Here is a 57,039-nt window from a genome sequence, read left to right on the forward strand (position 1 = left end):
GCGCCAGCAACATAAGGTGTTGGTGTATGGAGCCTACCAGTTGCTCGACGCGCCTAACCCCCACGTGTACGCCTACACCCGCATCCAGGGCCCCGAAAAGGTACTGGTGGTGCTCAACTTCTCCTCCGAAAACCGCACCTGGCCTTTGCCAGCCGGCCTTGCCTTGAACGGCGCGCCCTGGCTTAACAACTACCCCAGCTTCAGCCCTGCCGCTACGCTGGCGCTGCAGCCCTGGCAGGCCCTGGTGCTGCCGTTGCAGTAAGAGCCGGTGCTGGCTGCCCTGATCCGATGCCGTCGGCACCGGATCAGGAATCGGTATCTTGCTTGTCTGCCTGCCCTTTCCTGCTTTCCGTTTCACCGTCCTTTCCCACCCGTTATGCTCCGCTTTCCTCTACCAGCTATAAGAACATTGCTGGGCACTATCCTGCTCATGAGCACGGCGCTTGGCCGCCCGGCCCTGGCCCAGGCTCCCGACCCCTGGCGCGTGGCGGCCGACCAGATAGACCCGCGCAGTTACTACGGAGTGACGGTGGCCAACGGGATGCTGGGCGTAGTGTCGGCACCGGAGCCATTTCAGGTAAAGAGCGTGGTGCTGGCCGGGGCCTACGACCAGTACGGGCGCGGGCGGGTGAGCAACTTCCTCAACAGCTTCAACCTGCTGAATATGTACCTGGAAGTGGATGGCCGCCGGCTCTCGGGCCGGGACGCCACCAATTTCCGGCAGGAGCTGGACATGCGCCGGTCCAGTCTCACCACCAGCTTCGACTACCAGGACAAGGCCACCATCCGCTACACCTACTATGCCCTGCGCCACCTGCCCTTCACGGTGCTGATGGATGTGAGCATCACGGCCAAGAAAGACGTGCAGCTGGGCGCGGCCAGCGTGCTGGAAACCCCCGACGCCCTGCGCGACGCCCAGAACTACTACAACGAAATTGACCGGCCCCACGTGGCCCTGAGCCTGCTCACCTCCTCGGCCAAAAGCCCCACCGGCAAAATGCAGCTCTGCGCGTCCAACACCTTTCTGTTTGAGGAGCCCCACGGCCAGGAGCCCCGGGTGATTCATGAAATGTGGGACAACAACATGCACCTGATCAAGTTCGGCAAGCCGCTGAAAGCCGGGCAGACCTACTCCTACGCCGTGGCGGGCTCCTCCATCACCTCGGCCCACCACGCCGACCCGCTCAACGAAGCTGAGCGCCTCACCATTTTCGCCCGCCTGGAGGGCAAGCAGCGGCTGCTGGATTTCCACGCCAAGGCCTGGGAGGAGCTGTGGAAAAGCGACATTCAGATTCAGGGCGACGCCCAGGCCCAGCAGGATGTGCGCAGTATGCTCTACCACCTCTACAGCTTCTCGCGGGCCGGAACCGACTATTCTCCTTCGCCCATGGGCCTCTCGGGGCTGGGCTACAACGGCCACGTGTTCTGGGACACCGATTTGTGGATGTTCCCGGCCCTGCTGGTGCTGCACCCCGATATTGCCAAATCCCTGATTGAATACCGGTTCCGTCGTTTGGAGCCGGCCCGGCGCAATGCCTTCGCCCACGGCTACCAGGGCGCCATGTACCCCTGGGAAAGCGCCGATACGGGCGTGGAGGAAACCCCGGTGTGGGCCCTGAGCGGACCGTTTGAGCACCATATTTCGGCCGATGTGGCCCTGGCGGCCTGGCAGTACTACTGCGTCACCCAGGACCGGGACTGGCTGCGCGAGAAGGGCTACCCCATTCTGTCGGCTACGGCCGATTTCTGGGCCAGCCGGGTGGAACGCAACGGCCCCGGGCACTACGACATCAAGAACGTGGTGGCCTCCGATGAATGGGCCGAAAACGTGGACAACGACGCCTTCACCAACGCCGCCGCCCAGGTAAACCTGCGCAACGCCGCCGCCGCCGCCCGGTTGCTGGGCCTCAAAGCCAACCCCGACTGGCTGCACGTGGCCCAGAACATTCCCATCCTCAAAATGCCCGACGGCACCACCCAGGAGCACGCCACCTACAAGGGCGAAGGCATCAAGCAGGGCGACGTGAATCTGCTGGCCTACCCACTCAACGTCATTACCGACCCCGCCCAGATCAAAAAGGACCTGGCCTACTACGAAACCCGGGTGCCCAACGAAGGCACCCCAGCCATGACCCAGGCCATCTTCGCTCTGCTCTACGCCCGCCTCGGCAACGCCGACAAGGCCAGGCTCTGGTTCAAAGATGCCTACGAGCCTAACCTGCTGCCCCCCTTCCGTGTCATTGCCGAAACCAAGGGCGGCACCAACCCCTACTTCGCCACCGGCGCGGGCGGAGTGCTTCAGGCCGTGCTCATGGGCTTCGGCGGCCTGAACATTACGCCCGGCGGCATCACGCAGAGCAAAACCACTTTACCCACGGGCTGGCAGTCGGTGAAGATAACGGGCGTGGGCCCGCAGCGTAAAACCTACTCCGTGAGCCGCTGACAGACTAATTCGTAACAAGGAAATACGTAGCCAAAACTTTCCGCGTGCTGATGAGCCTGATTAGTAGACCTGAGTTGCGGACTAGAGCTAGAAGCTAGTTCTAGTCCGCAACTTATGTTAGCTGACTCAGCCTGACGTTCTACGAAATCCCACCTTTCATCCTTTGCTCCATGCGTAACCTCTTCTTCGCGGTGCTGCTGGTTTTGGCTGGCACTGCCGCCGCTCAGCAGCTACCTCCTTCGCCCCGCCAGCTCTACCCGGGCCTGTTTGAGGCCGTGCAGCTGGGCCGGGTGTATCCCGATAACAAAACCTTCGTGGATGCCACGGCCAAGGAGCCGCCCGCCGACATCCTGCGGGCCTATGCTCAGCAGAAAGACGCCCCGGGCTTCGACCTGAAAGCCTTCGTGGCGGCCCATTTCACGCCCCCGGCCCCGGCCGGCGGCCAGTACCGCAGCCAGGTAGAAGCGGGCCTGCGCCACCACCTGGATACGCTCTGGACGGTGCTCCAACGCCACCCCGACACCGCCACCCCGGGCGCCTCTTCCCTGCTGCCGCTGCCGCGCCCCTACATTGTGCCGGGCGGACGGTTTCGGGAGGTGTACTACTGGGACTCCTACTTTACTATGCTGGGGCTGGCCGAAAGCCACCGCACCACGGTTATCCGGGACATGGTGGATAATTTTGCCTACCTGCTGGACACCTACGGCTTCATCCCGAATGGCAACCGCACCTACTACCTCACCCGCTCCCAGCCCCCGTTTTTTGCCCTGATGGTGAACCTCCTCTCGCAACAGGAGGGCAACCAGCAGACGCTGCTGCGCTACCAGCCCCAACTGCTGCGCGAGTACAACTACTGGATGGCCGGGGCCGAAACCCTGCAGCCCGGCACCGCCCAGGACCGCGCCGTGCGCCTGGCCGGGGGCGAGGTGCTCAACCGCTACTACGACAGCAGCGACCAGCCCCGGGAAGAATCGTACGCCGAGGACGTGGCCGCCGCCAAGCTCAGCAAGCAGCCCCCGGCCCAGTTCTACCGTAACATCCGGGCCGCCGCCGCTTCCGGCTGGGACTTCAGCACCCGCTGGTTTGGGCCCGACGGGCAGCTGGGCAGCATCCAGACTACCGATTTGGTCCCCGTTGACCTGAACTGCCTGCTCTACTACCTCGAAAACAGCATCGCCACCACCTACCAGCTGCAAGGCAACGCGGCCCAGGCTACGGCCTTCCAGACCAAGGCCCAGAACCGCAAGAAGGCCATTCTGGCCTACTGCTGGGATGCCAAGGCCAATTGGTTTGTCGATTACAACTTCCGCCTCCGGCAACGCTCCAGCCAGCTGACCCTGGCGGGCATTTTTCCGTTGGAATTTGGCATTGCTACCCCGCCCCAGGCCAAGCTGCTGGCGGCAGGCCTGCAACAGAACTTCCTCCAGCCCGGCGGCCTGGCCACCACCCGCAGCCGTAGCGGGCAGCAGTGGGATGCCCCCAATGCCTGGGCCCCGCTGCAGTACATGGCCATCAGCGGCTTGGAGCGTTACGGTCAACCTACCCTGGCGCGCACCATTGCCACCCGTTGGATTGAGCTGAACCGGGACGTGTTTCAGCAAACCGGCAAGCTGATGGAGAAATACAATGTAGTGGATACGAAACTCAAAGCCGGCGGCGGCGAGTACCCGCTGCAGGATGGCTTCGGCTGGACCAACGGCGTACTGCTCAACCTCATCAACAAATACCAGCCCGACAAGTCGTTCTAACCGTGTTCTGTGGCCGTCACGTCGGTCCTGCCTTATCTTCGGGTTAGGCAGGACCGACTTTTCGTTTGCCACAACTCGACCCTACGGTGCGGCTACCCGATATGCCCTGCCATTTCTCTTATTGGCAGGCAAGCAGTCAGGCGGGAGGTACAATAATTGCGGCAACTGGCATTTTACCCTCTATTCAGGCTCTCCTATGGCTGACTTGTCCGTTTCCCTGCCCGATATTCAATCCGAGGAGGACGTGCGCCGCGTGGTTGACAGCTTCTACGGCCGGGTGCAGAACGATGAGCTGTTAGGGCCCATTTTTGAAGCCGTTGTGCAGGGCCGCTGGCCGCAGCACTTAGCTACCATGTATGATTTCTGGAGCGGCCTGCTGCTGGGTACCGGCCGCTACCGGGGCCGGCCCTTTCCCAAGCACCTGGCCCTGCCCATTGATGGCCGCCACTTCCACCGCTGGCTTACGCTGTTCGTCGAAAACGTAGAAGCTCAGTATCAAGGGCCTGTGGCCGATGAAGCCATTTACCGCGCCGGTACTATTGCGGCCGTATTTGAGCACCGGATTACCCAAGCCCGTAATCCGTATCATATCCTATAGAAAATCGGCCTCTATGATATCCTTTCAACGTTTTGTGTCGTAAGAACCCTATATCTGACCCTGAGTTAGATGGACAACGAGAAAAAGTTTTTTCGCTGAATGGCGAAAATTCCAAAACCTGCGTAAATTCGCTGCGTATCCACTCGTCCTACCTCACTCCGTATGGCTACTTTGACTTCCCTCCCCGACTTGCGCACCGAAGGTGACATTATGACGCTGGTGGATACGGCGTTCAGCAAAGCTAAAAACGACGAGTTGCTGGCTCCCGTGTGCCGGGCCGTAGCTCAGGTGCATTGGCCTCGCCACCTCACCTCGCTCTACGATTACTGGAGCAGTGCCCTGCTGGGTACCACCCGCTACCAGGAAGGCCAGTTGATTCCGTTGCACTCGGCTCTGCCATCCAAGTGTCTGCAGCGCTGGACGGAAGTGCTGACCAGCACTGTGCAAGAGAAGTTTTCCGGCTCTAACGCCGATAAAGCAATGCATCAGGTAGCTACGCTAGCCTCCAATTCTATCGGCGCCTAGCGCTAACCCGTTTCACCCACCCCCAATTCCCACCCGTTCTCCTCACACATTCACCCATCCACCCATATCAAAAAGCCCCCCGGACCAGAATCTGGGGGGCTTTTTATTTGCACCATGCCATTGACACCACCACATGAACACAAGCCATCATCTTGAACAGCACGAATAACTTGTGACCTTAAAACTACTTCGCGCGAATAGGTTGCTCAACGTGACAGGATCCTTCGCGCTGCCTAGGATGACACTTGTCGGAAGTAAAACTCATAAAGCAAAAAGCCGTGCTCCTAAGTAGAAGCACGGCCCTTTATTTTAACAACTGTTGCAATTACACGCCCAGTAGCAGGCGGGTCGGGTCTTCGAGCAGTTCCTTCACGCGCACCAGGAACGACACCGACTCGCGGCCATCGATGATGCGGTGGTCGTAGCTCAGGGCGAGGTACATCATGGGGCGGATTACCACCTGGCCATTTTCGGCTACGGGGCGCTGCACGATGTTGTGCATGCCCAGGATGGCCGACTGCGGGGCGTTGATAATCGGGGTGCTCATCATGGAGCCGAACACGCCGCCGTTGGTGATGGTGAACGTGCCGCCGGTCATCTGCTCGATGGTGAGCTTGTTGTCGCGGGCTAGGCCGGCGAGGCGCTGAATTTCCTTCTCAATGCCATCGAACGACAGCTCCTCAGCGTTGCGGATCACCGGCACCACGAGGCCTTTCGGGGCTGATACGGCAATGCTGATGTCGCAGAAGTCGTTGTACAAGATGTCGGTGCCATCAATCTGAGCATTCACGGCGGGCCACTCTTTCAGGGCCACGCACACGGCCTTGGTGAAGAACGACATGAAGCCGAGGCCCACGCTGTGCTTCTCCTTGAACTTGTCCTTGAACTTGTTGCGCAGGTCCATGATGGGCTGCATGTTCACCTCGTTGAAGGTGGTGAGCATGGCCGTTTCATTCTTCACCGACACCAGGCGGCGGGCGACAGTCTTACGCAGATTGCTCATCCGCTCACGACGCTGGGTTCTGTTACCAGTTGCCGGTTGCGAGTTGCCAGTAGCAGGAGTAGCAGCCGGTTTGGCGGCAGCGGGAGCAGCGGCCGGAGCCGGCGCGGCAGGCTTGGCCTGGGCGTTCTGGGCATCTTCTTTCGTGATGCGGCCGTCACGGCCCGAGCCCTGCACGTCGGCGGGGCTGATGCCTTTTTCGCCGAGGATTTTGCCGGCTGCCGGCGAAGGCGTGCCGGTAGCGTAGCTGGTGGTTGCCGAAGCCGCCGGCGCAGCAGCGGCCGGAGCAGCCTGGGCAGCAGCCGGTGCAGCGGCGGAAGCCGCAGCCGGTACAGCGGCTCCGCTGCCGCCTTCGATGCGGGCAATGGTAGCGCCGATACCGATGGTTTCGCCTTCCTTAGCAGAGTGGCGCAGGGTACCGGTGCCTTCGGCGGGCAGCTCAAACGTGGCCTTATCCGATTCCAGCTCAGCAATGATTTCGTCGCGCTGCACTTGCGCGCCGTCTTCCTTCAGCCACTTGGCTACCGTTACTTCCGTGATGCTTTCACCCACGGCCGGAATTTTCATTTCCACAGTTTCACCACTGCTAGCTGCCGGAGCCGATGCCGTTGGAGGCGTGCCGGAAGCCGCCCCACCTGTCGGTTGTCCACCGTAGCCGGCCTGGTCACTAGCTTTAGGGTTCTGCTCGCCTTGGCTTACCGGGTCGGCAGCGGGAGCGGTGGGGGCGCTGGCAGCTGGAGCAGCAGCGGCCGGTGCGGCAGCTGCTCCCGCGCCGTCGATTTCGGCAATGGTGGTACCAATGCCGATGGTTTCTCCCTCGGCAACGCGGATTTTCAGCACGCCGTCGGCCTCGGCGGGCAGCTCGAACGTGGCTTTGTCGGATTCCAGCTCGGCCAGAATTTCGTCGCGCTTCACAGTGTCGCCGTCAGCTTTCAGCCACTTGGCAATGGTTACTTCGGTGATGGATTCACCAACGGCAGGGATTTTAATTTCCAGACCCATACGTGGGAGTTTTGAAGAGTTTCGGTGGGTTGATGTTGTCAATTTGCTGGATACGGTCCAGTATTGGAAGCTTCGGCAAGTGCCGGCCGGAACCGGTCACGGAAATGATAAGCGGCGCTTAGCAATTCACTTACGGCTGGTTCACTATCGTCGTCATCCGCAGGATAGCGCGATAACACAGCGTAAGGGGTCAGAAAAGTAGCCAGTCGCTCATCATCCGACCCGAGCGGCGTGAAGTCGGCAACCATATACACTAGCTTCTCCAGGTCATGCGTGCGAGGCGGCAACCGTTGCTCGGCAGTTAGCCAGGCTTTCAGATATTTTTCGGCTGCCTGCTGGCAGTGGAAAGCTACTTCCGAGAAAAACTCCGGTGATTCCGCCAGCTTCTCAGCGGCCCGTAGGTCGCCATCGGCCTTGCGTAGCCAACGCTGAACCCATTGTTGGCTGTCGGGACTAAGCTGCTGCATACAATTCGCGGCCGTCGCGTAGGGCTTTGTGTTCAACCAAAAAACGGTTGCGTTTGACCCGCTCCAGTTCGGCAGCATTCAGGACCAGCACATCCATAGCTGGGTTTGTACGGTCACGAGCGACCGTACGCACAGCCACTATGCGGTCAATCTTGCGGCGCTCATCATTGGCCTTGATAACCAGCAAATCCAGGTCGGAATCCTCCGTAGGTGTGCCGTAGGCATACGAGCCGAACAGGATGATCCGGTCGGGCTGGTAGCCTTCCACGATGCGCTGCACAATGGCCTGAATTTGCTCTTCGGTTATCATATGGTGGTGGTGGCATTCCGATGCAGGAGGAATCTGGGTCAAGTCGTTGAGAAAATAACCCAGATTCCTCGCGCTACTTGGAATGACAGTTTTAGTCCTGCTTCTTGGCTACTTCGGCGGTGGCTTTGATGTTGTCGTCGGCTACGGCTTCCTTGGGCTTGTCGAAGGCGCGGGCCACGAGGTCCTTCTGCTCCTTCACGTGCACCTTGTTGTAACCGGTAGCCGGCGAGGCCGAGGGCTTGCGCGAAATCACATCTTCCAGCTCACGGCGCATGAAGCGCAACAGGTAGTTCCAGTAGCCCATGTTCTCAGGCTCTTCCTGCACCCAGTACACCTTGGCTTTGGGGTACTTGGCCAGCTCGGCATCGAGCTGCTTCTTGGGGAAGGGGTGCAGCTGCTCCAGGCGCACAATGGCCACGTCGGTGCGGCCCGACTGCTGCTGCTCGTCCAAGAGGTCAAAGTACACTTTGCCCGAGCACAGCAACACGCGCTTCACCTTCTTGGCGTCGGCGTACACGTCGCCGAGCACCTCGCGGAAGTGGCCGGAGGTGAACTCCTCCACCGGCGACACGCACAGCGGGTGGCGCAGCATCGACTTCGGCGACATCACCACCAGCGGCTTGCGGAACTCCCAGGTCAGCTGGCGGCGCAGCGCGTGGAAGAAGTTGGCCGGCGTGGTCATGTTAGCCACGATGATGTTGTTTTCGGCGGCCAGCTGCAGGAACCGCTCGGGGCGGGCGTTGGAGTGCTCCGGGCCCTGGCCTTCGTAGCCGTGGGGCAGCTGCAGCACCACACCGTTCATGCGCTGCCACTTGCTTTCCGAGGATACGATGAACTGGTCAATCATGGTCTGGGCACCGTTGGCAAAGTCGCCGAACTGGGCTTCCCAGATAACCAGGGCGGTGGGGTTAGCCATGGCGTAGCCGAATTCAAAGCCCAGCACCGCGTACTCACTCAGCAGCGAGTTGTAGATGCTCAGCTTCTCCTGGCCTTCGCCGATGTAGTTGAGCGAGTTGTACGGGGCCGAGGTTTCGGCATCGTGCAGTACGGCGTGGCGGTGCGAGAACGTGCCGCGCTGCACGTCCTGGCCGCTCACGCGCACAATGTGCTTCTCGTCGAGCAAAGAACCGTAAGCCAGCAGCTCGCCGGCGGCCCAGTTCAGTATGCGCGTCTCGAAGAACATCTTCTTGCGCTCCTCCATCAGCTTTTCAATCTGCTTCAGGGGGCGGAAGCCTTCGGGCAGCGTGGTCAGGGCCTTGCCAACTTTGGCTACCACTTCCTCGCTGATACCGGTTTCCGGCGACTTCTCGAAGTCCTCGGGCTTGCTGCGGCGCAGGGTGCGCCACTCGTTTTCGAGGGGCTGGTAGTTGTAGGGCAGCGGCTTTTGTTTCACCATGTCCAGGCGGGCCTGCAGGGTGTCGCGGAACTCCTTGTCCATCTGCTGGGCCAGCTGCGCGTCCACGTCGCCGCGCTGCACCAGCATGGCGTTGTACACCTCACGGGGGTTCTGGTGCTTGCTGATGAGGTTGTAGAGCGTGGGCTGCGTGAACTTGGGCTCGTCCGACTCGTTGTGGCCGTGGCGGCGGTAGCACACCATATCAATAAAGATATCGGCGTGGAACTGCTGGCGGTACTCAGTGGCGAGGCGCACGGCAAACACCACGGCCTCGGGGTCGTCGCCGTTCACGTGCAGCACCGGCGCGTCGATGATCTTGGCGAGGTCGGTGCTGTAAATCGAAGAACGGGCGTCCTCGAAATCGGTGGTGAAGCCCACCTGGTTGTTAATCACGAAGTGGATGGTACCGCCCGTCTTGTAGCCTTCCAGCTGCGACATCTGCGTTACTTCGTAACCGATGCCCTGGCCGGCCAGCGCCGCGTCGCCGTGGATGAGGATGGGCAGAATCTGGTGGTAGTCGCCGCCGTACTGGTGCTCAATTTTGGCGCGCACGAAGCCTTCTACCACGGGGTTCACCGCCTCCAGGTGGGAGGGGTTAGGGGCCAGCTTCAGGTTCACCTTCTGGCCGCCGCTGGTTTCTACTTCCGATGAGTAGCCCATGTGGTACTTCACGTCGCCGTCGCCCATGGTCAGGTCCGGTACGGCCGTTCCCTCGAATTCCGAGAAGATCTGCTCGTAGGTTTTGCCCATGATGTTGGCCAGCACGTTCAGACGGCCGCGGTGGGCCATGCCAATCATCACTTCCTTCACCCCCAGCTCAGCCGACTTATTAATAATAGCGTCGAGGGCCGGGATGGTGGTTTCGCCGCCTTCCAATGAGAATCGCTTCTGGCCCAGGAACTTCGTGTGCAGGAAGTTCTCGAACACCACGGCCTCGTTCAGCTTGCTGAGGATACGCTTTTTGTAGTCGATGCTGGGGTTGAAGCTCAGCGAGTCCTTCTCCACTTTCTCGCGGAACCAGTCGAGCACCTGCGGGTCGCGGATGTACATGTACTCGAAGCCGATGGTGCGGGTGTACACCTTCTGCAGGGCGGCCACAATCTCGCGCAGCGTGGCATCCGAGCCCAGGCCCAGCACTTCGCCGTTCTTGAACTTGGTATCGAGGTCGGCGTCGCTCAGGCCGAAATCGGCAATGTTGAGGCGGGCCTTCCGGTCCTTCCGTTCACGCACCGGGTTGGTTTTGGCCACCAAATGGCCGCGGCTGCGGTAGGCGTGAATGAGGTTGCGCACCTGCGTTTCCTTGTCGGCCGCTACCGTGTCCACGGCCCGAACGGCCCCGGCCTGATTGGTGCTGGCCGAGGTGGTCAGTACGCCTTCGCCATCGGCCTGCGGAATACCACTTTCGGGGTACTGCTGGGCGAAGTCGAAGCCTTCAAAGAATTTCTGCCAGCTCGCATCCACCGACTGGGGGTCGGACTTGTAAGACTGGTACAGGTTGTCAAGGTAGTCGCCGTGGGCGTTGGCGATATAAGAGTTGGCGTCCATGCGGTGGGAGCTGGTAGTGTCAGGGGGTAAAGGTAAATAGCCTGATCAGGAAGTAAAAACTGATATGCGCATGTACAAATAAACCTGTTAGTCAGATATATAATTCCGCCCGTGTTTCCTTTACGGGTACCGACGGTCAATCTATTAAATAAATACAAAAGCCGCTCCCGTCATACAGGAACGGCTTTTGGAAAAACGGTAACGCACCCTATGTTACTGTAATGCCATCTTAAAGATATAATAGGGCTGATCCTGCTTGCCGATGCCCTTGTTCCAAGTAGGCGTTTTGTGGATGGCTGAGGTGGTTACGTACAGCGTTTTACCGTCGCCGGAAAAGGCAAACGTATCGGGCCATTCCAGGCGCGGATCCTGCACCATCGTCTCGATTTTGCCGGCCGGCGTGCGGCGCTTGATGGAATGATCCTCAAAGGCCGTCAGGTACAGGTTGTTCTGGGCGTCGATTTCCATTCCGTCGCAGGCGGGCACTTTGCCCAAATCCTCAATCTGGGAAGCGAGCTGGGCATCGGTGAGGACAGGATTGCGCAGGGCCTCGGTTTTGATGCGGTACAGGTTGTAGCTGGTCAGGGGCTTCCAGTAGAGGTACTGCCGGTCCTGGCTCAGGGCAATGCCATCGGCGTTGATGCGGGCTTTGTTGCCGCTGGGGTCAATCAGCTCCTTGCCGTCGGCCTTGATGTTGAGAGTGGTATCGGCCAGCATGGAGGCGTGGCCGCTGAGCACCCGCCGGCCGCGGCCCGTACGCAGGTCCACCACCACCAGGCTACCCAGGCCCGAGTCGGTGAGGTAGGCGTACTGGTTCTGGGTATCCACACGCACATCGTTAAGGTAGGATTTGCGCGGGGCCACGCTCTCGGGGAAGCTGATGGTCTGCGTCACCTTATCGGTTTTGGGGTCAATCTTCACCAGCTTGGGGCCGCCGGGCACCGTGGCCCGCAGGCCGGGCGAGGCCGGGTCCACTACCCACAGCATGCCGGTGTTATCGGCGTATACACTCTGGGGGCAGATCCAGTGCTTATGGGGCTCGTTGCGCAGGGTTTCGTTCCAAGTGCACCAGTTGGCATCGGGATAGGGCTTGATGGAGCCATCGGGCGCTACTTCCGCAATGGGCATCACGGGGTTGTTGTCCCAGCGCGGGAAGTCGGCAAACACGCGGCCATCGGGCAGCACGGCCACGCCTACCATCTGCGGCTCCCGAAACTGCGCTACTATCTGTAACGGCGAGTTGGCGGGTGCTACCGGACCAGCCGTTTGAGTAGAATCCGTGGTGGCAGCTGGGCCGCCAGCAGTACTAGTTGTTTGCGAAGACGGTGAATTACAGGAATGGAAGAAAATACTGACCGCCAGCACACCCACCAGGTGGTGGTGAACTGGAAGTACAGGCCAGGTGAGGGATGGAAGCATGATAGTAGGAACTAAAGAAACGAGAAGACGATACTGCGCCTGCCGGGCTAGCTACCTCAGGCTTACGGCTACCCAATCCGATGGTTATAGGCCCATCCGTCAGCCTGCATAACTTATCGGGAGGAGTATGCGTATGGGGCCAGGCTACTCCCATTGCCGGGCTTTATCCAGCTAAAAAAGTTAGCATCTGTCACAAAAGCTGATTTAAAAAAAAGCTGTACCTTTGAGCCCTCCAGAATGACATCATTTTATAAGTACAATTAATTATATATTCTATCTATATTTAACCACTATTTAGTGCTTCAAATGTCTGTTTTCGGCTTTTTTTGCCGCTAACTATATCAAAAAAGGGCCCCAACAGTCTGCTAATGCGGATGGCGCTCTTCCCACTAGCCGAGTCGGGCCGGCTGTCCATTCTCTCCGGACAATGAGTGAGAGTCCACGAACCCAAACGTCATGTCCATTGCGTTATTCTTACTGACCTTCCTCTTCCCTCCCCGTACCATTTCTGTTCCCGCTTTGGCGCTGCCTTCTACCGTAGCCAGCCTCAGCCCCCGTCCGGTGGCAGTAGCCATACCGGTAGTGCCCGTTAAAAAGGCCCCCAAAACGTTGTCGTACCGCGTGACGGCCACTACTTATTGGCCCGAAGTGGGCCAGACGGACGACGCCCCGATGGAAACTGCCGATGGCTCCATCATTCCAACCCGGCACTCCAGCAAAACCCGCTGGCTGGCCGTTTCCCGCGACATGCTTGCCAAATGGGGTGGCCCGTTCCACTTCGGCGAAAAAGTGCGTGTCCAAGGTATTTCTGAGGCGCTGGATGGCGTCTACATCATCCATGATACCATGAACCGCCGCCACCGCCACTGCGTGGATGTGCTGGTGAATGAGCGGGAGTGCAAAAATGGCCTTGAAGGCCGCTGGCCCGATATCCGGCTCAGCAAAGTTGCTCCCGAACCCGTGTGGGAAGCCAGTTAATTCACTGGTTCCCCGATTTTTTAATTTTCATTCCTGGCCCTTAGGCCTCCGGATACTGCTGCAGGTATCGGGGCTGTCCGTTCGCCTCGTAGAGGAAGGTGAGCGGGTGAGCCGGGTCGCGCAGAATTTCCGGTAATGGAATCTGCCACCGCTTCCACATTTCCAACAACGACTGCCCGTAGGCGCTGTTATCCCAGGGATTGAAGATGTCCCCGGTCACATCGTCGATGAGCGTATCCATGACTACTTCCACGTCGCCGGGCTGTACCGGGCGCGGGTAGTAGTCGGGCACTACGTTCAGCAGGTAGGCGGCGTAGTACACCCGGGCCTTGAACTCGGCTATCTGGATGGGATGCAGCGGGCGGTAGGCATCCTGGTACACCCGGCCCATGGCCTGCCGGATAATGCCATTATCAACCAGACAGGCCACCAGCACGGTTTCATCGAGCTTGATGCTGAAGGCAATGGTACTCAGGTCGTCGTCGTATTCGAACGGCATGTCGTCCTGGGCAGGATCGGCTTCCAGAATAAACAGGGAGCCCGGCACAAAATCTTCGTACTCCATGGGTACACGCAGGGCCTGAAACGGCTGGTAGAATGCCTGAAACCGGCGCAGCAGCTGGGCATTTTCGGCCAGCGGGTACTGGGGTTTGGCCAGCGGATCCAGTTCCGTAAGGAGTTCCGTTACCAGCACCCCGTAGAACATCTTGCCCAGCCATAAAAACAGCGTCTGCTCATCCACCTGCCGGAAGCCCGGCAGTCCTTCGCGGGCGGCCAGCTCCAGGCGGGCCTCCAGGGGCTCAACGTGCTGGGTGCGGCAGGTAGGGCAACAGGCAATGCGCAGGTGCTGGTACTGCACAATACTCATATCCAGCAGCTTGATCTGGCGCTCCTGCAGCTTGTAGCGCGTCATCAGCCAGTCGGCGAATACGGGTACTGTATCCTGAAGAGAGCTGGTAGGAGTACCGCACAAGAAGCATTGGTGCATACTGAACCGCATACCCTCAAAAGGGTCGTACAAGGTAAGGGCATCAAGCGGCTGAAATTCGGACATGGCAAACAAGCGTGGAAGCACAAAAGTACGGTAGGCAGCCGTGCCGCCGGTTATAAAAGAGAAGAATACTGCCGCCCGCCGCAAATGTTTGCTACCCACACAAAAGCCCTGCCTACGTATAGTAAGCAGGGCTTTTAGGCTGAAATGGCCGTCGATACTAGCGCGACAGAGTAGACCCTAGCTTGATAAGCAGCTTCCCGAGGTGGGTGAGCGGGCCACTGTAGTCGTCGGAGGTTTCTTCGGCTACTTTGGAGGTTTCGGCCCCCAGGGTGGCCAGTGTTTCGGCCAGGTCGTGGGCCTGCGTATCCGAAGCCGTTAGCTGAGCCTGCAGGGTATTCAGCTCCTGAATAATTTTGGCTAAACCAGGCCGCTCAGAAGCGCGCAATACTTCGGCCCACCGCTCAATTTCGATGAGGCCATGCTGCCCGGCTTTGTCGGGGGCACCGGCATTGAGCAGGTTAAGCGTATCCTCCAGCAGGGCCGTGTTTTGCTGGTCGGTTACATCGAGCGGAATGGAGGGCGTGGGCTGAGACTGGGGGGTGGAGGCGGTAGAATCCATGGCCTGGAAAAGCAAGAGTGACGAAAGGTAGTTTACGGCTGCGCGTAAACGGCTATACTTGTCCGGGTTCAGAAAAGTTGGCATATCCTGTGCCGCCCTTGCCCGTACAACCCCGACGGCCCCAAACTGGCCGGAAAGTTGCGGCCCGGGCCGCCTGCGTATGCTACACACCTATCTTCTCGCTCCTTTCTCCTCTCCCACGCGGCAACAGCAGTTCGAAGCCGTAAAAGCGGCCCTGGCCGCCGAAACAGACGCCCCCTACACGGTGCTACTCGGCAACCTGGAACTGGCCGATGCTCCTGATCCACTGGATGCCATTATTCTGCGGCCCCGCAGCCTTACGCTGGTGCAGCTGTTGCCCCAGGGCGGAGTATTGCATATATCGGATTTGCGCACGGGGCCCTGGTTTCTGGATGGGGTAGCCCTGGAAGTTCCGGGAGACCACCCCACTCCATTTACCCGGTTTGAGCAGCAGCGTACTGCGCTGGCGGCCTGGCTGGCCGAGCACTTGCCACCGGAGGCAGCCAACCTGCATTTTATCAGCGGCCTGGTACTATTCGGCGACGTAGTGCGCTTCGGGCCGGAGGTGGAAACCTGTATGGCGGCCGTGCCCTCGGCCTCCATGTTTCATCTGCTGCCCGACCCCAGCCGGTTCACCCGGCGCCTTGCCTTGCTGGCAACCCCCGAAATTGACCTGACTCCAGCAGAATTGGAGCAGCTGACTGCCGGCCTGCCCCACTCGCAGCCGTACCCGAGTACCCAGCCCGAGGCCGCGGCCGAGCCTACGCCCAGTACGCTGTTGCGCCAGAAAGCCGGTCAGCTGTGGCGCTGGCTGGGCGCCGAAGATCTGGATCAGCTGGACCGGGGAACTTCGGGTTACGAAATTGACCTGGATGCCCGAAATCAGGAAAAGCAGGCCCTGGAAGATATGCGGGCCCAGCTGCAGCAGGATATGCAGCAGCAGCTGGGGGCACTGGCCAGCCGGGAAGCTGAGCGGGAACAGCGGATTGCCCAGCTGCAGCAGCAGCTCCAAAAGGCCCCCGTAGCGCCCGAAGCCCCCGATCTGCAGGCCCAGCTGGCCGCCGAGAAGCGGGAAAAAGCCGCGCTGGAAGCCTCCATGCTCACGTACCGCCAAGAGCTGGAAAACCGCAATACGGAACTGGGGCAGAAAATCCAGCAGCTGGAAAACCTGATTGAGCGGCTGGCTTCGGCCCCGGTGCAGCCAGGTCCTGTACCAGACGCTACACCCAACACCGCACCACGGAGCACGCCCGCCCCTGCCCCGCCACCTACCGCCCCAGCGCCGGCTCCGCTTCAACCTGCTTCGGCAGCCCCCACCAGGCCAGCCCCACTTGTTGGCGCTCCGGCTACCGAGGCGCCGGCTGCCCCAACTCCTCCCCCTGGTAGCCGGGTAGCCGGCGGGAAGAGCCAGTTCGGACGTCCGGCCAGTGCCGTTGGGCAGGGCCTGGCCGGCTGGAACCGGTGGTGGCCCGTGTTCCGCCGGCGCCTGAGCCGGCTCCGGGTTTCTTTGCCGACCCGCCAGCCGATGCCCGTGTGGGCAGGGTACGCAGCCGGCGCAGCAGCGGTACTGGTCTTCCTCCTGTGGCTCAGCAACCGGTCCGATGCCCCTGCTACGTTCAGCCACCAGGGCCGGGTGGGCTTGCTGGCCGCCAACGGCGACACCCTGCTCCCCGCCCGTTATACCAGCATTGGGACCTTTCAGGAAGACCGGGCAGTGGTGGAGCGGGACGGGGTGTTCGGCTTCGTGCAGGCCGATGGCACCGAGGTTGTGCCCCCAGCCTACGATGCGCTATACCCGTACGCGGATGGCTACGCCCGGGCCAAAATAGGCGGACTATACACGTTCATCGACCAGAAAGGAGAAGAGTTTGGCGCCTATTATTACGCCGCCCGCGACTTTTCCGAGGGCTGGGCGGCGGTACTCGACCATCGGGGCTGGCACTACATCAACGGGCCCGATGAGCCGGCTCAGCCCATCATTTTTCAGGAGGCATATTCTTTTCACCAGGAGCTGGCCCGCATCAAAACGGCCGGGCATTTCACTTTCATTCAGGCCGACTACCTGGCGGATACTACCACTGGCACTGCTCCCTTTGGCCGCTACAGCAGCGCCACAGATTTCGATGACCAAGGCCGGGCCCGCGTGGTACAAAACGGCCGCAGCTTTTCCATTGACCGAAACGGGGAGGAAGTACAGCAGTAACCTAGGGTTTTAGCGGCCGGACGGCGTAGAAACTACACAACTAGTCCCCGTCCTGCGCTTAGTCGCGGTGCTTTTTCCAGCCTTTGTGCTTACCCTTACCGCGGCCCCGGAACCACGCCGACCAGCTTTGGGCCGGCACTACCACTACCCGGCCATTGGTGGGCACCGCCGGCGCCGGTCCGGCCAGCTGCAGGCGGCCGTTGCCGGCCCGGCTCAGCGTGGTGGCTTCGCCCAGCATTGTGCAGCCTTCTCCGTCGTGCAGCTCTGTCCGGCGGCCGTCCCGCTGCACCACAAACCCGTCGCGGGTAACCAGGCGGCCATTAGGCAGGCGGATATCCCGGGGCATGGGCTTGATTTCGCCATTGCGCACGAGGTACATGGTTCCGTCGCGCCGCTGAAATCCGTCGTTAGCCTGGGCCAGCAGCACATGCTGCCCGAGTAGGAGAACCAGAGTGAGAAAGGCGGCAGGGGAGGAAAATCGGGGCATATACGGTACTGAAAACTGAGAATCCAAGGGCTTCCCTTACGAAGGAGGCTGCCTCGGGTTGGCACAGGAGTAATGGGGCTGAATTTGGGGCTGCCGAATGGGTTACCTTACCGCCGCCTGTCTGATTAAGCTCCACACCACGCTGGTGTGAAGCTTGTTCCATTCACTTTTGCTTTTCGTATCATGAAAACCATCTTCAAATCCCTGTTTTTTGCCACGGCGGTTACTTTCGCGGCGGCCTCCTGCACCCAGGAAGGCAAGAAAGATGCCGATGCAGCAGCTGCCCAAACCGAAGCCGCCGCCGAAAACGCCGGTGCTGCCGCTGCTGCCGAGGCCAACAACGCTGCGGCTGCCACCGATGATGCCGTAGAAACTGCCGGTCAGCAGGCCGAAGCCGCCGGGGAGCAAGCCGCCGCTACTACTGCCGCCGCCGCCGACAAAGCAGCCGCCGAAACCAAAGCAGCCGCCGCCAAAACCGAAGCCGCTGCCGAAAAAGCCGCCGGCGACGCTAAAGCCGAAATTAACGCTGCTCAGCAGAAATAAGAAAAAGCCAGGGCCGCATAAGTGGCCCGTCAGCTCTTCTGGCCCGGACTGCACGGCGGTCCGGGCTTTTCTGTGCCCGTTGGGGTTCAGCTGCGTGCATACTCACACAGCAGGGCGGTCTGAACGCCCGCTCTAGGAGGTCGTAGCTGTTGGCTCGGCCACCCCTGCCAGCTCCAGCAGCACTTGGTAATAAGGCCGGTGCTGAATGCGGGCCTGTAGCCAGCTATAAAAGCTGAGGGCCTGCAGGTCCTCCTGCTGCAGGGGTACAAAAGCCGGCAGCTGGTCGGCACGGTCGGCGAAGCTCTTGGCGCGGGGGGCGTCGGGGTTTTCGATAATGTCGCGCACCAGCTGCAAATACCCAAGCACGGCCGCATAACCTCCCCCATCGGGCCCGAAACGCTCCTTAATGAGACGGTCAATAGCCCGCAAACGGTTTAGGGCCAGGTCGGAGTTGCCAAGCTCCAGCTGAATCAGCATTTCACCCATGTTGCGGTTTAGCACCCATTCTACTCCCATCTCCTGCTCGCACCAATGGTCGGTGCGGCCAATGGCCAGTAGGGCCTGGTTAGCCCGCTGGAACTGGCCCTCGGCAAAATAGTGGAAGCCCAGGCCCAGGCGGGCCGTTAGCTGCTCCCGGGGTGGCAGGCTGGTTTTCAGAATTTCTTCCAGCAGCCGGATACTTTCGGCATTACGGCGCAGGAAGGCCAGATTGGCCGCCAGCAAAAACGTATACCGGGGCCAGAACGAAGCGCCCCGCAGGCGGGGGCCAGCCTCCAGCAGCTCTCGCAGCCGCTCCAGGTAGTTAATGGACTCCTGGAAGCGGCGGGTGCGGTACAGGGCGTGGGCAATCATGTACAGCAGCCCCAGCTGCGCCTCGCGGTGCGCCGGCTGAAACCCGTGCCGCTTTTCCATGAGGTGGTAGCACCGGATTACAAAGGGGGCGAAGGCCAGATAGTCGCGGCGTACGAGCATGGCTGCCCGCGCAATAGACATGAGCCGGTAAAGCAGCGTGGGGCGCCGGGCAAAGGCCTCCTGCAAATCGTACTCGCGCAGCACCTCCTGAAGAATGGCATCGAATGACTCGGCGGCCCGACCTTTCACGCGGGCCTCGCGCAGGCGCTGCCGGATCAGGCTGTCGGCAATGTTGGCGCGCTCTTCCTCATCGGCGGCCTTTTTGTTGAGGTTGCGGCGGCGAATAATATCCGGCAGGTCGTCGGCGTGCTTACTACCGGCCTGGGCAATCTGGAGGTTGTACACCGTGTTCAGCAGCTCGTACTGCTCATTCTGCTGCGCCAGCTTTTCGGCTTTGCGCAACATATTCCAGGCTAGGCGGCCAATACCGGTTTCAAACAGGTACTGCGCCAGCGTAAGCAGCCCCCGCACCGAGGAGGCAGCCGTGGGGTCCTGCTGGCGCTGGCGGAGCAACAGGTAGTCGGTGAGGTGGCGCATGAGGCGCTTGCGCAGGGCGTAGTAGGCTACGGCGTTGGGCTCCTCGGGGTACAGGCGAGCCAATAGCTCCTCGGTTGAGTACTCTTTTTGGTGCAGCAGCAGGTCGCAGAGGCGCACATCCATGCGCCCTTTCTGCTTGCGGCGCTGCCGCTGAATAAACTGCCGGAAGTCCTTACGGTCATCGACTGAGAAGGTGCTGAGCGTGGTCCGCAGATCATCCATACCGGTAATATAGATGGACCGCTCCCGGAACCCAAGCCCGGGTGCTGGCAAGTCTGATTAATTCTTTGCATTGCATTCATATTCAATTTATTACACTCAACAACAATTCAATCCTATAGTCTAAGCTGTCCGGAAAGTGGTTAGGGCCACACCACGCAATATGTAACCTTCGGATCATCTTGCTTCCTAACCCTATATGCTACATGAAACACTTCCTACTATTGCTGTTGCTGCTGTGCAGCCTGGGGGCCCGGGCTCAGGATGTGCTTACCAAAACCAACGGCGAAGAGCTGCAGGTAAAGGTGCTGGAGATTACGCCCACCGAGGTACGCTACAAGCGCACCGACAACCCCGATGGCCCCCTGATTACCGTGCGCCGCCACGATGTATTTATGATCCGCTACGCCAACGGAACCAAGGAAATGCTGGGCGGTAGCCTGCCCACCAACGTGCCGGCTCCAACACCGGTGCCCGGGGCGGCTACCGGCAGCCTGGTGCCCGGCGACGAGCCCCCGGCTTACGAGGATATTCACTTGAACGGCCCGCGCCTGGGCATTACCGTACTGACGGGGGGCGTGGCCGCCAAGGCCGACCGGGAGCTGAACGTGAATCCGTTCCTGACGCAGTTTGGCTGGCAGTTTGAAACCCGCATCTTCCGCATGCCCAACGGCACTTCCGGCCTGCTGGAGTTTGTGCCACTTATTGGGGGCCTGGAGCAAGGCAAGTTTCTGCCCAGCCTCAACGCCCTGATCGGCATCAGAGGGCCCAAGGGCATCGAGTTCGGGTTAGGTCCGAACGTGTCGCCGGCCGGGGCACACATTGCCCTGGCTGTGGGTACGTCCTTCCGCAGCAATGGCATCAACTTCCCCGTCAATCTGGCGGTGGTGCCCGGCGACGGAGGTGCCCGGATTAGCCTGCTGCTCGGCTTCAATTCCCGCACCCGCTGATAGCGGCTCTTCTCACATTTGTTGCCTGCTATGCGCCAGTGTATACTTCTGCTATGTGGCCTGCTGCTGGGGCTGCGTACCACTGCCCAGGACGTGATTCTGCAAACCAATGGGGAGGAGTTGACCGGGAAAGTCCTGACCATTACACCCGAGCTGATTACCTACCGGAGCCCGGCTGCCGATACGCTCCGGATTGCCGCCGGGCAAGTATTCCTGATCCGGTATGCCAACGGTACCAAGGAGGTGTTGCAGCGCCCAACGCCCCCTCCGCCCGGGTTGCTGAGCAGGGAGGCGGCCTATGCTCAGGGCCGCCGTGATGCGCGCACCCACTTTAGAGCACCCGGGGTTTTCTGGGGCACCTATGCCGCTACGGTGCTGACCGGGTACGGAGGGGTGGCAACCGGAGTGACAACAAGCCTGGTACCGCCGGCGGAACGTAACTTCCGGGTGCCCGATACTGGCTTGCTCAGAAACCCCGATTACGTGGCGGGCTACCGGCGGCAGGCCCAGAATAAAAAAATCGGGAGTGCCGCGGGCGGTTTTGGTGCGGGGGTAGGTACCATGGTGGTATTGGTAGCGGTGCTACTGGGCACCTACGGGCTGCACTGAGCGGGCGGCAACTTCCTGCTGAGCTCCGCCGTACACCGCTTACCCATTCATTTAACTTCCCTACCCACCATGGACGCTAACAACAACGGCATCAACGACTCAACTGAGCTGCGCGCTCGGGGCAACTGGAATGAAATCAAAGGACAGGCCAAGCAGAAGTGGGGCAACCTCACCGACGACGACCTGGACTATCAGGAGGGCCAGCAGGACGAGTGGTTTGGCCGCCTGCAGCATAAAACCGGTGAGGCTATTGATGATATTAAAAACTGGTTTCACCGCACATTCTAAGTAACTGGCAATACGCATCAGCCTTGCCTGTCAATGGCCCGATTCCACTTTGGTATCGGGCCATTCTGTTTTGAACCAGATAAATAATATCAACTATTCAATATTATTTATACATTTATTTACACACCACGTTGTATGCAAACGCCGCTGGAAGAACTGCGCACCCTGGGAAATACAGCTCTGCTCCGGCTACCAAAAACGGCGTTTTTCTGTTCCCGAGATTACCCGCACCGCATTGAGCGGCTGTCGTACCTGTGGGCCATGGAGCAGCGGCAACTCGGGTACTGTGTGTTGTCGGGGTTTCATTCTCAGCTGGAGCAAAGCATTTTCCGTTTTCTGCGCCGTGATGTGCAGCAACCCATTGTGTACGTACTGGGCCGGGGTATCCAGCCCGCGCTGCCACTCGAGTACGAGCGGGATATTCAGCTGGGCCGGCTGCTGTTTGTTACTCCTTTTGACCGGGAGGTGAGCACCGTTACGCAGGAAACGGCCAACATTCGGAACCTGCTGATTGCCGATATGGCCGACCGGTTTTTTATCCCGTACATGCGGCCCGGCGGCAACCTGGAGCAGCTGCTGCAAGGTGAGGTTATCCGGGGCAAACCTCTCCTTACTCTAAACCTGCCCGAAAACCGGGAGCTGTTCCGGCGCGGGGCCCGGCTGTACCAGCCCCCGGGGCTGCTGGGTGGCCACCGGGCCCGACTTTAACGCCGGACTTACGTATGGACGAACTACTTTCTCACTTTTAGCCTCTTCCTATGTCTGTTGCTTCCTCCGTGCAGGCTGCTTTGCCTACCTCCCCCTCCTCCGGCATCCGGACGCTGGCCCGCTTTGGGTTTGCGGCCAAGGGAACCGTGTACCTGTTGATGGGCCTGCTGGCTTTGCTGGCTGCCACCGGCCAGCGGGGCGGACAAACGGCCGATAAGAAGCAGGCCGTGCAAACCCTGCAGAGCCTGCCCGGCGGCTCCGTGCTGCTCGGCCTGATTGCCCTTGGGCTGCTGGGGTACATTGTATGGCGTTTCACCCAGGCCCTGCGCGACACCGAACACAAAGGCTCCGGGGCCAAGGGTCTGGGTCGGCGCGTGGGCTATGCCGGTAGCGGCCTGCTGTATGCCAGTCTGGCCTGGTACGCTGCCAATCTCGCCCTGAAAGGCTCCGCCAGCCAGGGGGGCAACAGCCAGCAAAGCCTGGTTGCCCGCATTCTGAGTTGGCCCGCCGGCGAGTGGATTGTCATACTAATCGGATTTATCATCGTTGGCGTAGGCATCTACCAGATTGCTAAAGCCTACTCCGGCTCTTTCCACAAGCATGTGAACAGCGCCGATATTCCGGCGGGCCAGCAGAATACCGTTTACCGCATTGGGCAGCTTGGCTACACGGCCCGGGGCATCGTCATGGGTATTATTGGTTATTTCCTGGTACAGGCCGGCCGTAAGCACCAGGCCGCCGCCGCCGGCACCACCGACGAAGCCTTTGACCTGTTGGCTACTATGGGACCGGCCGTGCTGGGCATTGTAGCCTTCGGACTGATGTGCTATGGCCTCTACATGCTGGTGCAAGCCAAATACCCCGTCCTACCCCGGGTGTAGAGTTGTTAGTTGTTGGTTGTTAGTTGCTGGTTGTTAGTTGTTAGTTGCCAGTTGTTATGATCACACACTTATTTTCTAACAACCAACAACTAACAACCAGCAACTAACAGCTAGCATCCAACGCATCAGGCTACGTACTCCTGCAGGTACTGGTACCGCTCGGTGAGCTGACCGTTACGGGCAATGGTGGCGCGTTCAATCACCGCGTCACTGCCTTCGTGCACTAAGTGGGGCAGCACATTATCAATTAGCTGGCGGCCGAAGTCCCGGCTGGCGTTGCGCGGCAGCTCGCAGGGCAGGTTATCGACGGCCATAATGGTGATGTTGCCGGGGCGGGAATAGGGTGGCTCCAACTCCTGGGTCTGGCAGTTGTAATCGAAGGCGGGCTCCTGAATAGTGCTGCTGCGCTTAGTAGTCGGAATGGAGCCGTCTACGTCGCAGGTTACGTCGGCAATGGTATCAATGCGGAAATGGGCCCGGCAGGTGTCCTCCAGGGAAAACAGGCGCGGAGCCGCCGGGTGCCAGTAAGCGCAGGCAATGAGCAGGTTGGTAACGGGCAGAAAGTTCTGAAAAGTGCTTTCGTACTCCTGGGGGTTGCGGTGAAAATCGGGAGTATCCCACACGCGCCCGTCGCGGCGGCGGTTGTAGTCGGAGCTGCGGAGCTGGGTGTACACCGGCTCGTTGAAATCCAGGTAGAGGTAGTCGTACACGCTCACGCGCCGAATGCCCATCAGGTTAAGCACCTCCACGGCCCCCTGAGCCACGCGGCCTGAGCCGGTTACGGCAATTTTAATGGGGGGCAGGCGCTTCACCTTGAAAAACTCCTCCTGCATGTCCTCCATATCCACGCACTCATAGGCCGGTTTCAATTCGTAGAGGCCATGCTTGCGGCCGTACGTGAGCAGGCCGTTGTAGGCGCCCACTATGCCTGCCCAGCGGCCGAAGGCCACAATCCGCTCCCCGTTTTCATTGGTGAGCAGCTCATAATCGATAAGGGTAATCTGCTTGGCCAGCACCTGCCGCAGTAGCTCCCGGTTAGCGGGCTGTTTTTTTACAGTGTGCGAGAAGAACAGGTAGGTTTTGTGAGGAATCAGCTGTGCCACAGGCACCTCCTTCACGCCCATCAGAATGTCACAGTCTGCCACTTCGGGCCGCACCTCAATGCCCAGGTTGCGATACTCCTGGTCGGAGAAGCAGCGGATGCCACTTTCCTGAACCACAATTTTCAGGCCCGGGAAGCGGGCTTCAGCCTCAGCGCATTTTTTGGGAGTAAGCGGAACGCGCTTGTCGGGTGGGGTTTTGCCTTCGCGGATCAGGCCAATGGTAATAGAACGCATGTGGTGGGAACTGGGTGGGTTTCGGGGGCTAAATCTGCGGAAAATTGTTGAGTCGGGACCCGAACGGCAATGCACGCAACCCGGGCTGTCACCCTGAGCGGAGCGAAGGACCTTCGCACGTAGGCACGCTCTGGCGCAGTTCCTTCAGGGGTATAAGTTGTTCAGGCGTGGTAAGGTCCTTCGCTATGCCCAGGATGACAGCAAATGACCTAAACATTTGCCCACTTATCGGTTTAAGGGTGAAGCCTTTTCGCGCTACCTTTGTAGGGGCTCCGTTGGGGCCGCCTGCATTGCCACCCTCACCCTTCTCTTTATGTTGCTGAAGACCAAGCCCGCCGATGTGTTTGTGGACCGTCACAACGGCCCCGACGAAGCTGCCGTAGCGGAAATGCTGCGCGTTATCGGCGTGGAGTCGATTGACCAGCTCATCGACGAAACCGTGCCGGCCGCCATCCGCCTGAAAAAGCCGCTGAACCTGCCCGCTGCCCTCACGGAGCGGGCTTTTTTGGCAAAGTTCAAGGGCATTGCCAGCCAGAATAAGCTGTTCAAGAACTACATCGGCCTGGGCTACCACGATACCCAGCTGCCGGCCGTCATTCAGCGCAACATTCTGGAAAACCCGGGCTGGTACACGGCCTACACGCCCTACCAGGCCGAAATTGCCCAGGGCCGCCTCGAAGCCCTGATCAACTACCAGACGATGGTAATTGACCTCACGGGCCTGGAAATTGCCAACGCTTCTCTGCTCGACGAAGGAACCGCTGCCGCCGAAACGCTGCATATGTTCCACTCGCTCAGCAAAAAGAAAAACGCCAACCGCTACTTCATTTCCGAGCAGGTACTGCCCCAGACCATTGACGTGGTACGCACCCGCGCCGAGCCCCTGGGCATTGAGGTAGTTATCGGGGACCACCGCACCTTCGACCTCACCGACGAGACGCTGTTTGGGGCCCTGCTGCAGTACCCCGCCGCCGACGGCGCCGTGTACGACTATACCGACTTCATCGGCAAGGCTCACGACAACAACCTGTTTGTGACCGTAGCCGCCGATTTGCTGTCCCTGACCCTGCTCACGCCTCCCGGCGAAATGGGGGCTGACGCCGTAGTAGGCAACTCCCAGCGCTTCGGCGTGCCCATGGGCTACGGTGGCCCCCACGCCGGCTTTTTGGCTACCAAGGATGCCTTCAAGCGCGTGATTCCCGGCCGCATCATCGGGCAGAGCATCGACGCGGCCGGCAACAAGGCCTACCGCATGGCCCTGCAAACCCGGGAGCAGCACATCCGCCGCGAAAAAGCTACCAGCAACATCTGCACCGCGCAGGTACTGCTGAGCGTGCTGGCCGGCATGTACGCCGTGTACCACGGCCCCCAGCGCCTCCGGCAGATTGCCAGCAACATTCACGCCCTGGCCCGTACCCTGGAAATGGAGCTGCACGCCCTGGGCCTCGACCAGCGCAACGAGTTCTATTTTGATACGCTGGACATCAAGCTGGAAAGCCAGGAGCTGCAGCAGGCCATCCGCAAGGAGGCCGAAGCCGCCGGCATTAACTTCCGCTACTTCGAGGAGCACGGCTCGGCCCGGGTGGGCATCAGCCTGCATCAGAATACCGAGGCCGAAGATGTGCAGGACATTGTGGCCGTATTCAGCAAAGTGCTGGGCCGCGACGTGCGCCAGGTAGCCCAGCCCGAAGAGGTGGAAGTAACTTGGCCCGACGCCCTCATTCGCAAGAGTGAGTACCTCACGCACCCCATCTTCAACTCCCACCACTCGGAGCACGAGATGCTGCGCTACATGAAGCAGCTCGAAAACAAGGACCTGAGCCTGGCTCACTCCATGATTTCCTTGGGTTCGTGCACCATGAAGCTGAACGCCACCGCCGAGATGATTCCGGTGACCTGGCCGGAAATTGGCGGTCTGCACCCCTTCGCCCCGCGTGAGCAGGCCCAGGGCTACGCCGAAATCTTCCGGAACCTGGAAGCTTGGCTGTGTGAGGTAACCGGATTTGATGCCGTTTCGCTGCAGCCCAACTCGGGTGCCCAGGGCGAGTACGCCGGTCTGCTGGCCATCAAAGGCTACCACGATGCCCGCGGCGACCAGCACCGCAACGTGGCCCTGATTCCGGCTTCGGCCCACGGTACCAACCCCGCCTCGGCCGTAATGGCTGGCATGACGGTGGTAGTGGTGAAAAGCACCGAGGAAGGCAACATCGACGTGGAGGACCTGAAGGCCAAAGCCGCCCAGTACGCCGACAAGCTGAGCTGCCTGATGGTAACCTACCCCAGCACCCACGGTGTGTACGAGGAAACCATCATTGACATCTGCGCCACCATTCACCAGCACGGAGGCCGCGTGTACATGGACGGGGCCAACATGAACGCCCAGGTGGGCCTCACCTCCCCCGCCACCATCGGGGCCGACGTGTGCCACCTGAACCTGCACAAAACCTTCTGCATCCCCCACGGCGGCGGCGGACCCGGCGTGGGCCCCATCGGCGTGGTGAAAGACCTGGCGCCCTATCTGCCCGGCCACGTGGTGGTAGATGCCGACGGCCGCACCAGCGGCGCGGTTTCGGCGGCACCCTGGGGCTCGGCCAGCATTCTGCCCATCAGCTACGCTTACATCAGCATGATGGGTGGCGAAGGGCTGACCCAGGCTACGCGCATTGCCATCCTGAATGCTAACTACCTGAAAGCCAAGCTGGAGGAGCACTACCCCGTGCTGTACACCGGCTCCAACGGCCGCTGCGCCCACGAGATGATTCTGGAATGCCGCCATTTCAAAAAGGCCGGCATTGAGGTAGAGGACATTGCCAAGCGCCTGATGGACTACGGCTTCCACGCGCCCACTGTCTCGTTCCCGGTAGCCGGCACGCTCATGATTGAGCCCACCGAGTCGGAGAGCAAGGAGGAGCTGGACCGCTTCATTGAGGCCATGGTGAGCATCCGCAAGGAAATTGCCGAGGTAGAAGCCGGCCGCGCCGATGCCAAGGACAACGTGCTCAAGCACGCTCCCCACACCGCCGCCACGGTGCTTACCCACGAGTGGACCCGCCCCTACTCCCGCGAGCAGGCCGTGTACCCCACTGAGTATGCCCGCGCCTACAAGTTCTGGCCCACCGTGTCGCGCATTGACTCGGCCTACGGCGACCGGAACCTCATCTGCGCCTGCACGCCCATTGAGCAGTACGTGGACGCCGAGGAGCAGCTGGTTCCCACCGATAAAGGTCCGTCATACTAAGCAAGTTCTGGTTGCTTGTCGCTGGTTTCCAGTTAACGGGTAATCGGAGTGCCTAAAAGACGAAAGGCTCACGCATTCCTGCGTGAGCCTTTCGTCTTTTTTAGTTGGTGATTATACGCTTTGCAAACGTCAACCCGAAACGGGTTGGGTAACCAATAGCTCCCTTATTTACCGAAGCAGGTACGGTACATGTAGCCGTTCTGGGTTTTGCCAGCGGCTGTTACGCGCACTTTCACAAAATGCACGTCCACGGTATCCATCACCTGTACTTCACTGCCGGAGCTGACCGTTGTCAGCTGTTGAGACTCCTTGGTCATGCCATCATACAGGATACACTCCACTACCGTATTGTGGGCCACGGGAGCGGAGGAGGTCCGGTTGGAACGGGATTCATCTTTGGAGGCGCTGCAGGAAGCCAATACGGCCAGGCTACCTATACCAAGTAGAACTTTTTTCATATACACGAAACGCAGGAAGATTTTTCTCTGCAAAAGATAGGGAGATTTTAAGATGAAAAGGAATATTCCGCCGCACATTCCAACATGATTTATTTAAGCCATTACATAGATATACTTCTATATGACACGCACCCGCACAAGCTATACTCCGCAGCCTGCTGGCCAGGCTCTAGAAAAAAAACATCTGTGGGGCAGAAGCTACCGGCCAAAGCCTGCGCCACAGCATTCAAGAAACCGGTATAAAAAGCGGGAACGAGCGTATAAGCAGATGTGTTTACTTAAACGGAGCCGCCTTTCACTGTTGCTGTCTGCGGAGTGAACGGTTCTTTTACTCTGATTTTCTCTATATGAACCGCATCTCCCGTTTTTTAACCCGCCCAGTGGCTTTCTCATTGCTGAGCCTGGGTGTGCTGCTGGGTGCCAGCAGCTGCGCATCTACTTCCCGTGTGGGAGTAACTGCCGACTTCGACCATTCAGTAAATTTCCGGACCTACAAGACCTGGGCATGGTATCCGACACAGCCCGTTGATACTGAAGGCGGCCCTGCCAAGGGGTACGAGTCGTTTCTGGATAAGCGTATTCGTACTGCCGTGGAGCAGCAGCTGGCCCAGAAGGGCCTGACCTACTCCGAGAAGAACCCGGATGTGTACGTAGCTTACAGCGCCCGCGTGGAAGATAAGCAGCGGGCTACCGGCTCGCCTTACGGCCCGTTTGGTTATCCTTACGGGTATAGCTACGGGTGGTATAACAGAGGCTTCAACCAGGGCGTGGTCGATTACAAGGCTGGTACTGTAATTCTTGACTTTGTGGATGTGAAGCGCAAGGAGCTGGCTTGGCGGGGCCAAGGACAGGCCCAGGTAGATCAGCAAACCATTTCAGAAGCAGAAGTGCAGCGCATTGTAACCAGCATTCTGGGCAACTACCCTCCCGGTGCGGAGCAAGCCCAGCGCTAACCTGCCTGTAGATGCGTTACCGTCCTGCGTAAAGGAAAAGAGCCCGCTTCAGCTGAAGCGGGCTCTTTTCCTTTACGCAAGGCTGCGGGCAGGCTAAATCGGCACGTTTACGTGGCGCTCGGCGTGGTAGCTGGAGCGCACCAACGGTCCACTCTCCACATATTTAAGGCCCCGGCGCAAACCTTCTTCCTTGTAGTGCGCAAAAAGATCGGGGTGGATAAACTCGGCCACTTCGATATGGCGCTTGGTGGGCTGCAGGTACTGGCCCAGCGTCAGAATATCGAGGCCGTTGGCCACGAGGTCGTCTATGGCCCGATACATTTCCTCCTTGGTTTCGCCCAAGCCCAGCATAATACCCGACTTGGTGCGTTTGCCGGCTTCCTTGGTCCGCCGGATTTGTTCCAGGCTCCGGTCGTACTTGGCCTGGGGACGAACCAGACGGTAGAGGCTGCCCACCGTTTCCATGTTGTGCGACACTACCTCCTGGCCGCCGGCAATCATGGTATCCAAGGCGGCCCAGTTGGCTTTCACGTCCGGAATCAGGGTTTCGATGGTAGTACTAGGGCTGAGCTGCTTGGTTTGCACCACGGTTTCATACCATACGCTGGCCCCCCGGTCCTTTAACTCGTCCCGGTTAACACTGGTAATTACCGCGTGCTTCACACCCATCAGCTGAATGGCCTCCGCCACCCGGCGGGGTTCGTCCAGGTCATACTCGCTGGGACGGCCAGTGGCCACGGCGCAGAACGAGCAGGAACGGGTGCATACATTGCCCAGAATCATAAACGTGGCCGTACCCGCGCCCCAGCACTCGCCCATGTTGGGGCAGTTGCCAGATTCGCAAATGGTATGCAGCTTATGTTCATCCACCAGGCGGCGGACATTGGCGTAGGCAGGACCCACGGGCAGCTTCACGCGCAGCCAATCGGGCTTACGCGGTTTGGCGGGAGCCACCGGGGCTGCCGCTTCGGGCTGAATGATGGGCAGAGTCAGCAACAGTTCATCCATGCTGCAAAGGTAAGAGGAATGCGTGGGGAATAGTCCAAGGAGGACAATTGGGTAATAGGATGAAGGTAGTAGGATGAGGGTAGTAGGTAGTAGGACTATCGTACAATGGTGTCCTTCATCCTACTACCTACTACCCTCATCCTACTACCTTCATCCTAATTCCGGGTTCCTATGTACACGGTAAGGTACACGGAGGGCATAAACCGGTCGTTGAGCGACTCATCTGATACGCCCGCCACCCGGATAATGGGAGGGGCTTTGGTGTAAGCTTCAACCATGGCACCTACTTCCACGCCCGCTACAGCGTCGCGGTAACGGCCATACTCGAAGCTAAGGGCACCCCGGATGTGGCCCCCTACCTGAATATCCGTTTCTCCAACGCCCGAAAACAGCGGCGCCCGATCCACGATGGCGCCCAGGTTCCGGTGCACAAGCGGATCATACTGCTCGTTGCGGATATCGGTGGCCGGGGCATTGGGGTTGGAGGTCCGGTCAGAGTAGTCGTAACTGATAAAATACGGCATGACGAAGCCAATGGAAGGGCCCGCACTCAGCAGCCCATTCACCTGTACGCCGGAGTCGGGAGCCTTTCGAAACACTACCCGCTGCACCCCCACCGACGGACGCACAACAAACAGGTAGTTGCTCTTGCCGAACACAATTACCCCGCCGTAGTTAGTGGGGATTTTCTGCTCCTTGGGGTGTTTTACCTCTACTAGTTCCAGGCTCCAGAACCGGGCCCAGTCCTGATTGAGCAAACGGGTAGAGCGTACGGTTGCGCCCCCGATTAGTCCGCCCCGCGTGTTGAAGTTGACGCCGTACACAAACTCTTTGCGGTAGGAAGGCTGATCGGTGCTGGAGGCCAGGGTTTGGGTTTGCTGAGCCTGGGCAGAGGAAACCAGGCCCGCTGTGGCTAGAAGCAGGCTGCTGCCGAAAACAAGCGAAGTACGCACGGGCTTGAACGGAATAGAAAGGCAGTGGAGAAAATGCCGGCTCAGCAGCTTCCGGCCGCCAACCCTATCGAAAGTACGTAAATTTACCCGCATACCTTGGTTCTAATTACGACACGTTATGAGCACAGCCACCGCCTGCTACGCCGGCCATCTGCGCACCGAAGCTACCCATGTAGCTTCCGGCAGTACCATTCTTACCGACGCCCCCGTAGATAACCACGGCCGGGGCGAGGCATTTTCACCTACCGACCTAGTTAGCGCCGCGTTGGGCTCCTGCATGATGACCATTATGGGCATTGTTGCGGAGCGGCATGGGGTAAACCTGCAAGGTGTACGCTGGGAAGTAACCAAACACATGCTGGCAGAGCCTCGGCGTATCGGACAAATTGATGTAGCGTTTACGATGCCCGCGTCCCTTCCGGAAAAAGAGCGCACCATTCTCGAAAATGCTGCCCGCACCTGTCCGGTAGCCCTTAGCCTGAACCCGGAAATACGGCAGGAAGTTCGGTTTTTGTACGAGGGGTAGTTGGATAAAAGATAAAGGACAAGGGATACAGGAAAACGTCGACCGATTGTCCTGTATTCCTTGTCCTTTATCCTTTATCCAACTACTTCCTTCACCTCGCTTAGCTTGATGCCCATGTGCGAGGCATCGAGGGTGCACTCTCCGTTCTGAATGAGCAGGAGTTGGGGCGACTCATGATGAATGCTGAACTTCTGCGCTATTTCCTGGGAGATAGGCCGGAAGCGCAGTAGGTCCAGGTAGTAGATTTTAGCCCCGTCGAGGCCGGCATCGGCCCACTGGCGCTCCAGCTTGCCTTTGGCCATAGCGCTGATAGAGCACGTGGTGCTATGCTTGAAAATGAGGACCGGCTGCTCAAATGATTCGCGGACGATATCGGCGAGCTGCTCCGACTGGGTAAGTGGTTGCCAGGGTGCCATAACAGGAAGAAGAATTCAGTGAAAATTTAGTGGGAGCCAGTGGCGTCACGCTTCTTTCGCAGACGCAAATTGATGCGGGATGGTTCGCTAACCCGGGGCGTACCGTCCCGGTCGAAGCGGTAACTAGCCTGGCCGGGTGGGGGTGCCAGCACCTCCTGTTTACCGCCACCCTGGTGCTTTAGCTCCGCTTTGGTCACGGTCAGGTGCGAGTCTTTGTACTTGGCGTTAAACTTCTCGGCGTCGCGCAACGCCTTGCGGTTGGCCGCCCGCTGCTGGGCTGGGCTGGTGGCTTCCAACTGCGCCCAAGCCGGGGTGGCGCAGGCCAGAAAGAGGCTAACGAATAAGTAGCGCATCATAACACGAGGGAAAACGGTGGGAGGAAAACAGCGCAGATAACAGACCCGAAACCAGACAGACAGTTTAAAACGGCAGCGTAATACCCAGTATTTTCCGCTGCCCCACCTTGTGCTTCAGGCGGCGGCGTTCCATTTTGGGCTTTTTGAGCAGACCGTTCTTATCGTAGCTGTTTTTCTGGGTTTTCACGGCTTCTTTCTCTACGTCCAGGGCCCGCCCGTCGGCCGATTCATTTGCCGGATTTTGGTTTTTTTTCACCTTGGGCCGCGGCGGCCCCTCGGGGTTCGGAATCCGGTAGCTGTGGCAGGCCGGAGCGGCCAGCAGCACGGCCATTACCAGCAGCAGTGGCAGGTGGCGAAAAAGACCGGAAGGTTTCATGTAACGAGAATTCGGCTGGGCAGCGGGTTATACTTGGCAAATTACGGAACAGATGCCAGTAGTGCGCCGCCCCGCTTTGCGCACGAGTAGCAGGCGTATGGCGCGGTGCCGGTGGGACAGATGTTCCTAAGTAGCGCGCAGCTCCGCTTCGCGGACGGGCGGAGCGAGTACCGGGCGTGTGGACCTACCGCGTGGGAACTCGCTCCGCCCGTCCGCGAAGCGGAGCTGCGCGCTACGTTAGTAGCTATGGAGCTTCTTAATGGCTTCGCGCAGGCGCTGCTGGGGCAAAAACTGCTTTTCCAGCGGGGGCGCGAAGGGCACGGCCGTATCCAGGGAGGCTACGCGCAGGATGGGCGCATCGAGGCTGCGGAAGCAATGCTCAGCAATCCAGGCCCCAATTTCGCCGGCCAGGCCGCCGGTGAGGGTGTCTTCGTGCAACAAAATCACGCGGCCGTTTTTCTCCACAGTCTGGCGCACGGCGTCCTCATCCCAGGGCAGCAGGGTGCGCAGGTCGAGCACGTCGGCATCCACACCTAACTCTTCCACGGCGGCCAGGGCCCAGTGTACGCCCGCGCCGTAGGTGATGATGCTCATTTCCTGTCCCTCGCGCACCAGCGCCGCCTTGCCGATGGGCGTGGTGTAGTAGGCATCGGGTACGGGGGCCGAAATGCTGCGGTAGAGCAGCTTGTGTTCAAAGTACATCACCGGGTTGGGGTCCTCGAAGGCGGCACAGAGCAGGCCCTTGGCATCCACGGGGTTGGAGGGAAACACCACTTTCAGGCCGGGCGTGTGGGTAAACCAGGCCTCGTTGCTTTGCGAGTGGAACGGGCCGGCGGCCGTGCCGGCCCCGGTGGGCATGCGCACCACCACGTCGGCATTCTGGCCCCAGCGGTAGTGGCTCTTGGCCAGGTTATTCACAATCTGGTTGAAGCCGCAGGTCACGAAATCGGCAAACTGCATTTCCACCATAGCCTTTTTGCCCTTGATGCTCAGGCCCAGGCCCGCCCCCACAATAGCCGACTCGCAGAGGGGCGTGTTGCGCACCCGGCCTTTACCAAACTGCGCCACGAAACCGTCGGTAATTTTAAACACGCCGCCGTACTCGGCAATATCCTGGCCCATAAGCACCAGCTCGGGGTAGCGCTCCATGCTCTGCCGCAGCCCGTCGGAAATGGCATCGACGTAGCGTTTGTCGGTGGTGGGTTGCTCGTTGTCGGTGGTTAGGTTCAGGCTGGCATCCGGCTCGAAGCTGCGGTACATGTCGCCGACTTCCTGCTCCAGGCTGGCGGTGGGCATGGGTTCGGCGTCGGCCAGGCGCAGACCTTCTTCGATTTCGCGCTTGATGGTTTCGCGGAAGCGCATGCGGGCTTCTTCATCGAGGATGCCCTCGGCCAGCAGCCACTTTTCGTAGTTCTCCACCGGGTCTTTCTGGGCCCACTGCTCAAACAGCTCCTGGGGCACGTACTTGGTGCCGCTGGCTTCCTCGTGCCCACGCATCCGGAAGGTGAGGGCCTCCAGCAGCACGGGGCGGGGGTTCTGGCGCAGGTCCTCAGCCAGGCGGCGCACGGTGTCGTACACTTCCAGCACGTTGTTGCCGTCTACCTGCACGGCTTCCATACCGTAGGCGGGGCCTTTGTCTACGAAGTAGCGGAAGCGGAACTGCTCGTTGCTGGGGGTGCTGAGGCCGTAGCCGTTGTTTTCGATGATGAAGATGACCGGCAGCTGCCACACGGCCGCCACGTTCAGGGCCTCATGGAAGTCGCCTTCCGAAGCGCCGCCGTCGCCGCTGTAGGTGATGGTTACCTTGGGGCGGTCCTCCAGCGTATCGGCCAGGGCAATGCCGCCGGCCACGGCCAGCTGCGGCCCCAGGTGCGAAATCATGCCCACGATGTGGTGCTCGTTGGTACCGAAGTGGAACGACCGGTCGCGGCCCTTGGTGAAGCCGTGGGTTTTCCCCTGCCACTGCGCAAACAGTCGGTCGAGGGGCATATTGCGGCCCGTGAACACGCCCAGGTTGCGGTGCAGGGGCAGAATATACTCGTCAGAGTCCAGAGCCAGGGTGCTGCCCACCGAAATGGCTTCCTGCCCGATGCCCGAAAACCACTTGCTGACTTTGCCCTGGCGGAGCAGAATGAGCATTTTCTCCTCAATCATGCGGGGCTTGAGCAGGTGCTGATAGAGGTGGAGTAGGGTATCGTTCGAGTAGTCTTTCCGGTCGAAGTGCATCGGGAAGTGGCTGAGTTTGGTGGGTGGGGCCAAAAGTACGGGTTTGGGCCGGATGCACCGAAGCCGCCGCCCGCACCCCGCGCGCACTCGCTCGGCTGAGCCGAGTGATGCCAACGCCCAAGCAGCTATGCTGCGCGCGTCGGCTCCGGCTTACGCAAGCGGCACGGACGGATTCGGGGCACAGCCCCTCAAACGTAGTCCTCACTCGGCACAGCCGAGCGAGTGCGGGCGAGTGCGCGCTAGGTGCGTGGACCAGATAGGAAATTATAGCCGCCTGTTTGTGGAATCGGCAGGCACACGGCATCTATCTTCGGGGCCCGATTTCCTCCCCCTATCCTATCCGCATGATTCGACTCTACTCTCTCGGCCTATTGCTGCCGCTATCCATCCCCGCCCTGGCCCAACAGCCCGATACCCTCGCCCTGCGGCGGGTGGGAGTAGCGGTACGGCCGGATAGTCTGCCTAGTATTACGCCACCACCTATTTATGGCAGATTACACCCATTTTCCGACCTCATTCGGGATGCTGTCATTGTAACTACCTACCACATCCTCCCCCTCCTCTCCCTCCAGGAGCAGCTGCGCCAGATAGCCGGGGTGCAGGCCACGCCGTACTCGGGGGCCCCGGGGGCGCAGGTGGCCGTGCGGATCCGGGGGGCGGCCAGCTTGGCCAGCAACGCGCAGCCGCTGTACGTGGTGGATGGGGTGCCGGTGTTTCAGAATACGTTCCGGATAAACACCACCAATATGCTGGGCGGACTGGTACCGGCTGAGGTGCAGGAGTTGGACAACAACCCGCTGCTGAGCATCCCCAATGAGGATATTGCCAGCGTAGAGGTGCTGAAAGGGGCCTACGAAACCGCGCTGTACGGCTCCCAGGGCCTCAACGGTGTCATCCGCATTACCACCAAGCGAGGCAAACAGGGCAAGCCGCGCCTGAACTATCAGAGCTATGGCGGCGCACAGCAGGCCCGCAACCGGTACGAGCTGCTGGATGCCCGCCAGTACGCCACCCTGAGTAATGAAGCTGCGGAGCGCCGGAACCAGCCGGCTCCCTTCAGCGCAGCCCAGCTGGCAAGCCTGGGCCGGGGCACCGACTGGCAGGAAGAGCTGCTGCGCACGGCCGCCGTGCAGGAGCACCACCTGGGCCTCTCGGGCGGCACGGCCACCACCCGCTACTACGCCGCCGCCGACTACCTGAATCAGCAGGGCGTAGTGCTGAACTCACGCCTGCGCCGCTACGCCGCCCGCGCCGCCCTCAACCAGCGCCTCGGCCAGCACCTGCACCTGGATGCTACTGGCAGCTTCGCCCGGACGGAGCAGCGCGTACCGGCATATTATGCGCTGCAGAACGCGCTGCTTACACCACCCACCCAGTCGCCCAACGACCCACCCCGGTCGGGGTTCTATTCAATTAACCCCGCAGACTTGGCCCGGCAGAACTACCAGGCTCCGGAGCAGCAGCGGGTAGTGGGCCAGTTAGGTGCGCGCTATGAGCTGACGTCCGGTCTGACGGTGGAGGTGCGCGGCAGTCTGGAGCGGGCCACCCTGCGCAGCCGCTCCTACCAGGCCGCCTATGCCACGTTCCCAGCCGGCGAAAATGGCAACCTCATCTTCACCTACCGCCAGTGGTTTCTGAACCCGGCTCTGCGCTACGCCCGCAGCTTTGGGGGAGAGCGGCACGCCGTCACGGCCTCCCTGGAAGCCCAGCGCCAGGACCGCAAAACCACCACCGAGCAAACCACTTACGCTCCGGGCGGGGGCGGCTCATCGAGCAGTGGCAGCTGGGAGAAATACCGGCTGAACTTCTACCAGCTCACGGCGGGCTATACGTTTGATGAGCGGTACCAAGTGCGCGGCACCCTGCGCCGCGACGGGTCGAGCACCTTTACCCCGCAGGACCGGTGGAGCTGGCTGCCCGGCGCCCAGGTGCTATGGCACGCGGCGAAAGAATCCTTCTGGAACATGGCCCCCAGCCGGCTGGATGCGTGGGTGGGCTGGGGCCGCACCTCCGGGGCCGGCAACCAGGGGCGCAACTTCTTTCCGCTTCTCCTCCCTACCGGAGTGGGCCTGGGCCAGACGGTACCCGCGTTCCTGCCCGAGCTGACGCGGCAGCTGGATGCCGGGGTAGAGGCAGATCTGTTCAACAACCATCTTACCCTTACGGCTCAGGCCTATGCCCGCCGTACCACGAGTACCATTTACGTGAGCAGTTCCCTGGTTTCGCCGGGCACTGTTCAGGATAACTACCTGCGTAACCGGGGCCTGGAGCTGACAGCCCAGAGCCACTGGCAGGCCGGTAAGCTGCAAGGCAGCAGTCGGCTGGCCGCCGCGTTCAACCGGAACCGGTACGAATCAAATACGGCCATCTTCTACGCTTTTCCCTATCACCGCACCCTCGATGGACAAGCACTGGGCACGTTCTATGGCTACCGGACCCAGGGGCTGGATGCCAACGGCAACCTGCGCTACCAGGATGTGAATGGTGACGGATTGATTGACTTCCAGGACCGCCAGCCCTTGGGCAGTGGGCTACCCAAACAGCTGCTCAACTTCAGCCAGCAGCTTACTTTGGGCCGGTTTGAAGCGCAGCTGCAGGCTGATGGCATGTTTGGCTACCAGATGCACAACACCAACCTGCTGTACCTGGATGCTACCAGTGGCTTCACGAACGCCTCCCGCCGGGTACTCGACCGGTGGACGCCAGCCAACACCAGCACCGACGTACCAGCAGCCGGTACCAACCTGCCGGTGCTCAGCACCTACACCCTGCAATCCGGCAACCACGTGCGCCTCTCGGCCGTCACTTTCAGCTATAAAGTCTGGGAAAAGGAAGCCCGCAACGTGAGCGTGTGGCTGGGCGGCCAGAACCTGCTGGTGCTCTCTAAGTACCGGGGCTACGACCCCAACGTCAGTTCCGCCGGCTCCGATAACCAGCAGGCTGGCTTGGATGCCGGGGCCTACCCGGTGGCCCGGACGTTTCTGGTGGGCGTGCGCGCTACGCTGTAGCGGCCGGGTATCCGAGGCCGACATGTAAGGGCTAAACCCAGCCTGCCCGGCTACCAGAAACTTCTGTTTTAGGCAGCCGGTTGTTTACCTTGCCGGCCCATCCGGCAGTTTTTCTCCCCCGACTTTGCTTCATGATTCACTTCGAAGAATTCACGCTCGATAATGGCCTGCGCTGCATTGTGCACGAAGACCACAGTACGCCCATGGCGGTACTCAACGTGCTTTACAACGTGGGCTCCCGCGACGAGGACCCGGCGCACACTGGTTTTGCTCACCTGTTTGAGCACCTCATGTTTTCGGGCTCCGTGAATATCCCGAGCTACGACGAGCCCCTGCAGCTGGTGGGCGGTGAAAACAATGCCTTCACCTCTCCTGACATCACCAACTACTACCTCACCCTGCCGGCCGCCAACCTGGAAACCGGCTTCTGGCTGGAATCGGACCGGATGCTGAACTTGGCTTTCTCCGAGAACGGGCTGGAGGTGCAGCGCAAGGTGGTGGTGGAGGAATTCAAGCAAAACTACCTAAACCAGCCCTACGGCGACGTATGGCTGAAGCTGCGCCCCCTGGCCTACCAGCACCACCCCTACCAGTGGGCCACCATCGGCAAGGAGGTAGCGCACATTGAAGACGCCACCATGCAGCAGGTGCGCGACTTTTTTGGCAAGCACTACTCCCCGGCCAACGCCGTGTTGGTAGTAGCCGGCGACGTGACAGTGGCCGAGGCCCGGCGTCTGGCCGAAAAATGGTTTGGCCCCATTCCGGGTGGAACCCGCTACGAGCGGCAACTGCCCGCCGAGCCCCGCCAGACCGAAGCCCGCCACCTGGAGGTAACGGCCGATGTGCCCATGTCGGCCCTGTATAAAGTGTACCATATGCCCGGCCGCGGCGACGCGGGCTACCACGCCGCCGACCTTATGTCGGATGTACTGGGGCGCGGCAAATCGAGCCGACTGTATCAGCGGCTGGTAAAAGAACAGCCTTTGTTTAACTCTTTATCGGCCTCGGTAATGGGCTCCCTGGAGCCAGGTCTGCTGGTGATAAGCGGAAAGCTGAATGCTGGTGTAGCCCTTGCCGAGGCCGATGCCGCCGTGGAAGCCGTGCTGGCGGAGCTGAGCGCCACCGAAATACCGGCCGATGAGCTGGAAAAGGTAAAAAACCAGGCCGAAGTCAGCATTGTATTCGGTGAGATTGAGCTGCTGAACCGGGCCATGAACCTGGCCTTCAGCAAACTGCTCGGCGACGCCAATCTGGTAAACCAGGAAAGCGCTAAGGTGCAGGCCGTTACTCCCGCTCAGGTACTGGCTGCTGCTCAGGAAATTCTGCGTCCTACCAACTGTAGCACCCTGTACTACCGTGCCGAGCCGGTAACGGAACCTGTAGCAGCCGGAGAGGAAGTAGAAGCCTAGCGGCAAGCCTTAGCCCAAACACAGAACCGCCCGACCGGAATTCCGGTCGGGCGGTTCTGTGTTTGGGCTATGCAGAAGAAGCGCAGGCGTGAGGCTTACCAGCCACTGCCGCCGCTTCCCCAGCCGTCATCGGCCTTTTTCTTGGGCGCGGCTTTCTTCACTGGGGCAGCAGCTTTTTTGGTGGCCGTAGCTCCACCAGCCTTTGTACCGGCCGAAGCAGCTGCCGCACCCGTTGCTTTCGGAGCGGCCACTGGCTCAGCAGCTACAGGAGCTGGCTCGGGCTCGGGAGCTACAATGGGAGCCGGGGCAGGCGTTGGGGGCACCGGGTCGGAAGCCCGCACCGAGCGACGGATGTACGGCGCCAAGGGACGGCCACGATAATCGGTGGTTACCCGGCGCGAGGGAGCAGCCGTGAAACCCGGCGCCAAGCTGGCTCCAATGGGCTGTTCCTGCGCCACTGGCGCAGCAGCGGCACCTGCGGCCGCTCCACCACTGGCTGCGGCACCACTGGCTCCCCACTCACCACCGGCGGGTGCAGCAGCCGGAGCAGCGGCTGGCGCAGCTGGTGTAGCGGCAGGTGTGGCGGCTGCTTTAGGTGCCGCCTTGGTAGTTGTGGTGGCTTTTTTCGCCGCAGGCTTGGCCGCCGGCGCACCCCAGCCATCGGATGAACCCCAGCCGTCATCGGCTTTTTTCTTTTGTGCTGCCGCGGGAGCAGCTATCAGTACGCCACCGAGGAGAAGTAGCGGGAGGAATTGTCGAGTCATGGGAACAGAATAATAAACAGCTTCTTACCGCAAAGGTACGGCACCCTGCGCGGGCCTAAAACTCCCGCCACACTTTTTGCCCAAACGTAGGCTTAGGGAGTAAGTTCCCCCTATGCCGCGAAATTCAGCAACTTCAACGTAATCTGTCTTTTACAGGCCTGCATTTCACAACATGTACCTCCATTTTTTTATTGCTTTACTCAGGCTAAGTAGACAGCCCCACAAGAAAACCCATGGGCTGCCAGTACACTACTGTTTCAACCTCAGCACGCGAAATTTCTCACTCACTGGCCTGATGCGCCACATACTTAGGAAGGGTGTCCTCTTGAGAACAGTTTACCACCTACTCACCCGCTCTAGGGCCGGCGGGCAGTTTTGCCGGCACCAATTGCCTCTCCCGCCGACATAGTGGTAGCGCTGGTTGTCTTGGCTGGCTTTTTCTTGAGTGGCCGGCCCATGTAGTCGGTAGTGGGTGGACTTGGCATGTTCAGCCGAAAGCCCGGTGCCAGCTTCAGGTTTTCCTCGTCGCGGCGGCTGCTCCGGTCGTGGCGGGCGTAAGCACCGGCCCGGGTTTTGGTGCGCGGAGTGGCCGTGCGGTGATAGGCCGCTTTGGCGCGCCCGGCAGATGTAGTTTGCTGAGCCGATGTCTCCTCAGCAGTACCCAGCCAGAGCAATACGGGTAAGGCCAAGGTATATACATAGATTTTCATGAGCAGTTGCGCTAAGTGGTTCAACCATACAACCTTGCTTCTGCTACATACGACAACTGCCCGACCACGGCTATACCGGACGGGCAGTTATTTATCGTCGCTGACAGTGGCAGTTTACCAGCCAGCTGCTACAGTTGTATTTTCCGGGGTTGGCTGCGCGGCTACTACGCCGGCCGAGGAGGCTTTGCGCAATGGGCGGCCGTGGTAATCGGTACTCACCGCACGGTAGGGAGCCGTGTTCATACCGGGAGCCAGCATCACACCCGACGACTGCATCATGGGGTCGTTCTGGGCCACGTCCACCGAACGGGGCCGCTTGGATTTGACTTTAGCAACGGGGCGGCCGTGGTAGTCGGTGCTGGTACCCCGGTAAGGCGAGGAACTCATGCCAGGTGCTACCAGTACTCCCGACGACTGCATCATGGGGTCGGCGCTGGATGTGGCAACAGCCGGCGTTTCGGCCCCAGGCACATCCCAGCCCGATACCGGTTCGGCGGGAACATCATTGTCCCAGCCCCAGTCGTCCTCAGCAGGACGGGTAACGGGGGCTACGCTGGAGTTGGCCGCTTTTTGGGGGGCAGCTTTCTTAATGGTTTGGGCCTGAGCCTGGGGCGCACTGAGGAAGGCAGCCGCAATAGCGGCAGCAAAGAGAAACCGTTTCATCGGAAGGCAAGTCGAATAGTGAATACAAACGGCGGCGGCCTGGATATTGGCCCGGGCTTACTGACGGGTGGCGCCCCACGCACAGTACTGAATGCCGCTTCTGCGTAGCTCTTTGCAGCAACCGTACCAATTTTATCCGACGTCCGCTCCAGCTTAGAAAAACCGCTCCGTACCGGACAAAAACCGTGGTTTTCATTGGCTATGCCCCTTGTATTACCTCACTGGTTATAACAATCCGTAATCGGCCTACCTTTGTACTATGATGCAGGATACCATTGCCCGCGTGCGGGCAGAAATTGATGCCTTCGACCTTTCTACTGCCGAGCAGCTCGACCAGTTCCGCATTGCCTACACTGGTCGTAAGGGCCAGTTGGCCGATCTGTTCGACCAGCTCAAAACAGTTCCGCAGGCCGACCGCCGGGCCGTGGGCCAGGAGCTCAACCAGCTCAAGCAGCTGGCCCAAAGCCGCTTCGAGCAGCGCCAGCAGGAACTGGAAGCTGCCAGTGCCAATGCTCCCGCCGACCCTACTTTTGATTACACGCTGCCCACCGTACCCCAGGCCCTGGGTACGCGCCACCCCCTGAGCCTAGTACGCGAGGAAATTGTGCGAATTCTGGCCCGTATTGGCTTCAACGTAGCCGAAGGACCCGAAATTGAGGATGACTGGCACAACTTCACCGCCCTCAACTTTCCCGAAAACCACCCGGCCCGCGACATGCAGGACACGTTTTTTGTGCATCGGGAGCCGGGCGAGGCCGAATGGGTGCTGCGCACCCACACCAGCCCAGTGCAGGTGCGCGTGATGAAAGCCCAGCAGCCGCCCATCCGCAGCATTATGCCGGGCCGGGTATACCGCAATGAGGCCATTTCGGCCCGCGCCCACATGATGTTCCATCAGGTGGAAGCCTTATTTGTGGATGAAAACGTGAGCTTTGCCGACCTGAAACAAACCGTGTACTACTTCGTGCAGGAACTGTTTGGCAATGATATGCAAGTGCGGTTCCGTCCGTCCTTCTTCCCTTTCACCGAGCCATCTGCCGAGATTGACATTACCTGCCTGATATGCAAAGGCAAAGGCTGCAACATCTGCAAAGGTACCGGCTGGGTGGAAATTGGGGGCTGCGGCATGGTGGACCCTGCCGTGCTGGAGCAGTCCGGCATCGATTCGGAGCGGTACTCCGGGTACGCCTGGGGGATGGGCATCGAGCGGATTACGATGCTCAAATACCAAATCAAGGACCTGCGTCTCTTTACCGAAAACGACACCCGATTCCTGCGGCAGTTCGAGGGCGTGCAATAAGCCGCTGCTTCCGCTAGCCGAGCAGGCCGCTCTCCGAAATTCTGGTTCCGGGAAGCGGCCTGCTGGCGTGATACGGTAGTTGTCTACGTACTTTTTACGTACGCTATACGTTTTCTACTCTCATCAATACCTTTTTCGGCCGCTATGCGCACTTCCCTTTCTCGTATCGGAATCTGGTTGGTTGGTGTGGGCAGTGCCGTGTTGGCGGTAAGCGCCTGCTCATCGTCGGACGATACGCAGCCGCAGATTCCATTGGCCGCCGTGAATGAGGTGCTGTTCCTGACCGACCAGCAGAACAGTAATCTGCGCTTCGACAACGGAGCTGTATACAGCAAAGGAGGCGTACGGGGTATCATTGTGGTTCGGCAAAATGCCAGCTCCTACCTCGCCTTCGAACGAAACTGTCCCTACCAACCGCTCGACACCTGCGCCCGGGTAAAGATTGAACCATTTTTGCGCTTATACGACCCCTGCTGTAACTCTCAATTCAGCTTGCAGGGCCAACCACAGAGTGGCCCCGCTACCCGAGCACTCCGCCAGTATTCCACAGCTCTTTCTGGCAACACTTTGACAATCACTAACTAGGGTATCCATCAAAAAAAATTCAAAACACAAGTTTGGAGCTTCCGAAACTTTGCTCTAATATTGCACCAGCAACGGCAAAACGCCGCCATAACCGCTTCCTTAGCTCAGCCGGTTAGAGCATCTGACTGTTAATCAGAGGGTCCCTGGTTCGAGCCCAGGAGGGAGCGCCACAGCTTAGAAAGCCTCTTGTAAATCATTGATTTACAAGAGGCTTTCTCATTTAATATGGTTTCGTGTATGCTATGGATTAGCAACATAGCCCTACAAGATCGGAGTCAGGAATGTGATGAAATTGGCGAAATCAGCACGCAATACAAGGCGGGCGCCAATAGTCTATTGGAGGTGCAAGTAGGCGCGTTTAGTTAGTGAGAAACCGAAGTAGTCTCTCATTTGCGACCCTGCGGTGATGTACTTCCGGCTATCCAGACTCCCTTTTCAACCTTTTGCAAGGAAGCGGAGTACACGCCCAATACGATCCGGACGCTCCGGCTCTGCTGTTCCTACTCTCTCTTTCCGCCATGAACACCTTCCGTTACCCCCTTATTGCTGCCTTGCTGATTTTACTCACTTGCAGTCTGAGCAGTTGCGACGCTATTGGCACCATCTTCAAAGCCGGCGCCTGGACGGGTATTGTCGGTGTATTCCTAGTGGTGCTACTGGTTTGGTTTGTTATCAACCGCTTCCGTCGCTCCTAGTCACCTGCAGTAGCGGCCTCGTCTGCCTGCCTGCAAAAACGGCCCCGCTCTACGTAGAGCGGGGCCGTTTTTGCAGGCAGGCAGACGAGGCCGCTACTCCTTAATAAGCCGAAGCGTTTTGGTGCTCTGGGCCGTGCGGTAACGCACCAAATACATCCCATTGGGCTGTTGCTGCATATCAATATACCCCTCTGGACTTACCGTTTGTACATGGGCTCCTATCAGGCTGAATACCTCAGCTTGCACCGGGCCACCGGAGCCGGGCACCACCAGTTGGAACAGTCCCGTACCGGGGTTGGGCTGTACCCAAGCCAGTGTCACCCCAACTGCATCTTCCACTGCTACCACCGACGAAAACGCTTCGTCACCAGTGGTATCTACCTGCCGCAACCGGTAGTAAACTATGGTAGCTGGGGCATGCGCATCAACAAACTGATAACGGTGGGTGGTGCTACTACTGCCCTGGCCCGCCACGGCGCCGATAGCCTCAAACTCCTGGCCAGTAGTACTACGCTCAACCACAAAATGATGGTTGTTGACTTCCTGTGCAGTTTCCCAAGTAGCAACAACACCCGTTTTGCCGCGTTGAGCGGAGAACTGGATTAGTTGCACCGGCAACGGGCCACTTGCCCTGGAGGAAACGGAAAAGGGCGAAAAACTCGTAATACCCGAACGGCTCGCCGTATATGTGCTACCACCATCGAGGGAGGAGGCCCCGGTAACGGCCGTGCCATAATCCCACTTGTTGGTAGTTGGGTTGTAGTGTTCCAAGCGGGCGTTAGCGGGCACAAAATTGCTGGTATGTTCTGCAGCCGGCCATTGCAATTGCAACGTTGCGCTGGAATTTCCCTCCACTTCTTCTTCCACAAACCAGGTGCGCCTCACGTTACGGTTGCTTATGGCCGTGCCATTGCCATTTCGCCCGGTGTAAGTGGCATACATTCCGTTCTTCACGTGCACGCTAAATACGTCCTCGGAGCGAGCGGCCGTTTGAGTCAGGAAAGCCGGAGTATAGGTGGTACCTGTACCTACCGGGTACTTTACAGCAACACCATCGGCCTGCACCGTTTGCTTGAGCATACCCACACCGTTCGTACGGATAAAGGCATTGTTGTCACCACCAGTAATCTTGCCGCCTCGAATAATGGTCAGGTCGTAGTCGCCCAGAGTAAGGTAAGATGTACCGCTAAGGGTCAGGTCGCCGTTGATGATGGTGCTACCGGTTAACAGTTTCTGGCTGGTGCCATCGAGTAGCAGGTTGCCGTAGTTCTGGCTGGTGAGCGGGGTATTACTACCATCCCGAACGTATTTCACAGTGCTTTTATTGGCTATTCGCCCCAACGTAGGCAATTGCCCACCCCCACGCTGAATGTCCAGCGTGGCGTTATCCAGTACATCAACAGTACCGGTGATACCGTTGCCGCCACCGTTCAGAATCAGCAGATACGCAGCAGCACTACCGTCGCCAACTACTATTTTGGAGTTGGCCCCACTTACCGTCCAGTTGGCCGCTACCCGGTCGTCGGTAATTGCCGACAGGATGTAATACGTACGCCCAGCCGTTGTGAAATTGGCCGGGCTAGCACCCGAGCCGTTTTTGTTGGGTGCCCAGCTGGCAAGGCTGTTCAGGTTGCCTGTTCCCTTGTAGTAATACACATCCGTTTCCGGCGTCACCGTTACATCGTCTACCGATAGGCCGTTACCATTGGTAGCGTTATTCAGTTCGTAACGCCAACGCAGCATTATTTCAGCAGTATTGGCCAAGTTGATATCCTGAATGGTATAGGTGCGGGTACGGCGGTTAGCTGAGGAGTTGCCGTTTTTGTTGTCAATTACCGTAGCCGTCGATGGGGCATCCACGTTCAGGGCCGATACATTGGTCCAGACACCGCTCCCAACCGAAGTAATGGCGGTTGCGCTGGTTCGGTAATCAAACGAAACCTGCGCCTGATCTTGGCGGCCGGAGTTATACCACTGCTCAATGGCAAACGATATACCCAGGTTTTTGATAACAGTACCGGTAGTGTTTTTGAAGCGGATTGCCACGTAGCCAGTGCCGGTAATAGCAAATGAAGCCACGCCACCTAACGCCCGATCCGAAGCGCCATCATCCCCGAAATGATAAAAATTAGCGGCTGTGTTGGAGCCATCGTTACCAGTGCAGGGCAGAGACTGATACGGTCCATATTCAATGTACACCCCGCCAATTGTGGAATTACTAACGAAGGTAGTTTTTCCATTGAGCGAGTTAAAATCCTCCACATAAGGATTTACCGACGCCAGATTAATTTGGGCTGAAGCCAGCCGGGGGCAGATGAGCCCTATAAGGCCCACCAGCAAAATGTAATATTGTTTCATAGAAAGAAGAAAGAGAGTATGTAACCTGATGATGGCTAAATACCATTGGAACAGTACTACAAGTATAGGTATTCTTTTAGCAACCCTCTATTTCAAAACTCAACCATACCGACACTCAGACAACTATATGCAAAAAAAAGAGGCCCCTTCCGGAGCCTCTTTTATGATTGTATGAATATATATATAATACTATTTTTTCTTAGGCATGGTACCCACTATGTGGTCCCAGAGAGTAGTACTTACTCCGAAGGCAATTTCATCCTGGCGGTAATGGTGTTGGGCATGGTGGTGCCACCAGAATTTCAGAAAGTTTTTGGGCGGAGAGTACATATGAATGGCATAATGCACAAACAGGTACAGCGCATAGCCAAACACGAATCCGGCCAGAATTCCGAAACCGGCATTGCCGAAGGTGAACCGGAAGATAAAAAACAGGAGGGAGGCCACAAATACCGTCAGGATAGGCGGCATGGCCAAGCGGGTTTTATCCTTAGGAAACTCATGATGCACCCCGTGCATGGTATACTGAAACTTAGCCTTGCGCGGAGTATTGGTGTTCATGTGGTACACGAAGCGGTGCATCAGGTACTCGGCCAGCGTAAATAAGAACCACCCGCCCAGAAATAAGCCAAACGCCGACAGCCCCGTGAGCAAGCCCTGACTGAGGCTGTAATACAGGCTAACCGCAGCAACGGCAAAGAAAATAGTGAGCGGACCAGCAATGTGCGTATGCGTAAGGCGCTCGAGCACCGGATTTTCGAACAGACGAGCCGAGCCTTTATGCTTGGGCTTGATGGCCTCAGGCGTTTTGGCGGGTGTAACAGGGGCAATGATTTCCGGAGCTTCGGAAGTGGTATTCATACCAATACAGGAAGGATGAAGGCGCAAAAATACGCACGCTTGCGCAAATGCCGGGCCACTCATTCAGCATTTTATGCCGTGGTACGGTAACGGGCCAGCAGGTGTTGTACGGTTTCTACGGAACAGGTAGGAGCCGTACAGCGCAGCGGTGCACGCTCATAAAACCGTTGCCGGGCCTCCAAGGTTTCGCGCAGACGGGTTTCCAGACTGCTGGCATCGGGCAGCGAGGCCAGCAGCGGGCGGGTGGCGGCTACGGCCAGCAGCCGGCGCACCAGCTCCTCCACTGGTACGGCCAGGTACAGCGTCAGGCCGGTTTCCAGCAGCAACTCCAGATTGTGATGAAAGCAGGGCGTACCACCACCGGTAGCCAGCACCAGTTGCGGCTGCTCCGTTAGCAGGGTGCGCAACACATCCGCTTCGCGCTGCCGGAAATACTCCTCCCCTTCCTGGGCAAATATTTCGGATACGCTCCGCTGCTCCCGCCGCACAATTTCCTCATCCAGATCCAGAAAAGGCAGCTGGTAGGCTACGGCCAGTGCCCGGCCCAGGGTAGTTTTGCCCGCACCGGGCATGCCAATCAGGTACAGGCGCATGGATAAAATGTGGAGGACGTGAGAAATGTGATAAGTATGTGAGAAATGAAGAGGACGTGGAAAGCGGATGGGTATGGAGAATGGAAACTGGGAGAAGTAAACCGGGGCCAAACAGGCAATGAGGGCGCGACACGTTGCGGCTACTCCTTCCCTTCCGCACTTTCCTGATCCACCTTCTCCACCTCCCGCATTTCTCAGCTTCCCACCATCAGCCCAGCTTTACGCGGGGGTCCAGCACGGCATACAGTACGTCAACTACAATATTCACAACCACAAACAAGGCGGCAATAAAGATGGTAGCGCCCATTACCACCGGAAAATCGAGGTTTTCAACGGCCCGAAGGGTTACCGTACCCAGGCCTTTCCAGTTGAAAATATACTCAATAAAAAAGGCTCCTGCCATCAGCGACGCCAGCCACCCCGACACGGCCGTAAGTACCGGATTAAGAGCATTCTTGAGGGCATGCCCTACCACGGTACGGTAGCCCGACAGGCCCTTGGCCCGCGCCGTGCGAATGTAGTCCTGGCTCATTACATCCAGCATGGAGGAACGGGTAAGCTGCACAATAACGGCCAGTGGCCGCACGCCCAGGGCAAAGGCCGGTAGCAGCAGGTTTTTGAGTACTACATGACGGCCCGTAAACGGGTCGGTTTCGAAGAGCTGCCCGGTCAGGTTCAGGCCGGTCCAGTGGCTCCAGTAGAACCCAAACGTCATGGCAATAAGAATGGCCGCCACAAAGGAAGGCACCGAAATACCCAGCACCGAAGTGGATAGCAACATCCTATCCAGCCAGGAGTGGGGCCGCAGCGCGGCCACCACACCTAGCCCAATACCCATTACTGCCGCTAGCAGCATAGCCACCAGGGCCAGCCAAAGCGTGCCCGTAAAGTGGTCGAGCAGGATGCTGAGAACCTCCTTGTTACTCTGAAAAGAACGACGCAGGTACGGCGTTTTGAGCACCAGGGCCTGCTTTCCCAGCGGCAGGAGCTGCACCCCGCCGTACTTGGCCACGCCCACCGAATCGCGCGGGTGCAGCCCCAGCGGCGATACATCGTTAAGGTAGCCCAGTAACTGAGCGGGCAAGGGCTGGTCGAGGCCCAGGTCCTGGGCAATGGCGGCGCGGGTAGCCGCATCACTGCGCTGACCGGCCAGCAGGGCCACCGGGTCGCCGGGCAGCACCTGAAACAGGAAGAACACCGTGAGGGCCACGCCCAGCAGTACCAGTACGCCCTGCCACAAACGGCTCAGTACAAAACCAATCATTCGTTGTTGGGTGTTGGTTTTTCGTTGCTGGTTGCTGGTTGCTGGTTGTTGGTTGTTAGCACTGTTCTAGCAACTGACAACCAGCAACCAGCAACTGACTTACAGCAGTTCTTCCAGCTTGCTCACCTCCGGAATATCGTGGTAGTGATATTTGCCTTTCACCACCCCGTTTTGCAGCAGAACAAAGCCGGGGTTAGAGCGAATCATGGATTTGAGCACCGTGGCATCGGCAAAGTAGTAAGTACCGGGCAGGTTCACATCGTGGCGGAAGGCATCAAACTCCTGGGGGCTACTGCTGGTGATGATGAGCGGCTGAATCTGCTTGCGCGACTTGGCCGTGGCCTCCATCAGCTTGTTGATATCCTTAAACCGGTCCCGGTCGGCATCCTGCACGTTTTGAATAATGAGCAGCAGCTTGCTTCCTTTCAGCACGGCCGGGGTGTGGTCCTGCCCTTCCCCATCAAATACTGAAAAATCGGTGATGACGGGCTTGCTGGCCTCCGGGTTCAGCACCTCCATGCTCTTATACTTCCAGGTAGAATCGGTAGGGTAGTCGGTGAAGGTCTTCATTTCGCCGTTCCGTTCCATTACGTACTGGTATTTGGCCTGCTCCCGGGGCTTCATCAGCTTCGGAATATCGTTGCCCACCTTATAGGGCAGAAAATCGAAATACGGCAGGTGGCCCAGGGCCCGCACGCCAATGCCCACCGCCACGGCCGAAGCCAGCGTGATGTACATCACGCCTGGGGTACCTTTGGCAAACACCCGGCGCAGGTAGCGCTGATTCAGGAATACCACCAGCCACAGGCCCAGCAGGAACAGGTCTTTGGCAAACGAGGTCCAGGGCGTAAGCTTGATAAAGTCGCCGAAGCAGCCGCAGTCGGTTACCTTGTTGAAGGCCGCCGAGTAAAAAGTTAGAAACCCGAAAAACACTAACAGTGCCAGCAGCACCCACAGGGTTTTGCGCAGCATCCAGCGCAGCAGCAGAGCCACGCCCAACACCACCTCCAACGAGCTAAGCACAATGCTGAGTGTGCGGGAGTGGGGAATGAAGAAAGTGAAGAAGGAGCCAAAATCCTTGGCAAATACCTCAAAATACTCCTCCAGCTTCAGGGCGGTACCAACGGGGTCGTTCAGCTTCACAAGGCCCGAGAAGATAAACACGATGCCCAGCAGCAGCCAGCAGATGCGGGTCAGTAGTTTCATGAACGGTGGTATAACGGAGTAGCGGCGCAACCAGGCACTTGTTCGGTTACACGCGGGCTACATTGAGAAGATGGGTTGAAGAAGGTGCGCTGAGGCTACTACGCAAATGTATGGCCCGAAGCTATGTACTCCGCTACGGCTTTATTCGGCAAAGCCCATTTTAATCAGCACAAATACGGCGTAATTCAGCATGTCGCGGTAGTTGGCCTCTACGCCCTCTGATACCCGCGTAAGGCCCCCGAGGTCTTCAATCTGCTTGGTGCGGTGCAGCTTCATCAGAATAATATCCGTGATGCTCTCGGTGCGCATTTGCCGCCAGGCCTCGCCGTAGTCGTGGTTTTTGGCAAACAGCAGTTGGCGGTTGGCTTCCACCTGGGCATCGTAGGCCTCAGCCACGGCGGCCGGCTCCAGCTCCAGCGGAGCATCGGGGGGCAGGCGCAGCTGCATGAGGGCAATCAGGCAGTAGTTGATGATGGCCACAAACTCCTCCTCTACCCCATCGGCTACCAGTTGGGTACCCTTTTCCTGAATGCTGCGGATGCGCTGGGCCTTGATGTAAATCTGGTCGGTGACGGAGGGCAACCGCAGGATGCGCCAGGCCGTGCCATAGTCGTGGGTTTTGGCCAGAAACAGCGTCCGGCACCGGGTAATCACCCGGTCGTATGCAAGCTGAGTTTGATTCTCCAAGTTTTTGCGGCTATTTTGAGGGGTCTACGCCCCGTCGGTCAGGCAGAGTGAAGCGAAGCATCTCGCGTCGTGAGTAATTCAGACTGGCAGAAAACGGCAGCCCGCGAGATGCTTTGCTGCGCTCTGCCTGACAATTTTATCTTTCCCCGAACCCATGTTCCAGGCCCCGCAAGATACATGCTTTTCCCCGAGGCTGACGCTACGCTGCCCCGGTGGGCGGGTGCTGGATCTGCGCCGCCCCCAGGTAATGGGCATCCTCAATCTGACGCCGGATTCCTTCTTTGAAGGCAACCGCATCGGCAGCCTGGACGACCTGCTGCGCCGCGCCGAGCAGATGCTGCGCGAGGGAGCCGCCGTGCTCGACCTGGGCGGCTATTCCACCCGGCCCGGGGCCGACGATATCAGCCCCGACGAAGAAAAGCGCCGCCTGCTGCCCGCCGTGGCAGCCGTGCGCCAGGCGTTTCCGGAAGCCTTTATTTCAGTGGACACGTTTCGGGCCGGGGTGGCCGCCGAAGCCGTGGCGGCTGGTGCCGATATACTGAACGACGTAAGCGGGGGTCAGCTGGATGAGCAGATGCTGCCGACGGCCGGCCGCCTGGGTGTGCCCTACATTCTGATGCATATGCGCGGCACCCCCCATACCATGACCCAGCTCACGCAGTACACCGATGACCTGGTACTGGAGCTGGTGCGCTACTTCCGCGACAAGCTCCAAGAGCTGCGCCACCACGGCGTGACGGATGTGGTGCTGGACCCCGGCTTTGGGTTTGCCAAAACTCCTGCCCAAGGCTACGAGCTGCTGCGGCGGCTGCGGGAGCTGCAAGTGCTGGGGCTGCCCATTCTGGCGGGCCTCTCGCGCAAAAGCATGGTGTACAAACCGCTCGGCCTTACCCCTGATGCAGCCCTACCTGGTACCATTAGCGTCAATACCCTGGCGGTACTCAACGGTGCCCAGCTGCTGCGCGTACATGATGTAGCGGAAGCCCGCCAAACCATTCAACTGGTAATCAACACCTTTCCTTCTATTTCCCCGTGATAGGCTCCTTCTCCATCGGCTTCCTGCGCATTGGCTGGATAGACGTCGTGGACGTGCTACTGGTCACGGCTTTGTTCTATCAGCTGTACAAACTGCTGACGGGCAGCGTAGCCTTGAAGGTGTTCCTGGGGTTCATGTCGCTCTACCTGTTTTACCTGGTGGTGAAAGCGGCCGGCATGGAGTTGCTTACCAGCATCCTAGGGCAGTTTATGAGTGTGGGCGTACTGGCGGGTATTATTTTATTTCAGCAGGAAATCCGGCGGTTTTTGCTGAATGTGGGCAAAGCTACCTCCTTCGGCAACCGGCTGCGGGTGTTTCCGTGGCGGCGCGAGCCCACGCAGGAGCGCATGAACATTGCCCCCTTCATGGAGGCCGCCAAAAGCCTAGCCGGCAAGCAAACCGGGGCCCTCATTGCCTTTAGTATGGCCTCCGACCTTAAGTTCTTCGCCGACTCCGGCGACCTGATTGATGCCGCCGTGAGCAAGCGCCTGCTCATGAGCATCTTCAACAAAACCAGCCCCCTGCACGATGGGGCCGTTATCATCAGCAACGGCCGCATTAAGGCGGCGCGCTGCATTCTGCCCGTCAGCGAAAACCCCGATGTACCGGCCTCTATGGGCCTGCGCCACCGGGCCGCCATCGGCCTCACCGAGGTAACCGATGCTATTGTACTGGTGGTGAGTGAGGAAACCAGCCAGATTTCCCTGGTGCGCGGTGGGGAGGTATTCCGCAACCTGGCCCCCGCCGACTTGCGCGCCCGCCTCAACGAGTTCCTGTTTGACGCTGCTCCTAAGCCAGCTGCCGCTGGTGCTACGGCAGCGGAAGTAGCGGCGTGAGAATACTACAAACGCTACTTATACCTCATGATAAAAAGAGTTATTTCCTCTGTGCTAACAACCCTGTTGTGTGTGGTTAGCAATTTTTCTCAATCAAAATCAACTTTTGGTGTAATTGGCACATGGCAGGTTACACTTATTAGCACTGAGAACTACTGTAGTGGACCATCAGGCATCCAAGAATTTCCAACAGGTGAACCCGAGAATCAGATTTGGACTATTTCTCAGAATCAAGATGGATATACTTTGTCGACACCAAGTATGATTGACCTAACAGGAAACTTTAAGGACAATCAGTATTATTTCAACCGGTTCTCATCCGGCACAGATACCGAACCAGCACGACAAATAGTTTTCATAATTGACAAGAATGGTAAGTTGACCGGGAAGGTTAATCTGGCTCCCAGTGCTAAAACCGGCGTGTGCATTATTCGGTACAGTTTCACTGCCAAAGAAGCTGTTTAGAAAGTCTAACAGAACAACTCAGAACGTCATGCTGAGCTTGTCGAAGCATCTTTACCGCTTTGTTGAACGACCCTAATGAAGCGGTAGAGATGCTTCGACAAGCTCAGCATGACGTGCTTTCGACTTTCTAAACAGCTTCAAAAAGTAATTCACCCATCCACCAATAAAACGTTATGTGTTTTATTGGTAGATGGGTGAATTACTTTGTATGCTCTGGCAGTTACTTCAGCACTTCCAGCTCCTTGCCTACCTCAATAAACGCAGCAATGGCCTTATCTATATGCGCGCGGGTGTGGGCGGCGGAGAGCTGCACCCGGATGCGGGCCTGGCCTTTGGGCACTACCGGGAAGTAGAAGCCTACCACGTAGATGCCTTTGTCGAGCATTTTGGCGGCGAATTCCTGGGCCAGCTTGGCATCATAGAGCATCACGGGCACAATGGGGTGCTCACCGGGCTTGATATCGAAGCCGGCTTCCGTCATTTTGGCGCGGAAATATTTGGTGTTTTCCTCCAGCTGGTCGCGGAGCTCGGTGCTTTCCGTGAGCAACTCCAGCACCCGCAAACTGGCCCCCACAATGGCGGGCGCGAGGGTATTGCTGAACAGGTAAGGCCGGCTGCGCTGGCGCAGCATATCAATGATTTCCTTGCGGCCCGAGGTGAAGCCGCCCATGGCCCCACCCAAGGCTTTGCCCAGCGTGCCGGTAATGATATCCACGCGGCCCAGCACGTTGCGGTACTCGTGGGTGCCCCGGCCGGTTTTGCCCAGAAAGCCCATCGAGTGGCACTCGTCAATCATGACCAGCGCCTCGTACTTGTCGGCCAGGTCGCAGATTTTGTCGAGTTGGGCGATGGTGCCGTCCATGGAGAACGAGCCGTCCGTGACGATGATGCGGTGGCGGGTGCCTTTCTCCTGGGCATCCTGAAGCTGCTTTTCCAGGTCCGCCATGTCATTGTGGGCATAGCGGTAGCGCTGAGCTTTGCACAGGCGCACCCCATCAATAATGGAAGCGTGGTTCAGGGCATCAGAAATAATGGCATCCTGCTCATTAAACAAAGGCTCGAACACGCCACCATTGGCATCAAAAGCTGCCGCGTATAGAATGGTATCCTCGGTGCCCAGGAACTCGGCCAGCTTGGCTTCCAGCTGCTTATGAATATCCTGAGTGCCGCAGATAAAGCGCACCGACGACATGCCGTAGCCGTGGGTGTCAATGGCTTCTTTGGCTGCTTTAATTACCTCGGGGTGCGAGGACAGGCCCAGGTAGTTGTTGGCGCAGAAGTTCAGCACCTCCCCCGCCTCAGCGGTTTCAATTTCGGCACCCTGGGGCGAGGTTATCACCCGCTCTTTCTTGTAGAGGCCGGCATCTTTGATTTCCTGAAGCTGCTTTTCGAGGTCGGGTTGAAGGGTGGTGTACATTTCTTAGGGTGTGAGGGTAAGAGGGTATGGGTGGGAAGAGGTTGGGCAAAGATAACAGAGCCGTCCCTCTGTCATTCCGAGCGGTGCAAGGAATCTGGGTTCATCATCCAACGGTTCAACCGGATTCCTCGCGCTATTCGGAATGACAGTGGCTCTTCGTGAATTCGGGCGCTATCTTTATCCTATTTGCACGGTTGTCACCCCGCTAACGCATTGTCTTGTAAAAAACGAAGCCCCGGCAGGTGGACCTGCCAGGGCTTCAGGAAGTTGCTGATATGCACACCCTCAACCGAACGAGGTTATGGGTAAGCGTGCGAAGCGGAAACACACCGGCAAGGCCGGTTGGTTTCCTGTTGCCCTGGAATTGTGTTAAGCAGTTCTCAGCGGCGCAATCCGGGCGGTGGTGAGCCACCTGCTCGGACATCCGTAGGGTGGCGGCTGGCGCTTCGGCTCCGGCCGCCGTTTGCGTGGCGTACCAGCTGTCTGTCAGCGCATTGTCAACATACGGGTTTGCGCGAAAAGGTTGCCACGCGAAGGAAAATCACCGCGTAAAAAATGTCCGTACCCCTTCCCGGCCGCTGGCCATGAGGCGTTGCTTGTCGGCGTCGGGCATACGCTTGATTTTGGGGGCGAAGCCCGCCGTGTTGATGCTGATGGTGCGGCGCCAGTCCTGAGCCCGGGTGGGGTTGAGGGTTTCCTCCGTGAGGTTGTACAGGGCCGCTATGTAGCTACCAAACCCGTTGATATCATACGGAGCCAACTCCTGCCGGCCGGTAGGCAGCGTGTCGCAGGCAATTTGCTCAGCCCTATCCAGGCGTAACCCCAGCGTTTCGGGGTTGTACACCCGGCCGCTGGCGTCGGGCTTGGTAATGGAAGCGGAAAGCTGGGTAGGCAGGTAGCGTGGATAATCAAACAGCTCAACGGGGTAGTTAGCCAGCAGGCCCCCGTCAACCAGTACCTGTACCGGCTGGCCCTTTTGCGGCTTACCCTGAATCACGTTGCCTTGGGCATCGAGCAGCACAGCCCGAAAATACAGCGGAATACTCATGCTGATGCGCACGGCATCGGCGACGCGCATGGTAGGGTTGGTTTCGTAGCTGAACACCTGAATACGCTGCTGGGTGAGGTTGGTACCGGTGGTGTACAGGTCACGGAAGCGGCCGGGCTGCTGCCGGGCCAGTTCGTGCAGCTCCAGCAGCGTGAGGTTGGGGCGGTTGGTTTTGCGGGCCACCAGCTGCATCATGTGCTGCGTAAGGGCGTCGCCGCGGTACCAGCCAAATTGCTTGGTGAGGCGGTGGCTGCCTCCAATGAACATAAACCGGCCGTCGTTGAAGCGCTGAATGGGCGTATTGTTCACCACCTCAATAATTTCCTGGGGAGAGTAACCCACGGCCAGCAGCGCCGCCTGAATGGCCCCGGCCGAGGTGCCACCCACCCGCCGCAGGCTATCGAGCACACCTTGCTTTTGCAGTTCTTCCAGGGCCCCGCCGTAGGCTACGCCCCGAATGCCGCCCCCCTCCATTATTAGGTTGCGGTACACGGGCCGGGCGGTAGGCTGGGCCAGCAGCGGCAAGGAGCTCAGCAGCAGGATAAGGAAGAGGCAGTAGCGCATAAACGAGGGACAGGAGTAGGTTAGCAGCAGGAGCCCGAAGATACCGAGGAAGTTGCAGCCGGCCCCCAACGCTTGGGCGCCAACCGGGTAGCTCAGGCCCGCACACCGCCCAAACGAAATTACCTGAACCGCTTGGGGACGCGAACTATAAAGTTCGCGTTACTGCGGCATCCCCTAAACTCTGCCGGGCCCGTATCTTTGCATTCCTTCACCACCCTATTTCTCTTCACCACCCCCCGAATGGCTACATCCAGCACTTCCGCCGCCTCCACCCCCGGCGACACCATCCTCGTTATTGGCGCCGGCGGACAGCTGGGCCTG

At 59.0% G+C, this 57,039-nt stretch carries 53 protein-coding genes and 1 tRNA gene (2 of these 54 cut by a window edge); 26 read left to right on the top strand and 28 right to left on the bottom strand.

Features of this window, described 5'->3' with window-relative positions; all coding sequences use genetic code 11:
• The 5 genes from EI290_RS01340 to EI290_RS01360 form a co-directional block, all read left to right on the top strand.
• On the top strand, positions 1-262 hold the 3' portion of the coding sequence (locus tag EI290_RS01340) for a glycoside hydrolase family 13 protein (RefSeq protein ID WP_125425860.1). The gene continues 1,517 nt to the left of window position 1, outside the view; only the last 262 of its 1,779 coding nucleotides appear in the window; the start codon falls outside the window, past its left edge; the stop codon is at positions 260-262.
• Between the two features lie 114 nt (positions 263-376).
• Positions 377-2,443 carry a glycoside hydrolase family 65 protein gene (locus tag EI290_RS01345; protein ID WP_221766220.1) on the top strand — a complete coding sequence of 689 codons (2,067 nt, stop codon included), beginning with the start codon at positions 377-379 and terminating at the stop codon, positions 2,441-2,443.
• Positions 2,444-2,613: 170 nt separating this feature from the next.
• On the top strand, positions 2,614-4,191 hold the full coding sequence (treF, locus tag EI290_RS01350) for an alpha,alpha-trehalase TreF (protein WP_125425862.1): 1,578 nt from the start codon (positions 2,614-2,616) through the stop codon (positions 4,189-4,191).
• A gap of 196 nt (positions 4,192-4,387) precedes the next feature.
• The gene (locus EI290_RS01355) at positions 4,388-4,789 is read left to right on the top strand and encodes a group III truncated hemoglobin (RefSeq protein WP_125425863.1); all 402 of its coding nucleotides are present in this window, start codon (positions 4,388-4,390) and stop codon (positions 4,787-4,789) included.
• A gap of 162 nt (positions 4,790-4,951) precedes the next feature.
• Positions 4,952-5,314: a group III truncated hemoglobin gene (locus EI290_RS01360; RefSeq protein ID WP_125425865.1), complete on the top strand. Its 363-nt coding sequence runs from the start codon at positions 4,952-4,954 to the stop codon at positions 5,312-5,314.
• A 325-nt stretch (positions 5,315-5,639) separates the two neighbouring features.
• Here the strand turns inward: EI290_RS01360 and odhB are convergent, their stop codons facing one another.
• The 5 genes from odhB to EI290_RS01385 form a co-directional block, all read right to left on the bottom strand.
• On the bottom strand, positions 5,640-7,316 hold the full coding sequence (gene odhB / locus EI290_RS01365; protein WP_125425867.1) for a 2-oxoglutarate dehydrogenase complex dihydrolipoyllysine-residue succinyltransferase: 1,677 nt from the start codon (positions 7,314-7,316) through the stop codon (positions 5,640-5,642).
• A gap of 38 nt (positions 7,317-7,354) precedes the next feature.
• Positions 7,355-7,783, bottom strand: a complete 429-nt coding sequence (locus tag EI290_RS01370; protein WP_125425869.1) for a HEPN domain-containing protein — start codon at positions 7,781-7,783, stop codon at positions 7,355-7,357.
• Positions 7,770-8,135, bottom strand: a complete 366-nt coding sequence (locus EI290_RS01375; protein WP_125425871.1) for a nucleotidyltransferase domain-containing protein — start codon at positions 8,133-8,135, stop codon at positions 7,770-7,772. Before EI290_RS01375 ends, EI290_RS01370 begins: the two co-directional genes overlap by 14 nt.
• A 49-nt stretch (positions 8,136-8,184) precedes the next feature.
• Positions 8,185-11,034 carry a 2-oxoglutarate dehydrogenase E1 component gene (locus EI290_RS01380; RefSeq protein WP_125425873.1) on the bottom strand — a complete coding sequence of 950 codons (2,850 nt, stop codon included), beginning with the start codon at positions 11,032-11,034 and terminating at the stop codon, positions 8,185-8,187.
• A gap of 213 nt (positions 11,035-11,247) precedes the next feature.
• Positions 11,248-12,453: an SMP-30/gluconolactonase/LRE family protein gene (locus EI290_RS01385; protein WP_125425875.1), complete on the bottom strand. Its 1,206-nt coding sequence runs from the start codon at positions 12,451-12,453 to the stop codon at positions 11,248-11,250.
• Between the two features lie 519 nt (positions 12,454-12,972).
• Here EI290_RS01385 and EI290_RS01390 point away from each other — a divergent pair.
• Positions 12,973-13,431 (top strand): RlpA-like double-psi beta-barrel domain-containing protein, encoded by a 459-nt coding sequence (locus EI290_RS01390; protein ID WP_125425877.1) that lies wholly within the window; start codon positions 12,973-12,975, stop codon positions 13,429-13,431.
• A 40-nt stretch (positions 13,432-13,471) separates the two neighbouring features.
• Here the strand turns inward: EI290_RS01390 and EI290_RS01395 are convergent, their stop codons facing one another.
• On the bottom strand, positions 13,472-14,485 hold the full coding sequence (locus tag EI290_RS01395; RefSeq protein WP_125425879.1) for a hypothetical protein: 1,014 nt from the start codon (positions 14,483-14,485) through the stop codon (positions 13,472-13,474).
• 157 nt (positions 14,486-14,642) lie between these two features.
• A complete protein-coding gene (locus tag EI290_RS01400) occupies positions 14,643-15,044 on the bottom strand; it encodes a hypothetical protein (RefSeq protein WP_125425881.1) in 402 nt (133 codons plus the stop codon).
• A 160-nt stretch (positions 15,045-15,204) separates the two neighbouring features.
• Here EI290_RS01400 and EI290_RS22820 point away from each other — a divergent pair, with 160 nt between their 5' ends.
• A complete protein-coding gene (locus EI290_RS22820; RefSeq protein WP_125425883.1) occupies positions 15,205-17,268 on the top strand; it encodes a WG repeat-containing protein in 2,064 nt (687 codons plus the stop codon).
• 58 nt (positions 17,269-17,326) lie between these two features.
• On the opposite strand, the gene EI290_RS01410 is transcribed toward EI290_RS22820, so the two are convergent.
• Positions 17,327-17,755, bottom strand: coding sequence for a DUF6799 domain-containing protein (locus EI290_RS01410; protein WP_125425885.1), 429 nt, complete (start codon positions 17,753-17,755; stop codon positions 17,327-17,329).
• Between the two features lie 183 nt (positions 17,756-17,938).
• Here EI290_RS01410 and EI290_RS22280 point away from each other — a divergent pair, with 183 nt between their 5' ends.
• The gene (locus EI290_RS22280; protein ID WP_185816792.1) at positions 17,939-18,298 is read left to right on the top strand and encodes a hypothetical protein; all 360 of its coding nucleotides are present in this window, start codon (positions 17,939-17,941) and stop codon (positions 18,296-18,298) included.
• Between the two features lie 132 nt (positions 18,299-18,430).
• On the opposite strand, the gene EI290_RS01420 is transcribed toward EI290_RS22280, so the two are convergent.
• Positions 18,431-19,969 (bottom strand): hypothetical protein, encoded by a 1,539-nt coding sequence (locus tag EI290_RS01420; RefSeq protein ID WP_125425889.1) that lies wholly within the window; start codon positions 19,967-19,969, stop codon positions 18,431-18,433.
• 203 nt (positions 19,970-20,172) lie between these two features.
• On the opposite strand from EI290_RS01420, the gene EI290_RS01425 reads away from it, so the two are divergent.
• From EI290_RS01425 to EI290_RS01445, 5 genes are all read left to right on the top strand, one after another.
• Positions 20,173-20,916 (top strand): hypothetical protein, encoded by a 744-nt coding sequence (locus EI290_RS01425; protein ID WP_125425891.1) that lies wholly within the window; start codon positions 20,173-20,175, stop codon positions 20,914-20,916.
• A gap of 30 nt (positions 20,917-20,946) precedes the next feature.
• Complete coding sequence (locus EI290_RS01430; protein ID WP_125425893.1) at positions 20,947-21,525, top strand: hypothetical protein; 579 nt, start codon at positions 20,947-20,949, stop codon at positions 21,523-21,525.
• A 69-nt stretch (positions 21,526-21,594) separates the two neighbouring features.
• Entirely contained in the window at positions 21,595-21,813 is a 219-nt protein-coding gene (locus EI290_RS01435; protein WP_125425895.1) for a CsbD family protein, read from the top strand.
• 135 nt (positions 21,814-21,948) lie between these two features.
• Complete coding sequence (locus tag EI290_RS01440; RefSeq protein ID WP_125425897.1) at positions 21,949-22,521, top strand: DNA-binding protein; 573 nt, start codon at positions 21,949-21,951, stop codon at positions 22,519-22,521.
• Positions 22,522-22,571: 50 nt separating this feature from the next.
• Positions 22,572-23,402 (top strand): DUF1206 domain-containing protein, encoded by an 831-nt coding sequence (locus EI290_RS01445; protein WP_125425899.1) that lies wholly within the window; start codon positions 22,572-22,574, stop codon positions 23,400-23,402.
• A 125-nt stretch (positions 23,403-23,527) separates the two neighbouring features.
• On the opposite strand, the gene EI290_RS01450 is transcribed toward EI290_RS01445, so the two are convergent.
• Positions 23,528-24,739 (bottom strand): NAD(P)-dependent oxidoreductase, encoded by a 1,212-nt coding sequence (locus EI290_RS01450; RefSeq protein ID WP_125425901.1) that lies wholly within the window; start codon positions 24,737-24,739, stop codon positions 23,528-23,530.
• Between the two features lie 313 nt (positions 24,740-25,052).
• Between EI290_RS01450 and gcvP the strand changes: the two genes are divergently transcribed.
• Positions 25,053-27,977, top strand: coding sequence for an aminomethyl-transferring glycine dehydrogenase (gene gcvP, locus EI290_RS01455; protein WP_125425903.1), 2,925 nt, complete (start codon positions 25,053-25,055; stop codon positions 27,975-27,977).
• Positions 27,978-28,141: 164 nt separating this feature from the next.
• On the opposite strand, the gene EI290_RS01460 is transcribed toward gcvP, so the two are convergent.
• Entirely contained in the window at positions 28,142-28,435 is a 294-nt protein-coding gene (locus EI290_RS01460; protein WP_125425905.1) for a lipoprotein, read from the bottom strand.
• 347 nt (positions 28,436-28,782) lie between these two features.
• Between EI290_RS01460 and EI290_RS01465 the strand changes: the two genes are divergently transcribed.
• Complete coding sequence (locus EI290_RS01465; protein ID WP_125425907.1) at positions 28,783-29,388, top strand: DUF4136 domain-containing protein; 606 nt, start codon at positions 28,783-28,785, stop codon at positions 29,386-29,388.
• A gap of 93 nt (positions 29,389-29,481) precedes the next feature.
• Here the strand turns inward: EI290_RS01465 and lipA are convergent, their stop codons facing one another.
• Both lipA and EI290_RS01475 read right to left on the bottom strand, forming a co-directional pair.
• A complete protein-coding gene (gene lipA, locus EI290_RS01470) occupies positions 29,482-30,384 on the bottom strand; it encodes a lipoyl synthase (RefSeq protein ID WP_185816830.1) in 903 nt (300 codons plus the stop codon).
• Between the two features lie 167 nt (positions 30,385-30,551).
• Complete coding sequence (locus EI290_RS01475; RefSeq protein WP_125425909.1) at positions 30,552-31,349, bottom strand: hypothetical protein; 798 nt, start codon at positions 31,347-31,349, stop codon at positions 30,552-30,554.
• Positions 31,350-31,467: 118 nt separating this feature from the next.
• On the opposite strand from EI290_RS01475, the gene EI290_RS01480 reads away from it, so the two are divergent.
• Complete coding sequence (locus tag EI290_RS01480; protein WP_125425911.1) at positions 31,468-31,875, top strand: OsmC family protein; 408 nt, start codon at positions 31,468-31,470, stop codon at positions 31,873-31,875.
• 74 nt (positions 31,876-31,949) lie between these two features.
• Here EI290_RS01480 and ytxJ read toward each other — a convergent pair whose 3' ends face one another.
• The 4 genes from ytxJ to EI290_RS01500 form a co-directional block, all read right to left on the bottom strand.
• The gene (gene ytxJ / locus EI290_RS01485) at positions 31,950-32,291 is read right to left on the bottom strand and encodes a bacillithiol system redox-active protein YtxJ (RefSeq protein ID WP_125425913.1); all 342 of its coding nucleotides are present in this window, start codon (positions 32,289-32,291) and stop codon (positions 31,950-31,952) included.
• 26 nt (positions 32,292-32,317) lie between these two features.
• Positions 32,318-32,647: a hypothetical protein gene (locus tag EI290_RS01490; protein WP_125425915.1), complete on the bottom strand. Its 330-nt coding sequence runs from the start codon at positions 32,645-32,647 to the stop codon at positions 32,318-32,320.
• Positions 32,648-32,711: 64 nt separating this feature from the next.
• Positions 32,712-33,023 (bottom strand): hypothetical protein, encoded by a 312-nt coding sequence (locus EI290_RS01495; protein WP_125425917.1) that lies wholly within the window; start codon positions 33,021-33,023, stop codon positions 32,712-32,714.
• A gap of 237 nt (positions 33,024-33,260) precedes the next feature.
• Complete coding sequence (locus tag EI290_RS01500; protein WP_125426719.1) at positions 33,261-35,249, bottom strand: alpha-ketoacid dehydrogenase subunit alpha/beta; 1,989 nt, start codon at positions 35,247-35,249, stop codon at positions 33,261-33,263.
• A 344-nt stretch (positions 35,250-35,593) separates the two neighbouring features.
• On the opposite strand from EI290_RS01500, the gene EI290_RS01505 reads away from it, so the two are divergent.
• Positions 35,594-38,257, top strand: coding sequence for a SusC/RagA family TonB-linked outer membrane protein (locus tag EI290_RS01505; RefSeq protein ID WP_125425919.1), 2,664 nt, complete (start codon positions 35,594-35,596; stop codon positions 38,255-38,257).
• Between the two features lie 131 nt (positions 38,258-38,388).
• Positions 38,389-39,666 (top strand): M16 family metallopeptidase, encoded by a 1,278-nt coding sequence (locus EI290_RS01510; RefSeq protein ID WP_125425921.1) that lies wholly within the window; start codon positions 38,389-38,391, stop codon positions 39,664-39,666.
• A 95-nt stretch (positions 39,667-39,761) separates the two neighbouring features.
• Here the strand turns inward: EI290_RS01510 and EI290_RS22825 are convergent, their stop codons facing one another.
• From EI290_RS22825 to EI290_RS01525, 3 genes are all read right to left on the bottom strand, one after another.
• Positions 39,762-40,430, bottom strand: coding sequence for a hypothetical protein (locus tag EI290_RS22825; RefSeq protein WP_125425923.1), 669 nt, complete (start codon positions 40,428-40,430; stop codon positions 39,762-39,764).
• A 356-nt stretch (positions 40,431-40,786) separates the two neighbouring features.
• Entirely contained in the window at positions 40,787-41,140 is a 354-nt protein-coding gene (locus tag EI290_RS01520; protein WP_125425925.1) for a hypothetical protein, read from the bottom strand.
• A gap of 114 nt (positions 41,141-41,254) precedes the next feature.
• Positions 41,255-41,803, bottom strand: coding sequence for a hypothetical protein (locus EI290_RS01525; protein WP_125425927.1), 549 nt, complete (start codon positions 41,801-41,803; stop codon positions 41,255-41,257).
• 262 nt (positions 41,804-42,065) lie between these two features.
• On the opposite strand from EI290_RS01525, the gene pheS reads away from it, so the two are divergent.
• From pheS to EI290_RS22285, 4 genes are all read left to right on the top strand, one after another.
• Positions 42,066-43,103 carry a phenylalanine--tRNA ligase subunit alpha gene (gene pheS, locus EI290_RS01530; protein WP_125426721.1) on the top strand — a complete coding sequence of 346 codons (1,038 nt, stop codon included), beginning with the start codon at positions 42,066-42,068 and terminating at the stop codon, positions 43,101-43,103.
• A 144-nt stretch (positions 43,104-43,247) separates the two neighbouring features.
• Positions 43,248-43,688: a Rieske (2Fe-2S) protein gene (locus EI290_RS01535; protein WP_125425929.1), complete on the top strand. Its 441-nt coding sequence runs from the start codon at positions 43,248-43,250 to the stop codon at positions 43,686-43,688.
• Between the two features lie 93 nt (positions 43,689-43,781).
• Positions 43,782-43,858, top strand: a tRNA-Asn gene (locus EI290_RS01540).
• A 348-nt stretch (positions 43,859-44,206) separates the two neighbouring features.
• Positions 44,207-44,383, top strand: coding sequence for a hypothetical protein (locus EI290_RS22285; RefSeq protein WP_185816793.1), 177 nt, complete (start codon positions 44,207-44,209; stop codon positions 44,381-44,383).
• Positions 44,384-44,476: 93 nt separating this feature from the next.
• On the opposite strand, the gene EI290_RS01545 is transcribed toward EI290_RS22285, so the two are convergent.
• The 6 genes from EI290_RS01545 to EI290_RS01570 all read right to left on the bottom strand — a co-directional run bounded on the left by EI290_RS01545 (position 44,477) and on the right by EI290_RS01570 (position 51,352).
• Positions 44,477-46,741, bottom strand: a complete 2,265-nt coding sequence (locus EI290_RS01545) for a T9SS type A sorting domain-containing protein (protein ID WP_125425931.1) — start codon at positions 46,739-46,741, stop codon at positions 44,477-44,479.
• Between the two features lie 189 nt (positions 46,742-46,930).
• Positions 46,931-47,602, bottom strand: coding sequence for a sterol desaturase family protein (locus EI290_RS01550; protein WP_125425933.1), 672 nt, complete (start codon positions 47,600-47,602; stop codon positions 46,931-46,933).
• A 71-nt stretch (positions 47,603-47,673) separates the two neighbouring features.
• Complete coding sequence (locus EI290_RS01555; protein WP_125425935.1) at positions 47,674-48,195, bottom strand: shikimate kinase; 522 nt, start codon at positions 48,193-48,195, stop codon at positions 47,674-47,676.
• 208 nt (positions 48,196-48,403) lie between these two features.
• Positions 48,404-49,459, bottom strand: a complete 1,056-nt coding sequence (locus EI290_RS01560) for an ABC transporter permease (RefSeq protein ID WP_125425937.1) — start codon at positions 49,457-49,459, stop codon at positions 48,404-48,406.
• 99 nt (positions 49,460-49,558) lie between these two features.
• A complete protein-coding gene (locus tag EI290_RS01565; RefSeq protein WP_125425939.1) occupies positions 49,559-50,665 on the bottom strand; it encodes a BT_3928 family protein in 1,107 nt (368 codons plus the stop codon).
• 141 nt (positions 50,666-50,806) lie between these two features.
• On the bottom strand, positions 50,807-51,352 hold the full coding sequence (locus EI290_RS01570) for a DUF1599 domain-containing protein (RefSeq protein ID WP_125425941.1): 546 nt from the start codon (positions 51,350-51,352) through the stop codon (positions 50,807-50,809).
• A gap of 154 nt (positions 51,353-51,506) precedes the next feature.
• Here EI290_RS01570 and folP point away from each other — a divergent pair, with 154 nt between their 5' ends.
• Genes folP through EI290_RS22230 form a run of 3 tightly spaced genes read left to right on the top strand, consistent with a single transcriptional unit; the run spans position 51,507 to position 53,689 of the window.
• Positions 51,507-52,388: a dihydropteroate synthase gene (gene folP / locus EI290_RS01575; protein ID WP_125425943.1), complete on the top strand. Its 882-nt coding sequence runs from the start codon at positions 51,507-51,509 to the stop codon at positions 52,386-52,388.
• Positions 52,385-53,224 carry a diadenylate cyclase CdaA gene (gene cdaA / locus EI290_RS01580; RefSeq protein ID WP_125425945.1) on the top strand — a complete coding sequence of 280 codons (840 nt, stop codon included), beginning with the start codon at positions 52,385-52,387 and terminating at the stop codon, positions 53,222-53,224. The genes folP and cdaA overlap by 4 nt, the downstream gene beginning before the upstream one ends.
• A gap of 27 nt (positions 53,225-53,251) precedes the next feature.
• Positions 53,252-53,689, top strand: a complete 438-nt coding sequence (locus tag EI290_RS22230) for a hypothetical protein (RefSeq protein WP_148103615.1) — start codon at positions 53,252-53,254, stop codon at positions 53,687-53,689.
• A gap of 220 nt (positions 53,690-53,909) precedes the next feature.
• Here EI290_RS22230 and kbl read toward each other — a convergent pair whose 3' ends face one another.
• Positions 53,910-55,106, bottom strand: coding sequence for a glycine C-acetyltransferase (gene kbl, locus EI290_RS01585; RefSeq protein ID WP_125425948.1), 1,197 nt, complete (start codon positions 55,104-55,106; stop codon positions 53,910-53,912).
• A 541-nt stretch (positions 55,107-55,647) separates the two neighbouring features.
• Entirely contained in the window at positions 55,648-56,718 is a 1,071-nt protein-coding gene (locus EI290_RS01590) for a patatin-like phospholipase family protein (RefSeq protein WP_125425951.1), read from the bottom strand.
• Positions 56,719-56,958: 240 nt separating this feature from the next.
• Between EI290_RS01590 and EI290_RS01595 the strand changes: the two genes are divergently transcribed.
• Positions 56,959-57,039 carry the 5' portion of an NAD-dependent epimerase/dehydratase family protein gene (locus EI290_RS01595; protein ID WP_125425954.1) on the top strand. The gene runs 912 nt beyond the window's last position, so the window shows 81 of its 993 coding nt (coding positions 1-81); the start codon lies at positions 56,959-56,961; its stop codon lies beyond the right edge, outside the window.

The organism is Hymenobacter metallilatus, from assembly GCF_003944705.1.
In the GTDB taxonomy this organism is placed as follows: Bacteria; Bacteroidota; Bacteroidia; order Cytophagales; family Hymenobacteraceae; genus Hymenobacter; species Hymenobacter metallilatus.

Bases quoted from the DNA above. Each gene is read 5' to 3' on its own strand.
- EI290_RS01345 (WP_221766220.1), top strand. From the start codon at position 377: ATGCTCCGCTTTCCTCTACCAGCTATAAGAACATTGCTGGGCACTATC.
- treF (WP_125425862.1), top strand. From the start codon at position 2,614: ATGCGTAACCTCTTCTTCGCGGTGCTGCTGGTTTTGGCTGGCACTGCC.
- EI290_RS01355 (WP_125425863.1), top strand. From the start codon at position 4,388: ATGGCTGACTTGTCCGTTTCCCTGCCCGATATTCAATCCGAGGAGGAC.
- EI290_RS01360 (WP_125425865.1), top strand. From the start codon at position 4,952: ATGGCTACTTTGACTTCCCTCCCCGACTTGCGCACCGAAGGTGACATT.
- odhB (WP_125425867.1), bottom strand. From the start codon at position 7,316: ATGGGTCTGGAAATTAAAATCCCTGCCGTTGGTGAATCCATCACCGAA.
- EI290_RS01370 (WP_125425869.1), bottom strand. From the start codon at position 7,783: ATGCAGCAGCTTAGTCCCGACAGCCAACAATGGGTTCAGCGTTGGCTA.
- EI290_RS01380 (WP_125425873.1), bottom strand. From the start codon at position 11,034: ATGGACGCCAACTCTTATATCGCCAACGCCCACGGCGACTACCTTGAC.
- EI290_RS01385 (WP_125425875.1), bottom strand. From the start codon at position 12,453: ATGCTTCCATCCCTCACCTGGCCTGTACTTCCAGTTCACCACCACCTG.
- EI290_RS01395 (WP_125425879.1), bottom strand. From the start codon at position 14,485: ATGTCCGAATTTCAGCCGCTTGATGCCCTTACCTTGTACGACCCTTTT.
- EI290_RS01400 (WP_125425881.1), bottom strand. From the start codon at position 15,044: ATGGATTCTACCGCCTCCACCCCCCAGTCTCAGCCCACGCCCTCCATT.
- EI290_RS22820 (WP_125425883.1), top strand. From the start codon at position 15,205: ATGCTACACACCTATCTTCTCGCTCCTTTCTCCTCTCCCACGCGGCAA.
- EI290_RS01410 (WP_125425885.1), bottom strand. From the start codon at position 17,755: ATGCCCCGATTTTCCTCCCCTGCCGCCTTTCTCACTCTGGTTCTCCTA.
- EI290_RS22280 (WP_185816792.1), top strand. From the start codon at position 17,939: ATGAAAACCATCTTCAAATCCCTGTTTTTTGCCACGGCGGTTACTTTC.
- EI290_RS01420 (WP_125425889.1), bottom strand. From the start codon at position 19,969: ATGGATGATCTGCGGACCACGCTCAGCACCTTCTCAGTCGATGACCGT.
- EI290_RS01425 (WP_125425891.1), top strand. From the start codon at position 20,173: ATGAAACACTTCCTACTATTGCTGTTGCTGCTGTGCAGCCTGGGGGCC.
- EI290_RS01430 (WP_125425893.1), top strand. From the start codon at position 20,947: ATGCGCCAGTGTATACTTCTGCTATGTGGCCTGCTGCTGGGGCTGCGT.
- EI290_RS01435 (WP_125425895.1), top strand. From the start codon at position 21,595: ATGGACGCTAACAACAACGGCATCAACGACTCAACTGAGCTGCGCGCT.
- EI290_RS01440 (WP_125425897.1), top strand. From the start codon at position 21,949: ATGCAAACGCCGCTGGAAGAACTGCGCACCCTGGGAAATACAGCTCTG.
- EI290_RS01445 (WP_125425899.1), top strand. From the start codon at position 22,572: ATGTCTGTTGCTTCCTCCGTGCAGGCTGCTTTGCCTACCTCCCCCTCC.
- EI290_RS01450 (WP_125425901.1), bottom strand. From the start codon at position 24,739: ATGCGTTCTATTACCATTGGCCTGATCCGCGAAGGCAAAACCCCACCC.
- gcvP (WP_125425903.1), top strand. From the start codon at position 25,053: ATGTTGCTGAAGACCAAGCCCGCCGATGTGTTTGTGGACCGTCACAAC.
- EI290_RS01460 (WP_125425905.1), bottom strand. From the start codon at position 28,435: ATGAAAAAAGTTCTACTTGGTATAGGTAGCCTGGCCGTATTGGCTTCC.
- EI290_RS01465 (WP_125425907.1), top strand. From the start codon at position 28,783: ATGAACCGCATCTCCCGTTTTTTAACCCGCCCAGTGGCTTTCTCATTG.
- EI290_RS01480 (WP_125425911.1), top strand. From the start codon at position 31,468: ATGAGCACAGCCACCGCCTGCTACGCCGGCCATCTGCGCACCGAAGCT.
- ytxJ (WP_125425913.1), bottom strand. From the start codon at position 32,291: ATGGCACCCTGGCAACCACTTACCCAGTCGGAGCAGCTCGCCGATATC.
- EI290_RS01490 (WP_125425915.1), bottom strand. From the start codon at position 32,647: ATGATGCGCTACTTATTCGTTAGCCTCTTTCTGGCCTGCGCCACCCCG.
- EI290_RS01495 (WP_125425917.1), bottom strand. From the start codon at position 33,023: ATGAAACCTTCCGGTCTTTTTCGCCACCTGCCACTGCTGCTGGTAATG.
- EI290_RS01500 (WP_125426719.1), bottom strand. From the start codon at position 35,249: ATGCACTTCGACCGGAAAGACTACTCGAACGATACCCTACTCCACCTC.
- EI290_RS01505 (WP_125425919.1), top strand. From the start codon at position 35,594: ATGATTCGACTCTACTCTCTCGGCCTATTGCTGCCGCTATCCATCCCC.
- EI290_RS01510 (WP_125425921.1), top strand. From the start codon at position 38,389: ATGATTCACTTCGAAGAATTCACGCTCGATAATGGCCTGCGCTGCATT.
- EI290_RS22825 (WP_125425923.1), bottom strand. From the start codon at position 40,430: ATGACTCGACAATTCCTCCCGCTACTTCTCCTCGGTGGCGTACTGATA.
- EI290_RS01520 (WP_125425925.1), bottom strand. From the start codon at position 41,140: ATGAAAATCTATGTATATACCTTGGCCTTACCCGTATTGCTCTGGCTG.
- EI290_RS01525 (WP_125425927.1), bottom strand. From the start codon at position 41,803: ATGAAACGGTTTCTCTTTGCTGCCGCTATTGCGGCTGCCTTCCTCAGT.
- pheS (WP_125426721.1), top strand. From the start codon at position 42,066: ATGCAGGATACCATTGCCCGCGTGCGGGCAGAAATTGATGCCTTCGAC.
- EI290_RS01535 (WP_125425929.1), top strand. From the start codon at position 43,248: ATGCGCACTTCCCTTTCTCGTATCGGAATCTGGTTGGTTGGTGTGGGC.
- EI290_RS22285 (WP_185816793.1), top strand. From the start codon at position 44,207: ATGAACACCTTCCGTTACCCCCTTATTGCTGCCTTGCTGATTTTACTC.
- EI290_RS01545 (WP_125425931.1), bottom strand. From the start codon at position 46,741: ATGAAACAATATTACATTTTGCTGGTGGGCCTTATAGGGCTCATCTGC.
- EI290_RS01550 (WP_125425933.1), bottom strand. From the start codon at position 47,602: ATGAATACCACTTCCGAAGCTCCGGAAATCATTGCCCCTGTTACACCC.
- EI290_RS01555 (WP_125425935.1), bottom strand. From the start codon at position 48,195: ATGCGCCTGTACCTGATTGGCATGCCCGGTGCGGGCAAAACTACCCTG.
- EI290_RS01560 (WP_125425937.1), bottom strand. From the start codon at position 49,459: ATGATTGGTTTTGTACTGAGCCGTTTGTGGCAGGGCGTACTGGTACTG.
- EI290_RS01565 (WP_125425939.1), bottom strand. From the start codon at position 50,665: ATGAAACTACTGACCCGCATCTGCTGGCTGCTGCTGGGCATCGTGTTT.
- folP (WP_125425943.1), top strand. From the start codon at position 51,507: ATGTTCCAGGCCCCGCAAGATACATGCTTTTCCCCGAGGCTGACGCTA.
- EI290_RS22230 (WP_148103615.1), top strand. From the start codon at position 53,252: ATGATAAAAAGAGTTATTTCCTCTGTGCTAACAACCCTGTTGTGTGTG.
- kbl (WP_125425948.1), bottom strand. From the start codon at position 55,106: ATGTACACCACCCTTCAACCCGACCTCGAAAAGCAGCTTCAGGAAATC.
- EI290_RS01590 (WP_125425951.1), bottom strand. From the start codon at position 56,718: ATGCGCTACTGCCTCTTCCTTATCCTGCTGCTGAGCTCCTTGCCGCTG.